The sequence below is a fragment of the Streptomyces sp. NPDC111520 genome, from assembly GCF_055635295.1.
In genome coordinates, this window is the sequence record NZ_JBVKBW010000016.1 from 1 (window position 1) to 53,669 (window position 53,669).

60 protein-coding genes (1 of these 60 running past the window's edge) are annotated in these 53,669 nt (G+C 74.2%); 25 read left to right on the forward strand and 35 right to left on the reverse strand.

The features are described 5' to 3' along the window. Positions 1-233 precede the first annotated feature (233 nt). Positions 234-584 (reverse strand): S26 family signal peptidase, encoded by a 351-nt coding sequence (locus ACZ7MY_RS31370; protein ID WP_499606664.1) that lies wholly within the window; start codon positions 582-584, stop codon positions 234-236. A 39-nt stretch (positions 585-623) separates the two neighbouring features. Beyond that, positions 624-1,340: a class I SAM-dependent methyltransferase gene (locus ACZ7MY_RS31375; RefSeq protein WP_499606665.1), complete on the reverse strand. Its 717-nt coding sequence runs from the start codon at positions 1,338-1,340 to the stop codon at positions 624-626. Between the two features lie 177 nt (positions 1,341-1,517). Between ACZ7MY_RS31375 and ACZ7MY_RS31380 the strand changes: the two genes are divergently transcribed. Both ACZ7MY_RS31380 and ACZ7MY_RS31385 read left to right on the forward strand, forming a co-directional pair. Further along, the gene (locus ACZ7MY_RS31380) at positions 1,518-1,952 is read left to right on the forward strand and encodes a hypothetical protein (protein ID WP_499606666.1); all 435 of its coding nucleotides are present in this window, start codon (positions 1,518-1,520) and stop codon (positions 1,950-1,952) included. Continuing rightward, on the forward strand, positions 1,949-2,410 hold the full coding sequence (locus ACZ7MY_RS31385) for a group III truncated hemoglobin (protein WP_499606667.1): 462 nt from the start codon (positions 1,949-1,951) through the stop codon (positions 2,408-2,410). Before ACZ7MY_RS31380 ends, ACZ7MY_RS31385 begins: the two co-directional genes overlap by 4 nt. 244 nt (positions 2,411-2,654) lie before the next feature. Here ACZ7MY_RS31385 and ACZ7MY_RS31390 read toward each other — a convergent pair whose 3' ends face one another. Beyond that, complete coding sequence (locus ACZ7MY_RS31390; RefSeq protein ID WP_499606668.1) at positions 2,655-3,662, reverse strand: zinc-binding alcohol dehydrogenase family protein; 1,008 nt, start codon at positions 3,660-3,662, stop codon at positions 2,655-2,657. A gap of 154 nt (positions 3,663-3,816) precedes the next feature. Between ACZ7MY_RS31390 and ACZ7MY_RS31395 the strand changes: the two genes are divergently transcribed. Then, positions 3,817-4,020 carry a hypothetical protein gene (locus ACZ7MY_RS31395; protein ID WP_499606669.1) on the forward strand — a complete coding sequence of 68 codons (204 nt, stop codon included), beginning with the start codon at positions 3,817-3,819 and terminating at the stop codon, positions 4,018-4,020. A 47-nt stretch (positions 4,021-4,067) separates the two neighbouring features. Here ACZ7MY_RS31395 and ACZ7MY_RS31400 read toward each other — a convergent pair whose 3' ends face one another. Then, the gene (locus ACZ7MY_RS31400; RefSeq protein ID WP_499606670.1) at positions 4,068-4,856 is read right to left on the reverse strand and encodes a hypothetical protein; all 789 of its coding nucleotides are present in this window, start codon (positions 4,854-4,856) and stop codon (positions 4,068-4,070) included. A 164-nt stretch (positions 4,857-5,020) separates the two neighbouring features. Between ACZ7MY_RS31400 and ACZ7MY_RS31405 the strand changes: the two genes are divergently transcribed. The 3 genes from ACZ7MY_RS31405 (at position 5,021) to ACZ7MY_RS31415 (ending at position 6,251) form a co-directional block, all read left to right on the forward strand. Beyond that, positions 5,021-5,332, forward strand: a complete 312-nt coding sequence (locus ACZ7MY_RS31405; protein WP_499606671.1) for a hypothetical protein — start codon at positions 5,021-5,023, stop codon at positions 5,330-5,332. 50 nt (positions 5,333-5,382) lie between these two features. After that, on the forward strand, positions 5,383-5,670 hold the full coding sequence (locus tag ACZ7MY_RS31410) for a hypothetical protein (protein ID WP_499606672.1): 288 nt from the start codon (positions 5,383-5,385) through the stop codon (positions 5,668-5,670). 161 nt (positions 5,671-5,831) lie between these two features. Further along, the gene (locus tag ACZ7MY_RS31415; RefSeq protein WP_499606673.1) at positions 5,832-6,251 is read left to right on the forward strand and encodes a PPOX class F420-dependent oxidoreductase; all 420 of its coding nucleotides are present in this window, start codon (positions 5,832-5,834) and stop codon (positions 6,249-6,251) included. 13 nt (positions 6,252-6,264) lie between these two features. On the opposite strand, the gene ACZ7MY_RS31420 is transcribed toward ACZ7MY_RS31415, so the two are convergent. Further along, complete coding sequence (locus ACZ7MY_RS31420; protein ID WP_499606674.1) at positions 6,265-7,050, reverse strand: TIGR03943 family putative permease subunit; 786 nt, start codon at positions 7,048-7,050, stop codon at positions 6,265-6,267. Between the two features lie 159 nt (positions 7,051-7,209). On the opposite strand from ACZ7MY_RS31420, the gene ACZ7MY_RS31425 reads away from it, so the two are divergent. Further along, on the forward strand, positions 7,210-8,439 hold the full coding sequence (locus ACZ7MY_RS31425; RefSeq protein ID WP_499606838.1) for an RNA-guided endonuclease InsQ/TnpB family protein: 1,230 nt from the start codon (positions 7,210-7,212) through the stop codon (positions 8,437-8,439). A gap of 13 nt (positions 8,440-8,452) precedes the next feature. Here ACZ7MY_RS31425 and ACZ7MY_RS31430 read toward each other — a convergent pair whose 3' ends face one another. After that, positions 8,453-9,481: a permease gene (locus tag ACZ7MY_RS31430; RefSeq protein ID WP_499606675.1), complete on the reverse strand. Its 1,029-nt coding sequence runs from the start codon at positions 9,479-9,481 to the stop codon at positions 8,453-8,455. A gap of 201 nt (positions 9,482-9,682) precedes the next feature. On the opposite strand from ACZ7MY_RS31430, the gene ACZ7MY_RS31435 reads away from it, so the two are divergent. Further along, positions 9,683-9,970 (forward strand): hypothetical protein, encoded by a 288-nt coding sequence (locus ACZ7MY_RS31435; RefSeq protein WP_499606676.1) that lies wholly within the window; start codon positions 9,683-9,685, stop codon positions 9,968-9,970. Here ACZ7MY_RS31435 and glgC read toward each other — a convergent pair. Beyond that, positions 9,913-11,133, reverse strand: a complete 1,221-nt coding sequence (glgC, locus tag ACZ7MY_RS31440) for a glucose-1-phosphate adenylyltransferase (protein WP_499606677.1) — start codon at positions 11,131-11,133, stop codon at positions 9,913-9,915. The two genes, ACZ7MY_RS31435 and glgC, sit on opposite strands and share 58 nt — an antisense overlap. Before the next feature lie 14 nt (positions 11,134-11,147). After that, positions 11,148-12,347: a glycogen synthase gene (glgA, locus tag ACZ7MY_RS31445; RefSeq protein ID WP_499606678.1), complete on the reverse strand. Its 1,200-nt coding sequence runs from the start codon at positions 12,345-12,347 to the stop codon at positions 11,148-11,150. Positions 12,348-12,492: 145 nt separating this feature from the next. Between glgA and ACZ7MY_RS31450 the strand changes: the two genes are divergently transcribed. Next, positions 12,493-13,239 (forward strand): class I SAM-dependent methyltransferase, encoded by a 747-nt coding sequence (locus tag ACZ7MY_RS31450; RefSeq protein WP_499606679.1) that lies wholly within the window; start codon positions 12,493-12,495, stop codon positions 13,237-13,239. Positions 13,240-13,248: 9 nt separating this feature from the next. Here ACZ7MY_RS31450 and ACZ7MY_RS31455 read toward each other — a convergent pair whose 3' ends face one another. Next, positions 13,249-14,160 (reverse strand): DivIVA domain-containing protein, encoded by a 912-nt coding sequence (locus ACZ7MY_RS31455; RefSeq protein WP_499606680.1) that lies wholly within the window; start codon positions 14,158-14,160, stop codon positions 13,249-13,251. A gap of 725 nt (positions 14,161-14,885) precedes the next feature. Between ACZ7MY_RS31455 and ACZ7MY_RS31460 the strand changes: the two genes are divergently transcribed. Beyond that, the gene (locus tag ACZ7MY_RS31460) at positions 14,886-15,833 is read left to right on the forward strand and encodes a glycosylasparaginase (protein ID WP_499606681.1); all 948 of its coding nucleotides are present in this window, start codon (positions 14,886-14,888) and stop codon (positions 15,831-15,833) included. Positions 15,834-15,986: 153 nt separating this feature from the next. Here ACZ7MY_RS31460 and ACZ7MY_RS31465 read toward each other — a convergent pair whose 3' ends face one another. The 6 genes from ACZ7MY_RS31465 to ACZ7MY_RS31490 all read right to left on the reverse strand — a co-directional run bounded on the left by ACZ7MY_RS31465 (position 15,987) and on the right by ACZ7MY_RS31490 (position 21,465). Next, positions 15,987-16,208 (reverse strand): ferredoxin, encoded by a 222-nt coding sequence (locus ACZ7MY_RS31465; protein ID WP_499606682.1) that lies wholly within the window; start codon positions 16,206-16,208, stop codon positions 15,987-15,989. A gap of 61 nt (positions 16,209-16,269) precedes the next feature. Further along, complete coding sequence (locus ACZ7MY_RS31470) at positions 16,270-17,475, reverse strand: cytochrome P450 (RefSeq protein ID WP_499606683.1); 1,206 nt, start codon at positions 17,473-17,475, stop codon at positions 16,270-16,272. Between the two features lie 40 nt (positions 17,476-17,515). Then, the gene (locus tag ACZ7MY_RS31475; RefSeq protein ID WP_499606684.1) at positions 17,516-18,211 is read right to left on the reverse strand and encodes a TetR/AcrR family transcriptional regulator; all 696 of its coding nucleotides are present in this window, start codon (positions 18,209-18,211) and stop codon (positions 17,516-17,518) included. 107 nt (positions 18,212-18,318) lie between these two features. After that, positions 18,319-18,540, reverse strand: coding sequence for a hypothetical protein (locus ACZ7MY_RS31480; RefSeq protein ID WP_499606685.1), 222 nt, complete (start codon positions 18,538-18,540; stop codon positions 18,319-18,321). A 42-nt stretch (positions 18,541-18,582) separates the two neighbouring features. Continuing rightward, positions 18,583-19,698 (reverse strand): PP2C family protein-serine/threonine phosphatase, encoded by a 1,116-nt coding sequence (locus ACZ7MY_RS31485; protein WP_499606686.1) that lies wholly within the window; start codon positions 19,696-19,698, stop codon positions 18,583-18,585. Positions 19,699-19,827: 129 nt separating this feature from the next. Continuing rightward, the gene (locus ACZ7MY_RS31490; protein ID WP_499606687.1) at positions 19,828-21,465 is read right to left on the reverse strand and encodes a phosphodiester glycosidase family protein; all 1,638 of its coding nucleotides are present in this window, start codon (positions 21,463-21,465) and stop codon (positions 19,828-19,830) included. Between the two features lie 255 nt (positions 21,466-21,720). On the opposite strand from ACZ7MY_RS31490, the gene ACZ7MY_RS31495 reads away from it, so the two are divergent. Continuing rightward, entirely contained in the window at positions 21,721-22,461 is a 741-nt protein-coding gene (locus ACZ7MY_RS31495; RefSeq protein ID WP_499606688.1) for a TSUP family transporter, read from the forward strand. Positions 22,462-22,495: 34 nt separating this feature from the next. Here ACZ7MY_RS31495 and ACZ7MY_RS31500 read toward each other — a convergent pair whose 3' ends face one another. Then, positions 22,496-22,969, reverse strand: coding sequence for a hypothetical protein (locus ACZ7MY_RS31500; RefSeq protein ID WP_499606689.1), 474 nt, complete (start codon positions 22,967-22,969; stop codon positions 22,496-22,498). 131 nt (positions 22,970-23,100) lie between these two features. Between ACZ7MY_RS31500 and ACZ7MY_RS31505 the strand changes: the two genes are divergently transcribed. After that, positions 23,101-23,604 carry a hypothetical protein gene (locus ACZ7MY_RS31505; RefSeq protein ID WP_499606690.1) on the forward strand — a complete coding sequence of 168 codons (504 nt, stop codon included), beginning with the start codon at positions 23,101-23,103 and terminating at the stop codon, positions 23,602-23,604. Here ACZ7MY_RS31505 and ACZ7MY_RS31510 read toward each other — a convergent pair. After that, entirely contained in the window at positions 23,594-24,208 is a 615-nt protein-coding gene (locus ACZ7MY_RS31510; protein ID WP_499606691.1) for a TetR/AcrR family transcriptional regulator, read from the reverse strand. The genes ACZ7MY_RS31505 and ACZ7MY_RS31510 overlap by 11 nt on opposite strands. Before the next feature lie 114 nt (positions 24,209-24,322). Here ACZ7MY_RS31510 and ACZ7MY_RS31515 point away from each other — a divergent pair, with 114 nt between their 5' ends. Continuing rightward, positions 24,323-25,948 carry an FAD-binding oxidoreductase gene (locus ACZ7MY_RS31515; protein ID WP_499606692.1) on the forward strand — a complete coding sequence of 542 codons (1,626 nt, stop codon included), beginning with the start codon at positions 24,323-24,325 and terminating at the stop codon, positions 25,946-25,948. A 102-nt stretch (positions 25,949-26,050) separates the two neighbouring features. Beyond that, a complete protein-coding gene (locus ACZ7MY_RS31520; RefSeq protein WP_499606693.1) occupies positions 26,051-26,173 on the forward strand; it encodes a hypothetical protein in 123 nt (40 codons plus the stop codon). Positions 26,174-26,227: 54 nt separating this feature from the next. Here ACZ7MY_RS31520 and ACZ7MY_RS31525 read toward each other — a convergent pair whose 3' ends face one another. Beyond that, a complete protein-coding gene (locus ACZ7MY_RS31525) occupies positions 26,228-26,458 on the reverse strand; it encodes a DUF397 domain-containing protein (protein WP_499606694.1) in 231 nt (76 codons plus the stop codon). Between the two features lie 170 nt (positions 26,459-26,628). Further along, positions 26,629-27,519, reverse strand: a complete 891-nt coding sequence (locus tag ACZ7MY_RS31530) for a LysR family transcriptional regulator (protein ID WP_499606695.1) — start codon at positions 27,517-27,519, stop codon at positions 26,629-26,631. A 132-nt stretch (positions 27,520-27,651) separates the two neighbouring features. On the opposite strand from ACZ7MY_RS31530, the gene ACZ7MY_RS31535 reads away from it, so the two are divergent. Next, on the forward strand, positions 27,652-28,095 hold the full coding sequence (locus ACZ7MY_RS31535) for a nuclear transport factor 2-like protein (RefSeq protein ID WP_499606696.1): 444 nt from the start codon (positions 27,652-27,654) through the stop codon (positions 28,093-28,095). 158 nt (positions 28,096-28,253) lie between these two features. Next, positions 28,254-29,324 (forward strand): zinc-dependent alcohol dehydrogenase family protein, encoded by a 1,071-nt coding sequence (locus ACZ7MY_RS31540; RefSeq protein WP_499606697.1) that lies wholly within the window; start codon positions 28,254-28,256, stop codon positions 29,322-29,324. A gap of 53 nt (positions 29,325-29,377) precedes the next feature. On the opposite strand, the gene ACZ7MY_RS31545 is transcribed toward ACZ7MY_RS31540, so the two are convergent. Continuing rightward, positions 29,378-30,643: an MFS transporter gene (locus ACZ7MY_RS31545; protein ID WP_499606698.1), complete on the reverse strand. Its 1,266-nt coding sequence runs from the start codon at positions 30,641-30,643 to the stop codon at positions 29,378-29,380. Between the two features lie 58 nt (positions 30,644-30,701). Between ACZ7MY_RS31545 and ACZ7MY_RS31550 the strand changes: the two genes are divergently transcribed. Together ACZ7MY_RS31550 and ACZ7MY_RS31555 are read left to right on the forward strand one after the other, a co-directional pair. Next, positions 30,702-31,685, forward strand: coding sequence for a helix-turn-helix domain-containing protein (locus ACZ7MY_RS31550; RefSeq protein ID WP_499606699.1), 984 nt, complete (start codon positions 30,702-30,704; stop codon positions 31,683-31,685). A 219-nt stretch (positions 31,686-31,904) separates the two neighbouring features. Continuing rightward, a complete protein-coding gene (locus ACZ7MY_RS31555; protein WP_499606700.1) occupies positions 31,905-33,005 on the forward strand; it encodes a PucR family transcriptional regulator in 1,101 nt (366 codons plus the stop codon). A gap of 387 nt (positions 33,006-33,392) precedes the next feature. On the opposite strand, the gene ACZ7MY_RS31560 is transcribed toward ACZ7MY_RS31555, so the two are convergent. Continuing rightward, positions 33,393-33,863 (reverse strand): winged helix-turn-helix transcriptional regulator, encoded by a 471-nt coding sequence (locus ACZ7MY_RS31560; RefSeq protein WP_499606701.1) that lies wholly within the window; start codon positions 33,861-33,863, stop codon positions 33,393-33,395. A 94-nt stretch (positions 33,864-33,957) separates the two neighbouring features. On the opposite strand from ACZ7MY_RS31560, the gene ACZ7MY_RS31565 reads away from it, so the two are divergent. Next, a complete protein-coding gene (locus ACZ7MY_RS31565) occupies positions 33,958-34,452 on the forward strand; it encodes a PaaI family thioesterase (protein ID WP_499606702.1) in 495 nt (164 codons plus the stop codon). An 88-nt stretch (positions 34,453-34,540) separates the two neighbouring features. On the opposite strand, the gene ACZ7MY_RS31570 is transcribed toward ACZ7MY_RS31565, so the two are convergent. The 4 genes from ACZ7MY_RS31570 to ACZ7MY_RS31585 form a co-directional block, all read right to left on the reverse strand. Continuing rightward, on the reverse strand, positions 34,541-35,452 hold the full coding sequence (locus ACZ7MY_RS31570; protein WP_499606703.1) for an EamA family transporter: 912 nt from the start codon (positions 35,450-35,452) through the stop codon (positions 34,541-34,543). Positions 35,453-35,466: 14 nt separating this feature from the next. Then, positions 35,467-36,045 (reverse strand): GNAT family N-acetyltransferase, encoded by a 579-nt coding sequence (locus ACZ7MY_RS31575; RefSeq protein WP_499606704.1) that lies wholly within the window; start codon positions 36,043-36,045, stop codon positions 35,467-35,469. 464 nt (positions 36,046-36,509) lie between these two features. Further along, positions 36,510-37,433, reverse strand: a complete 924-nt coding sequence (locus ACZ7MY_RS31580; RefSeq protein ID WP_499606705.1) for an RNA polymerase sigma-70 factor — start codon at positions 37,431-37,433, stop codon at positions 36,510-36,512. 26 nt (positions 37,434-37,459) lie between these two features. Continuing rightward, positions 37,460-37,933, reverse strand: coding sequence for a carboxymuconolactone decarboxylase family protein (locus ACZ7MY_RS31585; RefSeq protein ID WP_499606706.1), 474 nt, complete (start codon positions 37,931-37,933; stop codon positions 37,460-37,462). A 167-nt stretch (positions 37,934-38,100) separates the two neighbouring features. Here ACZ7MY_RS31585 and ACZ7MY_RS31590 point away from each other — a divergent pair, with 167 nt between their 5' ends. Continuing rightward, the gene (locus ACZ7MY_RS31590; RefSeq protein WP_499606707.1) at positions 38,101-38,757 is read left to right on the forward strand and encodes a DUF2238 domain-containing protein; all 657 of its coding nucleotides are present in this window, start codon (positions 38,101-38,103) and stop codon (positions 38,755-38,757) included. A 31-nt stretch (positions 38,758-38,788) separates the two neighbouring features. Here the strand turns inward: ACZ7MY_RS31590 and ACZ7MY_RS31595 are convergent, their stop codons facing one another. The 5 genes from ACZ7MY_RS31595 to ACZ7MY_RS31615 all read right to left on the reverse strand — a co-directional run bounded on the left by ACZ7MY_RS31595 (position 38,789) and on the right by ACZ7MY_RS31615 (position 42,984). Beyond that, positions 38,789-39,505 (reverse strand): SDR family oxidoreductase, encoded by a 717-nt coding sequence (locus tag ACZ7MY_RS31595; RefSeq protein WP_499606708.1) that lies wholly within the window; start codon positions 39,503-39,505, stop codon positions 38,789-38,791. 79 nt (positions 39,506-39,584) lie between these two features. Further along, positions 39,585-40,481: a DUF427 domain-containing protein gene (locus ACZ7MY_RS31600; protein ID WP_499606709.1), complete on the reverse strand. Its 897-nt coding sequence runs from the start codon at positions 40,479-40,481 to the stop codon at positions 39,585-39,587. A 139-nt stretch (positions 40,482-40,620) separates the two neighbouring features. Beyond that, a complete protein-coding gene (locus tag ACZ7MY_RS31605; RefSeq protein ID WP_499606710.1) occupies positions 40,621-41,490 on the reverse strand; it encodes an alpha/beta fold hydrolase in 870 nt (289 codons plus the stop codon). A 75-nt stretch (positions 41,491-41,565) separates the two neighbouring features. Continuing rightward, on the reverse strand, positions 41,566-42,471 hold the full coding sequence (locus tag ACZ7MY_RS31610) for a LysR family transcriptional regulator (RefSeq protein ID WP_499606711.1): 906 nt from the start codon (positions 42,469-42,471) through the stop codon (positions 41,566-41,568). 78 nt (positions 42,472-42,549) lie between these two features. Next, positions 42,550-42,984, reverse strand: coding sequence for a VOC family protein (locus ACZ7MY_RS31615; protein ID WP_499606712.1), 435 nt, complete (start codon positions 42,982-42,984; stop codon positions 42,550-42,552). Positions 42,985-43,398: 414 nt separating this feature from the next. Between ACZ7MY_RS31615 and ACZ7MY_RS31620 the strand changes: the two genes are divergently transcribed. Further along, on the forward strand, positions 43,399-44,106 hold the full coding sequence (locus ACZ7MY_RS31620) for a TMEM175 family protein (RefSeq protein WP_499606713.1): 708 nt from the start codon (positions 43,399-43,401) through the stop codon (positions 44,104-44,106). A 13-nt stretch (positions 44,107-44,119) separates the two neighbouring features. On the opposite strand, the gene ACZ7MY_RS31625 is transcribed toward ACZ7MY_RS31620, so the two are convergent. Beyond that, positions 44,120-44,893 carry a DUF4232 domain-containing protein gene (locus ACZ7MY_RS31625; protein WP_499606714.1) on the reverse strand — a complete coding sequence of 258 codons (774 nt, stop codon included), beginning with the start codon at positions 44,891-44,893 and terminating at the stop codon, positions 44,120-44,122. A 142-nt stretch (positions 44,894-45,035) separates the two neighbouring features. Next, positions 45,036-46,430: a serine/threonine-protein kinase gene (locus ACZ7MY_RS31630; RefSeq protein ID WP_499606715.1), complete on the reverse strand. Its 1,395-nt coding sequence runs from the start codon at positions 46,428-46,430 to the stop codon at positions 45,036-45,038. Between the two features lie 9 nt (positions 46,431-46,439). On the opposite strand from ACZ7MY_RS31630, the gene ACZ7MY_RS31635 reads away from it, so the two are divergent. Then, a complete protein-coding gene (locus ACZ7MY_RS31635; protein WP_499606716.1) occupies positions 46,440-47,027 on the forward strand; it encodes an RNA polymerase sigma factor in 588 nt (195 codons plus the stop codon). A gap of 133 nt (positions 47,028-47,160) precedes the next feature. Continuing rightward, the gene (locus tag ACZ7MY_RS31640) at positions 47,161-50,970 is read left to right on the forward strand and encodes a Kelch repeat-containing protein (RefSeq protein ID WP_499606717.1); all 3,810 of its coding nucleotides are present in this window, start codon (positions 47,161-47,163) and stop codon (positions 50,968-50,970) included. 58 nt (positions 50,971-51,028) lie between these two features. Here the strand turns inward: ACZ7MY_RS31640 and ACZ7MY_RS31645 are convergent, their stop codons facing one another. Both ACZ7MY_RS31645 and ACZ7MY_RS31650 read right to left on the reverse strand, forming a co-directional pair. Continuing rightward, on the reverse strand, positions 51,029-51,232 hold the full coding sequence (locus tag ACZ7MY_RS31645; RefSeq protein WP_499606718.1) for a hypothetical protein: 204 nt from the start codon (positions 51,230-51,232) through the stop codon (positions 51,029-51,031). Between the two features lie 250 nt (positions 51,233-51,482). After that, positions 51,483-51,668, reverse strand: coding sequence for an aldehyde dehydrogenase family protein (locus tag ACZ7MY_RS31650; protein WP_499606719.1), 186 nt, complete (start codon positions 51,666-51,668; stop codon positions 51,483-51,485). A gap of 22 nt (positions 51,669-51,690) precedes the next feature. Here ACZ7MY_RS31650 and ACZ7MY_RS31655 point away from each other — a divergent pair, with 22 nt between their 5' ends. Beyond that, positions 51,691-52,032, forward strand: a complete 342-nt coding sequence (locus ACZ7MY_RS31655) for a hypothetical protein (protein WP_499606720.1) — start codon at positions 51,691-51,693, stop codon at positions 52,030-52,032. A gap of 94 nt (positions 52,033-52,126) precedes the next feature. Here the strand turns inward: ACZ7MY_RS31655 and ACZ7MY_RS31660 are convergent, their stop codons facing one another. Then, on the reverse strand, positions 52,127-53,089 hold the full coding sequence (locus ACZ7MY_RS31660) for a zinc-binding dehydrogenase (protein ID WP_499606721.1): 963 nt from the start codon (positions 53,087-53,089) through the stop codon (positions 52,127-52,129). A 154-nt stretch (positions 53,090-53,243) separates the two neighbouring features. Here ACZ7MY_RS31660 and ACZ7MY_RS31665 point away from each other — a divergent pair, with 154 nt between their 5' ends. Further along, positions 53,244-53,669, forward strand: the 5' portion of a protein-coding gene (locus tag ACZ7MY_RS31665) for a TetR/AcrR family transcriptional regulator (protein WP_499606722.1). It continues 204 nt past the right edge of the window; only the first 426 of its 630 coding nucleotides appear in the window; its start codon is at positions 53,244-53,246; its stop codon lies off the right edge, out of view.

A 53,669-nucleotide genomic window follows, 5' to 3' on the forward strand; every position in this document is an offset into this window, starting at 1 on the left:
GGGTGGTGGCGAAGCGGTTGACCAGTACGTATCTGCCCGGTCGCCGCAGCCGTGACTGGATCAAGGTCAAGAACCTGCACGCCGACGGCTCCTGAGGGGACTGCCGCTCGCTCGCGGTCACCGTCCGTGCGTCCGGAGTCACGGTCCGAGGGCGATGGCGGTGCGGGCGAGTTCGGCGGTGCCTGTGGATGTCGAGCCTGGCGCGGATGCGGCGGAGGCAGGCGTCGACGGTGTCACGGGACGACGGGGGCCTTGCCGGCCGTCCGGGGGCGGGGGACGCCGTCGACCGCCGTGCAGATGCCGTAGACCCGGCCGTGGCCGGTCCAGCCGTTGACGTGGCCCCGGTTGTTGCTGATCTGCACCCGCTTCCTGGCCGGATCCACCGCGGATACCAGGTGCAGGTACACCGTGCCCGCGACGCGGGCGAGGACGATGTCGCCGACCTCGAGCTTCGCGGGGTCGACCGGGGCCACCGTCACCTGCTGACGGCTGCGCACCAAGGGGACCATCGACGATCCGCTGGGCCGGAACTCGACCGTCGCCCCGCCGGCCACCCTGCCCGCCACCGCGTCAAGCGCTCCCATGGGGCGATCGTGACGCATCCCGCCCGGCCCGCCAAGCCATTATCGCCGGGGTCCACCTGACGGCCCGTCCGCGGTGGAACGGGCGGCGCGGCGGTAGTGGGCGGCCACGCCGGGCTGGCCCGTGTAGTTCGGTCCCGCGTCCGGGTCGGCCCCGACGTAGCGCAGCGGGAGCCGGACGGTGCGCGGTCCGAGGAGGGTGAGGCGGTGGTGGCGGGCGCTGTAGGCGAAGCCTGCGGCCCGCAGGGCGGCCAGGACGGAGCGCCCGGCGGGGCCGCCGTCCGCCCAGCGGATCGCGGCGGGGTCGAGGTGGGCGACGAGCAGACCGCCGGGCCTGAGCCAGCCGGCGGCGCGGGCGAGCAGTCCGAGCCGGTCCCCGACGTAGTGGAGGCCGTGGACGCAGGTGATCAGGTCGTGCGGCGCGGCCGGCTCCCATGCCGTCACCGACGCGGTGACCAGTTCCACCGTGGGCGGCAGGGGTGCGGCCGCCAGGGGTCCCACCAGGTCCACCCCGGTCAGCCGCGCCGCCGCCGGCAGGCGGCCCGCGGCCTCCCGCAGGGCCAGCCCCTCCCCGCTGCACAGGTCCAGCCAGCGGGGTCCGGGGGCGCGGGCCAGCAGGTGGTCGACCGGGTCGAAGCCGAGTTCCCGCACGTAGCTGTTGGTGCCGGCCAGGCCTCGCTCGCGGTTCATGGTGTTGTTGGCGACGACGTCGGTGAGTTCGAGCCGGTGGTCGGGCAGCAGTGCGTCGGGCGAGGTCATCGGGCCATTCTCGGTGCCGATGCGCCTGCCGGCCAGGCCGGTTGGGGGATGGTGACGGCGAACTCTAATGTGCATCTCAGATGCAAATTTAGGTTAGGGTGGGGGCATGGACCTTCACCGCACCAGACGTCGTCCCCCGCGCCGCACCGCCCGGCGCCGCCCCGAGCGGAGCGCCCGGTGAACGCCGGCGCCGTGCTGGCGCAGGTGGCCGCGGTCTTCGTGTGGCTGGGGATGGTGCTCGGGATCTCGTTCCTCGAGGCCCCCCTCAAGTTCCGCGCCGAGGGCATCACCGTGCCCCTGGGCCTGGGCATCGGGCGGATCGTCTTCCGCGCGCTGAACCGCGTCGAGGCCGTGCTGGCCGCGATCGCCGCAGTGGCGGTGGCCCGGGAGGTGCCGGGGCCCGTCGCGCTGGGCCTGGGCGCGGGAGCGATCGCCCTGCTCCTGGCCCAACTCCTCTTTGTCCGGCCCTCGTTGAACCGGCGAACCGCCGCCGTCCTCGCCGGGGAGACCGGCCCGCGCAGCCGGGCCCATCTGCGGTACGTCGCGCTCGAGGTGGTCAAGGCGCTGTGCCTGGCCGGATGCGGCGCCGCCCTCGTCCTGGAGCGGCTGTGAGCGCGCCGGGGCCCGTCGCCGCACAGGACGGCACGGGTCGCGACCTCGTGGACCGCGCGGACGTCGAACGCCTGGTGACCGCCTTCTACCGCCGGGCCTTCGCCGACCCCCTGATCGGGCCGGTCTTCACCGAGGTGGCCCGGATGGACCTCGACGCGCACATGCCGATCATGTGCGACTTCTGGGAGTCGGTGCTGTTCGCCGCCGCCCGCTACCGGCGCAACGCGCTGGCCCCGCACCAGGCCCTGCACCGCATGACCCCGCTGGGCCCCGAGCACTTCGGTCGCTGGCTGGCCCTGTGGGGCACGACGGTCGACGAGCTCTTCCGGGGCGAGAAGGCCGAACTCGCCAAGCTGCAGGCCGGGCGCATCGGCGGGTCCCTCCAGCGCCGTCTGGCGGGCCGCGCAGCGAGCGAGTACGTCACGATCCGCCGCCGGGAGGGCGGGGAGGGCCTCTGAGGGCGCGCGTCGCCCGGTCCGGGCCGGTAGGGGCATTGCGTCTCGGTCCCCGAGGAACCGGAGGCATGGGTGACGTCCGTCGAGGACCCTCCGCCCGAGCTCCGGGACGTCCCGCGCGAACGCGTCGGTGAGCACCCCCGAGGCGGCCGCGGTACCCCGGCCGGCGGGGGCCGCCCGGCACGGGAGACACCGTCCGGTCGAGCCCGGCAAGCGCCGGCTCGGGCGTCCGCCGCCGGGGAGGCTTTCAGCGGGTGACGACGACCTTGCCGATGCTCCGGCCCGACTCCAGCATCGCGTGGGCCCGTCGCAGCCCCGCGGCCGAGAAGTCCTCGATGGTCGTGGTGACGGTGCTGCGGATGCGGCCGTCGTCCACCAGGGCCGCGATCTTCTGCAGCAGGTTCTTGTGCTCGATCATGTCGGGGGTCCGGAACGTCGGCCGGGTGAACATCAACTCCCAGTGCCACGCGATGCTCTTCGCCTTGAGCGGCAGCAGGTCGAGCCCCTCGGGCTCGTCGATCGCCGTGATGTGCCCGCCCGGGCGCATGATCCGGGCGTAGGTGTCGACGTTCCCCGCGGAGTGCGGGGAGAGCAGGTAGTCCACGCCGTCCGGCGCCGCCGCGGCGGCGGTCGCGGCGAGGTCGTGGTGGTCGACCACGGCGTCGGCCCCGAGCCCGGTGACCCATTGGCTGCTCTCGGGGCGGCCGGCCGAGGCCAGCACCCGCAGGCCGGTCAGCTGCTTCGCCAGCTGGATGAGGATCGAGCCCACACCCCCGGCGCCGCCCAGGGCCAGCAGGGTGCCGGTCGACCTGCCGTCGAGCGCGAACCGCTCGAACAGGGTTTCCCAGGCGGTGATGCCGGTCAGCGGCAGGGCGGCGGCCTCAGCGAAGCCCAGGCTGCGCGGCTTGCGGGCCACCAGGCGCTCGTCGACGACCTGGAACTCGGCGTTGCTGCCCGCACGGGTGATGTCCCCCGCGTACCAGACCTCGTCCCCCACCTGAAGGGTGGTCGCCTCGCCGCCCACCGCCTCGACGACGCCCGCGGCGTCGAAGCCGAGGACGCGGGGCGGGTCGGAGGCCGGCAGACCGGCGCGGACCTTGATGTCCACGGGGTTGACGGACACGGCCCGCACCCGCACGAGCACGTCGCGCGGTTCGGGCTCCGGCAGCGGGACCTCGACGTCGACGAGACTCTCCGGATCGTCCACGGGCAGGCCCCGGTAGGAGGCGACGGCCCGCATCGTCCGTTCGGTCATGGCCGGAGGCTCCCTCGCTGCGCTGACGGGTCCAGGCCAGCCTGGCACGCGGGACCGCACCCGGCAGCGGCGGCCGGGCCATCCGGGTGCCGCCGCGGGGGCGCCGTCCGGCGGCCGGGATGCGGGGCGGGGCCGGACGGGTCATCCTGACGAAATGCAACGTCGCGTCATCGTGATGCCGCCATCGACGAGCGGCGGCCGGCGCGTCCGTGTGGACGGCGTAATCCTGGGGATCGCGTACCACCTCCGCGACGTCCAGGAGTTCCCGCGGCGCGCCGGCCTCGATCCCGACACCGTCGACCTCGCCGACCCGGACGTCGTCGAACGGAGCGGTGCCGGCCCCGGCGTGTGGACGTGACGACGCCGGACGTGACGACGCCGCTGCCGCCCTGAAGCGGCCGCCGGCTACGCGGACTTCTCGTACCGCGCGGCGCACCAGTCGACCAGGACCAGGCCGAACTCCCGCATGAGGGCGGCCAGTCCCGGGACGTCCCGCACCGTCGCCCGCGAGGCCGGCAGCAGGCCCAGGGCGACGACCCGGTCGCCGGAACAGCGTCCGTACACCGCGACCGGACCGACCCGGGCGGCGAACGAGTCGGCGACCCGTCCCTGGCCCTCCCGGAGTGCCACGCCCGCGAACTCGTGCGAAACCGGGAGCAGTTCGAACAGCCGCCGACGGGTGAGTGCCCCGGTCAGCGGCTCCGCCGGGGACTCCCGCAGGTGGAGTGCGTCGAACACCCGGACGGCCGATCCGTCCTCGCCGACGGTCCGTGCGTGGTCGCGCAGGATCCGCGCGATGTCCGCGAGTTGGGCCTCGACCTGAGCGATGCAGCGGCGTTCCACCAGTTCGGTCTGGCGCCAGTCGTCCTCGTGGATCTCAAGGTCGTCCGCGGCGCCGTCCGAGGGTGTCAGCGGGGGCAGGTCCGCGCAGAGGGTCGGCAGGGTGTACGCGACCTGGCGGGGGTCGACCGTCCGCAGCCGCCGGAGCGTGAGGACGAGCCGGCCCGCGGCCAGGAAGGCCGTGCGGTCGGCCGGTTGGGCCCGGACGACCTCCCACACGGCCCCGCCGAGGTCGAGCCGCGTCTCGGGCGTGAAGGTCTCCGGGAGTTGTCCGGCGGGCAGTTCGGAGCGGCCGAACGGCTGTCCGTCCGCCGCGTCGACCAGCGTCACGTCGATCAGGCCGTCGTCAGGCATGGGCGCATGCTATCGGCGAGGCCAGGAGGCCCTGACCGGGGTCCTGGCGGAGCGGTTGTCCGCATGTGAATGTCATGGCCACGTAATCTTCATCCGCACCCCTCTACCCGCATAGACCATGGGCCGCCATCCTGATCGGCGAACCCCCCACGAGAGGACGCCCCATGGGAACGGTGACCAAGACGCTGGCCGCAGCCGCCACCGCCGCGCTGTGCGCACTGACGACGCAGCCCGCGCACGCCGCGGTGCCGCCCGAGCACGCGGTCATCGTGTGCCAGAGCGCGAGTTTCTACGCCAACTACGACAGCGCTTCCGGCCCCCGCGGACTGATCCGCGTCCTGGGCTACGGCAACAAGGTGGGCCACACCCGCGGCGCGCACCCCGTCTACAACGGCTGGGCGGCCACCTTCGACTTCGGCAAGGGCGACTGGGGTTACGTCCGCAACGAATGCCTCGGCGGCTACGGCTCCTGGTGACCCCCCTCCCGCACCGGCACCCCCCACCACCACAGGAAGGACCCACCCGCATGCCCGCACCCCGGATGCTCCACGCCGCCACCGCCGTCGCGGCCCTGACCGCCGCCGTACTGGCCACCGCCGCCCCCGCCCGGGCCGCCGACGGGACGATCGGCCGGCGTGAGACCGTCTGCGCCCAGGACCTGTACGTGCGCACCGCCCCGCTCGGCGCCTGGACGGGCACCCTCTACAAGGGCCAGACCTTCACCGTCGAGAGCAAGCAGGGCGCCTGGGCCTACGGGTTCGCCTACGGCGACATCAACCGCCGCGGCTGGGTCCAGGACGGCTGGTTCTGCTGACGCACCCGCACGCACCCGCACGGACCCGTACGTACACGCACGGACCCGTGGCGCGCCCCTTCGGCGGACGGCGCGGGGCGCGCCGGGTCCGGGCCGCCGTCCGGCCGGGCGGATGTGGCACGGTGGGGCGCAGCCCCGAAGATCACCGCGAAGGAGTTCCCGTGTCCAAGCCCCCGCTTCCCCCGGCCGCGATCGAGATGCTGAAGAAGCCCAACCCGGCCGTGATCACGACGCTGCGGGCCGACGGCCAGCCGGTGTCCACGGCCACCTGGTACCTGTGGGACGACGGCCGGGTGCTGGTCAACATGGACGGCGGCCGCAAGCGCCTGGACCACATCCGCCACGACCCCCGGGTCACCCTCACGGTCCTGGACGAGGGGAACTGGTACACCCACGTCACCCTGATCGGGCGGGTCGCCGAACTGCGCGAGGACACCGACCTCGCCGGCATCGACCGGCTGGCCCAGCAGTACCTGGGCCGCGCCTACCCGCAGCGCGACCGCGAGCGCGTCAGCGGCCTGATCGAGATCGAGCGGTGGCACGGCTGGGGGACGCTCAAGGACAGCGGCCAGCCGGGCTGACCGCACGGCGGGGTCAGCCCTCGTACGGCTCGGCCGGCGCCCGCACCGGCCGGGCACGGCTCACGTCCAGGAACGGGACGGGACCGTCGTTGACCGGGTCCTCGGCCCGGCGCGGGGTGTAGGTCCCGGTCACCTCCAGCCAGGCGTCCGGCTGCAGGACGGGCGGCACCTGCCCGGTCATTCCGATCTTGACCGGGCGGGCGTCGGCGGCGCAGCAGTTCAGCACCATCCGGGTCAGGTAGGGGGTGCCGTCGCGGGCGACGCTGACGAATCCGGTGAGGGTGATGCGGCGGCCGGTGAGGGAACGTCCGTGGTCGTAGACCGCGCGGCCCGCGTAGTCGGCGGTCTCCATCCGCAGCGGGTCGCCCGCGGGCAGGGTGGGGAAACCGAAGGGACGGGGGACCGACGTGCCGCTCCGGGCGGCGGAGTAGGACCCCAGGGCCGGCGGGGCGACCAGGACCAGCGCGACCAGCGGCAGCACCAGCAGCCACGCGACCACGGGCTCGCGGTGCGGGTGGGGATGCGGGTGCTGGTCCTCGGCATCGTGGCCGTCCTCCCGCGCGTCTTCCGGCCGCCCGTCCTCCCGCCGCCCGTCCTCCTGCCCCGGATCGCCGCGGCGGGGCCGGCGCAGCTCGTACCAGACGGTCGCCAGGGCCGCGACGACCAGCACGGCACCGGCCGCCAGCAGCAGCGGCTGCAGCCCGGCCTTGACGTACCGCAGGTAGAGGTCGCTGAGCCCGGCGTGCAGCAGGGCCACCCCCGTCAGCAGCAGCACGGCGGCCTGCGCCTCCCGGTTCACCTGCTTTCTCCCTGGATACCCGGGCATTCGGGCTGGGGAAGGTTGGATCCTTGGGTCCGAGTCGCGAAGCGGCGGAGTTGGCTGCGCATCTGTTCTGACCTGCACTCTCTTTCCTTGTCAGCGGGGGCTGTTAGGTTCCGGGGCGTGACGTCCACAGTGATGGCCGAGCAGGGGTGCGGGCATGCCCGGTACACCTATCGGCTGCGTGTGTCGTCGTCGGCGTGTGCCCGTTTGGAGGCGGAGTGGGCGCGTTGTCGGTGGGTGTGGAATGAGTGTGTGGCGGTGTCCCGCAAGGTCCACGGCCTGAACAAGACCGACGGGCAGAAGATCACGTGCGGTCCCGCGCAGCTGGACAGGATGCTGACCGAGGCGCGACGGTCGATGGCGTGGCTGCGGGAGGGTAGTTCGGTGCCGCAGCAGCAGGTCATCCGGGATTTCGCCAAGTCCCGGACCAAAGCGATCAAGGACATCGCGGCGCGGCTGCCGATGCGGCAGCGGGCGGGGATGCCCCGCATCAAGCGCAAGCGCGAGGCCGCGCCGACGCTGAACTACACCGCCCGGGGTTTTCGGCTGAAGGACGGACGTCTGCACCTGGCCGGTGGCATCGTTCTGACGGTGGTGTGGTCCCGCGATTTGCCCGCGGTCCCCACGTCGGTACGCGTGTACCGGGACAGCCTCGGTCACTGGTACGCCTCGTTCGTCGTGGCCACCGCCCTTGAGTCGCTGCCCGCCACAGGCGCAGTGATTGGTATCGACTGGGGCGTCCGTGAGACCGCGACCACCACCAGCGACGCCCACGACCTGCCCCATGCCCAGCACGGCAGGAGTGCCGCGGCGAAACTGGCCCGCTACCAGAAGATGATGGCCCGTCGGCGTACCCCGAGGAACATGCCCGACACCGGCGGCTACCGCAAGGCCCGCCGGGCCGCCGCGAAGGTGTCCAGGAAGATCGCCCGTCGGCGGCAGGACACCGCCCGCAAGTGGGCCAAGCGCGTCGTTCGCGACCACGACGTCATCGCGGTGGAGGACTTCCGGCCGAAGTTCCTCAGCCGGACCACCATGGCCCGCAAGGCGGCGGACGCGGCGATCGGCGTCACGAAGACGGCTCTGATCGAGATGGGCCGCAAGCACGGGCGGGACGTCCGCCTGGTGCATCCCGCGCACACCACCATGGACTGCGCGTCGTGCGGAGTGAGAACCAAGCACGCACTTCCTCTTTCGGAACGTACCTATACCTGCACCGCGTGCGGACTCGTCTGCCCCAGGGACAAGAACTCCGCACGCGTGATGCTGGTCCGGGCTGGTCTCAACCCGGCTGGTGCCGATCGTGTAAGCGCTGGAGGACCGCTGGTCCCCAGCCCACGTGAGCCAGGAATCCCCGCCCATTAAGGCGAGGAGGATGTCAAAGCAGCACCGCCCCGGTCACGCAGCCCAGGACGACGGCGACCGCGAAGGTGGCGGGCGCGAACCGCACCGCGAAGGCGCGTCCGAAGGTGCCCGCCTGCAGCGCGAAGAGCTTCAGGTCGATCATCGGCCCCACGACGAGGAACACCAGCCGGGCGGTGAGGGAGAACTGCGACAGGGACGCCGCGACGAACGCGTCGGCCTCCGAACAGATCGACAGCACCACCGCGAGCACCGCCAGCGCGAGCACCGACACCACCGGGTTGCCCGACGCGAGGCGCAGGACGTCCTCCGGCACGAAGGACTTGAGCGTGGCCGCAGCCATCGCCCCGACGACCAGGAACCCGCCGGCGTGCATGACGTCGTGCCGCACCGAACCCCAGAACGCGGCTCCCCTGCCCCGCCCTTCGGCCGACGGGTGGTGCCCCGCGGGCCGCAGCAGACCGGGACGCCCCAGACGCTGCCAGAGCCAGCCCATGACGCACGCGACCAGCAGTCCTGCGACGAAGCGGGCGACCACCATGCGCGGCTCGTTCGGGAAGGCGACGGCCGTGGCGGTCAGCACCACCGGGTTGATCGCCGGCGCGGACAGCAGGAACGTCAGCGCCGCCGCCGGGGCGACCCCCCGCCGTACCATCGCCCCCGCGACCGGCACCGACGCGCACTCGCACCCCGGCAGGACCGCCCCCGCGACCCCCGCCACCGGCACCGCCACCGCGGCGCGGCGCGGCAGCGCCCGCGCGAAGAACGACGGCGGGACGCACACCGCGAGCACCGCCGAGAGCAGGACGCCCAGCACCAGGAACGGCAGCGCCTGCACCACCACCGCGACGAACACGGTCGTCCAGCTCTGCATCACCGGCGCGGACAGCGCCCGCCGCACCGGCCCCTGCATCGTCAGGGCGGCGAGCAGCAGCAGCGTCAGCACCAGCGGCGAGCTGACCCGCCACCGCTCCTCCGGGTCCGGCGGCCCGGCGTCCTGCCGCGCGGTCCCGGCGGGGGCCGGGGCCTCCTTGGTGACGGTCACGGGCGTACTACCTCCGGCGCGAGGGGGCTGGGGACTCCACCCTCAGTACGCCGCCGCCCCGCCCGAAGTCTCACGCCGTACCCGGCCTTTGCGCACCCTTGGCCCAAGCCGGGCCCGGAGATGACCATGGACACGGCCCGCTCCGACAGAGTGGAGCCCACCGTGCGCGCGGCGGGTACGGGACGGGGGCCGGGGGGCGTCATGAAGACGGGTCTCATCGCGCACGCGGGCGCGGCGATGGTGCTGAGCGGGGTGTGCCTGGTGCCGGCGCTCGGCACGTTCCTGCCCGGCACCTGGCTGCCCCGGCACAGCAGCCTGGTGCCGGGCGTCGTCTGTGCGGCGCTGTTCCCCCTGTTCGCCGGCGCGGTCGTCCGGGCCATCGCCCTGGCCACCCACGGAGTGCGCCTACAGGGCAATCCTCTGCGGCCGGTTCAGAGGACGCGCTGCCCCTTGCCCAGGGCGATGACGCCGTTCGCGGAGGCGTGGTAGAGCTCGCGGTCGCGTTCGGGGTTGACGCCGACCGTGGCGCCCGCGGGCACGACGACGTTCTTGTCGAGGATGGCACGGCGCACGACCGCACCCCGCCCGACGCGGACGTTGTCGTGCAGCACCGACCCCTGCACCACCGCGCCCTCCTCGACCACCACCCCCGGCGACAGCACCGACTGCGTGACCTGCCCGGAGATGATGCAGCCCGGGCTGACCATCGACTCGCCCGCGATCCCGCCGGCCACGAACTTCGCCGGGGGCAGCCGCAACGAGTGCGTGTACAACGGCCACTGGTCGTTGTAGAGGTTGAAGACCGGGTGGACCGAGATCAGGTCCTGGTGGGAGTCGTAGTACGCGTCCAGGGTGCCCACGTCCCGCCAGTAGCCGTGGTCGCGGGCCGTCTCGCCGGGCACGTGGTTGTCGTCGAAGTCGTAGACCTGCACCTGCCCCTTGGCCGTGAGCAGCGGGATGATGCTGCCGCCCATGTCGTGCACCGACGCGTCGTCCTCGGCGTCCTGGGCCAGCGCGTCCAGCAGCACCTTGGTGGTGAACACGTAGTTGCCCATCGAGGCGTACACCCGGTCGGGGTCGCCGGGCAGGCCCGGCGGATCGGCGGGCTTCTCCAGGAACCGCTCCACCCGCACCCCGCCAGGACCCGGGGTGATGATCCCGAACGAGGAGGCCTGGTCGCGCGGGACGCGGATGCCCGCCACCGTGGCGCCCGCACCCGCCTCGATGTGCTGGCGCAGCATCTGCCGGGGATCCATGCGGTACACATGGTCGGCACCGAACACGACGATGTAGTCGGGCTGTTCGTCGTACACCAGGTTCAGCGACTGGTAGATCGCGTCGGCGCTGCCGAGGAACCACCGCGGGCCCAGCCGCTGCTGCGCCGGGACGGGGGTGACGTAGTTGCCCAGCAGGTTCGACATCCGCCAGGTCGTGGTGATGTGCCGGTCCAGGGAGTGCGACTTGTACTGCGTCAGCACGCAGATGCGCATGATGTCGCCGTTGACGAGGTTGGACAGGACGAAGTCCACCAGCCGGTAGGCGCCGCCGAACGGCACGGCCGGTTTGGCGCGGTCGGCGGTCAGCGGCATCAGCCGCTTGCCCTCCCCGCCCGCGAGCACGATTCCGAGCACCGAAGGTCCGCCGCGCATCACTGCCCCCTTTGCCGCTACCGCCCTTGCGACCTGCAGATCTCCTCGTACACGCCCACGGTGCGGCGGGCCACCGCGTCCCAGCCGAACTCCGCCACCGCGCGCTCGCGGCCCGCCGTCCCCATGCGCGCCGCCGCCCCCGGATCGCCGGCGAGCGCGCCGACCGCCGCGGCGAGTCCCGCCTCGAACGCCTCCGGGTCCTTCTCCTCGTACGGCACGAGGAGCCCGGTGACGCCGTCCGCCACCACCTCCGGGATCCCGCCCACCGCGGACGCGACCACCGGGGTGCCGCACGCCATCGCCTCCAGGTTCACGATGCCCAGCGGCTCGTACACCGAGGGACACACGAACACCGCGGCGTGCGTGAGTAGTTGCACCACCTCGGACCGCGGCAGCATCTGCGGGATCCAGACCACCCCGCCGCGCACCGCCCGCAGTTCCTCCACCAGCTCACGGAACTCCCGGTCGATCGCGGGGGTGTCGGGCGCCCCGGCGCACAGCACGATCTGCAGGCCCGGATCGATCCGCCGGGCCGCCCGCAGCAGGTGCGGCACCCCCTTCTGCCGTGTGATCCGCCCGACGAACAGGGCGTACGGGCGGCCCGGGTCGACGCCGTGTGCGCGGAGCGCCGCGGTGGACGCGTCCGGCCGGTACAGACGGGTGTCGATGCCGTTGTGGACGACGTGCACCCGTGCCGGGTCGAGCGCGGGGTAGCTCCGCAGGATGTCCGCGCGCATCCCGTGCGAGACGGCGATGACGCCGTCCGCGGCCTCGACCGCCGTCCGCTCCGCCCAGCTCGAGAGCGCGTACCCGCCGCCGAGCTGCTCCGCCTTCCAGGGACGCAGCGGTTCGAGGGAATGTGCGGTCATCACGTGCGGCACGCCGTACAGCAGTTTGGCCAGGTGCCCGGCGAGGTTGGCGTACCAGGTGTGGGAGTGCACGAGGTCCCGGCCGGCCAGTGCGGCGGCCATCGACAGGTCGACCGACAGGCTGCGCAACGCCTCGTTGGCGTCGCCGAGTTCCGCGGCGGCGGCATGCCGGGTGACGTCCGGCCCGCCCTCCCGGTCGTCCGCGGCGCCCTGCCCCTGCGCGCCGGCCCAGCAGTGCACCTGAAGGTCCGTCAACTCCCGCAGTTCACGGGCCAGGAACTCCACGTGCACACCGGCCCCGCCGTACACGTACGGCGGGTACTCCCGCGTGAGCAGTGCCACCTTCACGGGCGCCTCCCCGGGTCCCGTCGCCGTGTAGGGACATCCATGCCCCGTGGAACGGTGTTCGATCCGTCTTCCCCGCCTTTCGCCGCGTGATGCCCCGCCCGGAATTCCCTCGACTTCGCCGCCCGCTCCGTGAATCGTGATGCGCATGCGACAGGACGAGATCTGGGGCGCGGAAACCGCCGGCAGCTACGACACCCCCGGCACCGGCATGTTCGCCCCGGAGGTACTGGATCCGGTCGTGGACCGGCTCGCCGAACTCGCCGACGGCGGACGGGCGCTCGAGTTCGCCGTCGGTACCGGCCGTGTGGCCGTGCCGCTCGCGGCGCGGGGCGTGCCGGTCAGCGGCATCGAGCTCTCACGGCCGATGATCGACCGGCTGCGCACCAAGGCGGACGAGGCGACGATCCCGGTCGTCATCGGCGACATGTCCACCGCCCGCGCCCCGGGCACCTTCCGGCTCGTCTACCTGGTCTACAACACCATCGCCAACCTGCTCACCCAGACCGAGCAGGTCGCCTGCTTCCGCAACGCCGCCCGTCATCTCGCACCGGGCGGGCGCTTCGTGATCGAACTGTGGGTCCCCGAGCTGCGCAAGCTGCCACCCGGCCAGCAGGCCGTGGTCTGGCACTCCGAGTCCGGCTCCATGGGTGTGGACACCTACGACGTCCTGCGGCAGCGGGTCGTCTCGCACCACTTCCGCTTCCGCGACGGCGAGCGCACGAGCCTGTTCCGCACCCCGCACCGCTACGTCTGGCCCTCCGAGCTCGACCTCATGGCCCAGCTCGGGGGATTCGACCTGGAGTCCCGCCACGCCGACTGGCGCGGCGCGGAGTTCACCGCCGAGTCCCGCTCGCACGTCTCCGTCTACCGGCTGCCCGCCGCCGAGGGGTGAGCGGGGTTCCTAGTCCTCCTCGCCGCTCAGGGCGCCCGCGGCGGTGAGGGGGGCGGGTTCCGGTGCGGGGGCAGGGTCGGGGGCGGCGGCCGGGGGGACGGGCCGGGCTTCCGCGGCGCGCTTGGCGGTGGCGCGGGTCAAGGAGACCGTCGGGGGAGCGGAGGGCGGGGCGAGGGAGCGCGCGAGGTCGCGGTCGAGGCGGCGGAGCTGGGACTGCATGTGGCCGGTCAGACGGCTGCGGTAGGCGTCCTCGAAGGTGCGGAGGTCGTCGACCTTGCGCTGGAGGGCGGTACGGGCGGAGGCCAGGTCGACCATCGCCTGGCGGTGCTTCTCCTGGGCCTCGTGCTCGAGGGCCTGGGCGCGCTCGCGGGAGTCGCGGCGCAGGTTCTCGGCCTGGCCGAGTGCCTCGCCGACGATCTTGTGGGCCTCGGCGCGGGCCTCGGAGACGGCCTGTTCGGCGGTGCGCTCGGCCAGGGCGAGCAGTCGGGCCGTGCTGTCGACGGCGAACCCGGGCTGCCTCCCGGCGGTCCCGTCGTCGGCCTCCTCGGTGTCCGCGGGCTCCGCCGGTCCCGCCGGCCCGGAGGCCCGGGCGACGAGCACCGGGGCGGGCTCCGGTTCCGGCGCCACTTCGGGTTCGGGCGCGGCCTGGGGCTCGACCTGGGGCTCGGGCTCGGCCTCGGCCTCGGGCTCCGGCGCCGACGCCACCTCGAGTTCGGGCTCCTCCGGCTGCCGGGTGGCCGCTGCCTCGGCGGCGGAGAGCTGGGCGCGCAGGTCCTGGTTGGTCCTCAGCAGCCGGGTCAGCTCGGCCTGGACCTGGTCCAGGAAGTCGTCGACCTCGCGCTCGTCGTAGGCCTCACGGAGGCGGACGGTGGTGAACTGCTTCGTGCGCACGTTCTCGGGGGTAATCGGCGTCTGTGCCATCTGCTCACCTCGAGGTGTTCGTCGACAAGTCCTGACCGCATCCGTCAACTCCAGCTTGGGCGGCGGGCCGGGCCGGGGCAGCCCGGGAACACCGCGCGTGCGCGGTGCGGGCGGTGTCACCAGCGCCGATCGTGGGACCAGGGCGAGCGGCGTGGAGGGCGCAACTACGGGCGGCGCAGTGGCAACTGTGATCATCCGTGTTGTCACGGCGCCCGCAGACAGCGTGGATTTCCCCGCGCGCCCGGCGAAAGGGCCGGACGGGTGAATACCGGCCCCCAAGGCCCCGGTACGGGCGGCGCCGGGAGACCCCGGGCGGGGGCCGGGGAGTGATTCCTCCCCCGGGGATGGACCGGAAGGCGTACGCCGGGGCGGGCACGGAGGCGGGCCGAACCCCGTCGCACCGCGCGCCCGACCGGGGGCCCCGGCCGGTGACCGGGCGCTCGCCCGGCTACCGCCGGGTGGTGCCTGCACCGCCCGTGGCGCGGGCCCCACGGTTCCCCCAGCTGTGGTGCATCGCAAGGCGGAGGAGCGTCCTCATCGTGGGCGGCGTCCTCCGGGCCGGGGGCCGGAACCGCGTCGCTCCGCGCGCCCGACCGGGGGACCCCGGCCGGTGGCCGGGCGCCGCGGGCCCGGCGCTAGGCTCACGGCGTCGTCGTACCGGCTGGTCGCGGGCGCCGGGGCCGCCGGGCGCCTGTACGGCCCGGCCCACCAGCGAAGGGAACGCCATGACGCAGCCCGTCATCATCGGAAGCGAGCGCAGCGAGGTCGGCCTGCCGGCCGGGATGGACGTCCTGCGGCGCGGCGGGACGGCGCTGGACGCCGTGGAGGCGGCGATGCGCCGCTGCGAGGACAACCTCACCGACCACTACGTCGGAACGGGCGGGCTGCCCAACGCGCAGGGCGTCGTCGAACTGGACGCGTCGGTGATGACGGGCTCGGACCGCAGGTTCGGCGCGGTCGGCGCGCTGCGCGGGTTCCCGAACCCGATATCGGTGGCGCGCGCCGTGATGGAGCGGCTGCCGCAGCACTGCCTGCTGGTGGGGGAGGGCGCGGCGCTCTTCGCGCGGGAGAACGGGTTCGAGGGCGCCGAGCTGCTGACCGACGCGTCGCGGGCCATGTGGCGCGAGCAGCTGCTGACCGCCGCCGAGGCGGTCGAGGGGGAGAACACCCCGGCCGTGGACGGTGACCACCGCTACCGGCGGGCGGCGCTGGAGCTGGTGCGGCGGATGGCGCCGCACGAGGGGCCGTGGGGGACGATCAACATCGTCGCGCTGGACGCGCACGGCGAGATGTGCGTGGGCGTCTCGACCTCCGGCTACCCCTTCAAGTACCCGGGACGGGTGGGGGACTCCGCCGTCCCGGGGGCGGGCAACTGGTGCGACCTGCGCGGTGGCGGGGCGGCCTGCACCGGCCGCGGCGAGCTGAGCCTGCGCGGTGGCACGGCCCGTACGGTGGTCGACCTGCTGGCGCTGGGCAAGGAGCCCGCCGACGCGTGCCGGATCGCCCTGGAGGAGGCGGCGGGCCTGCCCGACGAGTACCGTTCCGAACTGCGGGCGCTGGCACTGACCCCGGACGGGCGGCACGGCGGCGCCGCCGGCCAGGAGGGCAGCGTCTACGCCGTGATGACCGACGCCTCCACCGAGCCGGAGCTCCGCCCGCGCATGCTGGTCTGAGGGCCGCCCGGGCCCGCGGCTGCGGCCGTGCCTGGGTCGTGTCGTCAAACGCCCCCCCTGCTCAGCGACGCTCCCCCAGCTTGCTGAGCCCGCCCTCCGGGCGATGGGGGCACCTCCCAGCGCCAGCTGGGGGAGCTCGTTTGACGACACGACCTAGGGCTGGGGCGCGATCAGCTCGCCGCTGGTCGCGTCCCGGAGGGTGATCGCCTCCACCGGGCAGGACTCGGCCGCGTCGACCAGGAGCTCGTCCGGCTCGGCGGTCGGGTGCCGGGGGCAGGACTTGCGGTCGCGGAGCTCGAAGTGCTCGGGGGCGATGCCGGCGCAGGAGCCGGTGCCGATGCAGGTGTTCCGGTCCACCTCGATCTGCCAGGTCATGGCGGGTGTCCTTCGCTGTCGTCGGAAGCCTTGCGATGTCGTCGGGCGGCGCCGGTCGCCGTCAGGCCCCGTCCCAGGTGACCGGCATCCGTTCGGGCCCGCGCAGGGCGACGCCGGACTTCCACACGACGCTCTCCTCGGGTCCGGCGAGGCGCAACCCGGGCAGCCTGTCCAGTAGGGTGCTCAGGGCCACCTGCAGTTCCATCCGGGCCAGTTGGGCGCCCAGGCAGTGGTGCGGTCCGTGCCCGAAGCCGACGTGGGAAGCCTCCTGGCGCAGCAGGTCGAGCCGGTCGGGGTCGGTGTAGACGGCTTCGTCGCGGTTGGCCGACACGGGGCAGACCACCACCGCCTCACCGGCGCGTACGGTGCCGCCGCTGAGTTCGACGTCGTCCAGCGCGTAACGGGGCATGCCCGCGCCGTTGCCCAGGGGGACGTAGCGCATCAATTCCTCGACGGCGCCGGGCACGAGGCCGGGGTCGGCGCGCAGCGCCGCGAGCTGCCCGGGGTGGGTGAGCAGCGTGTAGACGAAGTTGGGGATCTGCGAGGCCGTGGTCTCGTGGCCCGCGACGAGCAGGGAGACCGCCAGGACCTGCAGTTCCCGCTCCGAGAGCCGTTCGCCGTTGTCGCGGGCGTCGACCAGTGCGCCCAGGAGGTCCTCGTGCGGCGCGGCGCGGCGTTCCGCGATCAGCCCGGCCATGTAGGCCATCAGGGCGTCCGTGTGGTCCTGGACCTCCCGCGGGGTGTACTTGGTGGTCGACAGCAGCGCGTCGGACCAGGTGCGGAAGTCCGCGCGGTCGGCCAGGGGGACGCCGAGCAGTTCGCAGATGACGGTGACGGGCAGCGGCAGGGCGAAGTCCGCGACGAGGTCGGCGGGCGCGCCGCGGGCGGCCATGCCGTCGGCGAGTCCGGCCGCGATCCGCTCGGTGCGGGGCCGCAGGCGCTCGATGTGGCGGGCGGTGAAGGCCTTGGCCACGATCCGCCGCAGCCGGGTGTGGTCCGGTGGGTCGAGGTCGAGGATGCTGCCGCGCAGGCCACGGTGCGGCCGCAGGCGCGGCTCGTCGCGGTGGACGGCCTCGGCCCGGCTGAACCGGGGGTCGCCCAGGACGGTGCGCACGTCCTCGTACCGGGTGACCAGCCAGGCGGCCTCCCCGTAGGGGAACCGGACCCGGCACAGCGGCTCGTCCTTGCGCAGTCCGGCGAAGGCCGGGTCGACGGTCAGCCGGTCGGCTTCGGTGAAGGGGTACTTCCGGGGCTCGGTCGCTGCCATGGCGCTTGCCTCCAGGGGACTCGAGGGTGGGGCGGGGTCCTCACGACGGCCCGCGCGGACGGCGCTGCGCCGCGGGCCGGCCGCCGAGGGCGGGGCGCAGCAGGTGGCACAGGTCGTCGGTGAGGAGGTCCAGCGGGTCGTCGGTGTCGACCGGAAGGCCGCCGGCGATCCAGGCGGTGAGGAACGAGCCCGTCTGGAGCACCGCCATCAGGGCGCGCTGCCGTGCCTGCGCGGGGGTGACGCCCCGCCAGCGCCGGGGTCCGGCGGTCAGCAGGGCCACATAGCGCTCGTACGCCGCCAGGTAGCGGTCGCGGGCACTGCCCTCGTCCCCGGCCGCCGACGGGGTGGCCGCCAGCAGTACGCGGATGGTCGGCGCGAGCGCCCGCCAGCTCGCCGCGGCCTGTTCCAGCCACGCGCGGACGGCGTCGTGCGTCCACTCGGGGACGGCGGCCAGTTCGGCGTACAGCGCGTCGGTGACCTGGTACACCCGGTCCGTCAGGGCGGCGATCACCTCCGCCTTGCCGCGGAAGTGGGCGTACACCGTGGCCCGGGTGACGCCCGCAGCGCGGGCGATGTCCTCCATGGTGGCGGCGACGAAGGACTTGGCGGCGAAGACCTCGACCGCGCCGTCCAGGACCCGGTTGCGGGTCAGGTCACGTTGCTCGGTGCGCAGGCTCACCCGCGGTGCGCCCACCGCGGTCGCGGAACCGGCACCGGCCGGCCGACGACGTTCCATAGGGAAAGCCTACAAAACAGACCGAGTCTGTACATTTTGTGTACGGCGGCGACGCAGGGCGTACGGCGGCACAGGGTGCACCGCCGTGGTGGGCCCGTCGCGGGCCGTCAGCCCTGGTTGCGGGGGTGGGCGCGGGCGGTGCGTTCGTTGCCGTGCTTGTAGTTGCCGGTCCAGCGGGCCATGACCAGCTGGGCGTCGCCGCGCTCCACCTCCTCCAGGAAGCGATCCGCGCGTTCCCCGCGCAGGACGGCGGCGGTGTGCGCGCCATGCGTGACGACCACGGTGCCGTCGCCGCGCCGGCGGTAGGAGAATCCGAGAGGTCGGGGCATGGCGGCGAGCGTAGGACCGTTCCGGGCCCGCGCGACAGCGATTTACGGGGCGTCGCGGGTCACGACGCGCGGCGAGCGCACGGCCAGGGCGGCGATGTCGTCGTCCAGCCGCCCGCCGCTGTAGTGCAGCAGCTCCCGGTGCAGCCGGTCCAGCAGTTCGCGGGGCGCCACCGGGGCCTGGCGCCGCAGCCAGTCCGGCAGCGGGAAGAACGCCCCGGCCCGGTCGCGGGTCTCGGTGACGCCGTCGGTGTAGAGCAGCAACTGGTCGCCGGCGGCGAAGGCGTGGGTGTCCACGGCGTAGGCGTCGCCGACGAGGTCGGCGAGGTTCAGCGGCGGGGAGGCGGCGCTGGGCTCCAGTACCCGGATGCGGCCGGCGTGCACGACGATCGGCGCGGGATGCCCGCAGTTCAGCAGCCGCAGGCGGCCGCCTCCGTGCGGGATCTCGGCGATGACGGCGGTGGCGAAGCGCTCCGGCAGGTCCTGGCCGGGGTAGCCGGAGCTGTGCCGCCCGATGCTGGTCTCCAGACGGTGGATGATGCCCCGCAGGTCCGGCTCGTCGTGCGCGGCCTCCCGGAAGCAGCTGATCAGCGCCGAGGCCGCGCCCACGGCGGACAGCCCCTTGCCGCGTACGTCGCCGATGAGCAGCCGCACCCCGTAGGGCGTGTCGGCCACCTCGTAGAAGTCGCCGCCGATGCGCGCCTGCTCCTGTGCGGCCAGGTACAGCGACTCGATCTCCATGCCCTGGATGTGCCGCGGCAGCGGCCGCAGCAGCACCGTCTGCGCTGCGTCGGCGACCAGCCGGGCGTGGAAGAGCGCCTCCTCGCGCTGGATCCGTACGTGGCTGGCGTACGCCGCCGCCAGGGTCACCGCGACGATGGCGGCCCCGGTGTACGGGGTGCCCAGGTCGGTGTAGACGAAGCTCAGGCCCACCATGACCAGCAGGCAGAACGCGCCCAGCAGCACCGTCGCCAGCACCGGCCACATCGCGGCGGCCAGGGCGGGCGCGACGGGCAGCAGGCGGCTGATCGCGATCTCGCGCGGGGTGGCGAACGCCAGGGCGGCGATGAGCACGGTCAGGATCACCGGGGCCGGCCGCCAGGTGAGCCGGCGGCCGTCCGGGCGGGCACGTCGGCGCCGCAGCCATCCGGACATGATCACGAAGCGCATCATACCGGCGTAAAAGGTGAGGAACGCTGCCCGTCGGGCCGGACGGACCAGCCGACCGCCCCGGGGCCGGGCCCCGGGGCGGTCGGAGGTCGTCAGGGGGCAGGACGCCGCCGGGCCGGGTCAGTGCCCGCCGCGGCGCCCCGGCAGGACCTGGATCGTGTCGCCGACGGCACGCTCACCGGTCGCGTCGGAGGGGACGTTGGCCAGGACGCCCTCGACCACCATCGCCGACGAGCCGCCGCCGTCGAGGTTGAGCGCCTGGACCGCGCCCAGCGACCGCATGAACCGGGCCGCCTCGCCGAGGGTGAAGCCCTCGCTCACCCCGGGCTGGCGCCCGTCCACCGTCACCAGCAGGAGCCGGCCCCGCCGGTCGATGCCGGCCATCGTCCGCGGCTGGCGCACGTTGGACCACGCGAAGCCGAAGGACAGGTCCAGCGGGTCCAGGGTGCCCTCTCCGGCGGCGTCGATGTGGACACGGCCGTCCTCGACCAGGGTGGGCGCCGCGCTCACGATGCTGTCACCGCGGCCGAGCCGGACCCGGCGCCCCTCGGCGTCCCGGACGACCTCGCTCAGGGCCAGCCGCTTGCCGGTCCTGGCGTGCTCGGTCAGCCAGGCGGCCGCCGTGCCCGTGCCCTGCAGCACCGTGCCGTCCTCGGGGACGGAGCCGCCGCGGGCGCCGGCCGAGAGCACCTTCCCGTGCGCGTCGAGCACGACCTGCGCACCGGCGCCCGTGGGCAGCGCCGCCCGGAACGCCGGCGTGAACTCCACCAGGTCGTCCGCCAGGGTGCAGGTCGTGTCGTGGCGCGGCTGCTCGGTCGGCACACCACCGGTCCGGCCGCAGTTGCGGACCTTGCCCGGCAGGCGGTTGATGCCCTGCACCGCGTGGCGGGCGGATCCCGCCCGCACGGTGACCGTGGTGGACAGGTCCGCGATCCGCGGCCGCCTGCCGCCGTCACCGAGGACCAGCGCCGCGCGCGAACCGACCGCCATCGACTCCAGCTTGCCGTCCACCGCGGAAAGACCCGCGACGGTGCCCTGGACGCCGTCGGCGTCCGAGGTGATGAAGAAGCCGCCGTTCACGCCGAGCAGCGACCCCAGCCGGCCGGCCACCGCGGAGGTCTTCTCCCGGTCGGCGACGTTGCCGCCGTCGCTGACCGCGACCGACCCGTTCAGCCGCGCCGGGTCCACCACGGCGACGTGGACGCGCTCGCCGTCGGCGGCCTGCCGCCCGTCGTAACCCGTCCACTCCGCGGTCGTACGGAAACCGGCGGCCGCGACCGCCGTGTTCGCGGTACCGGCCTCGGCCTGCGTGGCGTACCGGCCGACCCGGACCTGCCAGCCCATCACGCCGCGCGGAGTGTCGGCGTAGGTGTCCCACTCGACCGCCTCCAGCCGCGGCTCGAACCCGGCCCCCCGCAGCCGCGCCGCGGTGGCGTCGGCCCAGGCCCGGTCACCCAGCGGGGCCCACGTGGCGGCGCCCGTCAGGCGGTTGACGGCGGGGGCCTGCACGGTCACCGTCCACACACCCGCGGCCGACGGGTCCCGCAGCACCCCGCTGCGGACCTCCAGGCCGGGCGCCACCTGCTGCGTCGTCCACGTGATCCCGTGCGTACCGGAGGCGGCGGGCGACTGCGCGCCCGCGACGGCCGGCGGGACGACGGCGACCAGCGCCAGGGCGGCGGCGAACACCGCCCCCCTCCGCGCGGCCTGCCCCACCCGGCGCGCCTTCTCACGCGGTTCGGCGGCTGTGACGGACATACGCTCTCCTGACGTTCGGTTCCACCGGGCGGTACGTCGCCCCGCCCGGTCCTTGATCCGCCATCCCAGACCCGCACGGGGACGCGCGGCCCACCAGGCGACGGCCCCCCGGGGAACCCTCGATGACAACCGGACGCGATCGCGGCACGGTTGCCCGCGGCCGCGCCGCCGGGCCCACCCCGCCCGCGGCGGCACGGCGCGCGCCAGGTAAGAACGTGCCGTGACCTTCGCACCCTCCGTCCCCCGGCGGCCCTGATGCCCGCGCTCGACCCGGCGCAGTGGGCCGTGGCGCTGCTCGCCCTCTTCCTCGTCGGCTACTCCAAGACCGGGGTCTCCGGGGCGGGGACGGTGGGGGTGGCGCTCTTCGCGCTCGTGCTGCCGGCCAAGCTGTCCACCGGCGTGCTGCTGCCCCTGCTCCTCGTCGGCGACGCGGTGGCGGTGGCCGCCTACCGCCGGCACGCCGACTGGGGCCGGCTGGTGCGGCTCTTCCCGTGGGTGGTGGCCGGGGTGCTGCTCGGTGTGGTGGTCGTCGACCGGGTCGACGACACGCGGATGCGCGAACTCATCGGCGCGCTGCTGCTGTCGATGCTCGCCGTCCACTGGTGGAGCCGCCGCCGGGGCCCGGACGACCCGGTCGCCCAGCACCCGGCCGTCGCCGCGGGCGCCGGGATCCTTGCGGGGTTCGCCACGATGACGGCCAACGCGGCGGGCCCGATCATGTCCCTGTACTTCCTCGCCGTGGGGCTGCCGATGCTGGGCTTCCTCGGCACCAGCGCCTGGTTCTTCCTGCTGCTCAACGCCTTCAAGGTGCCCTTCAGCGTCGCCCTGGGGCTGATCACGCCCGGCACCCTGGCCTTCGGCGCGACGGCCGCCCCGGCGGTCCTCGCGGGGGCCGTCGCCGGCCGCGCGACGATCAGCCGCATCAGCCCGAAGGTCTTCGAGCGCGTCACGGTCGCCCTGACCCTGCTCGCGGCGATACGGCTCGTCACCCTCTGAGCCCCCGGGGCCGGCCGGGGCGTCCGCCGGGAGATCAGGCGCCCAGTATCCGGTGGGCCTCGGCCACCACGGCGGCGTCGATCTCGGCGGCCGTCCTGCCGGTGAACTCCAGGACGTGGTACTGGTCGTCGAGCCGGGCCAGGTCCTCCGCCAGCGGCAGCCCGTGTCCGAAGCGCCGGTGCATCCGGTACGCGAGTTCGCGGGGAGTCATCTCGCCGGCCGTCATCGCGGCGGCGAGAGCACGTGCGGCGTACTCCTCCGCGCCCTGACTTCCCAGCGGGTGGAACCTGAGACCCAGTTCGGACAGCGCGGCCGGAAGCACCTCCGGCACCCCGTAGTCGGCCTCCGCGCGCGTGAGGGCGGCCAGCCGGCGGAGCGCCGGACCGTCCAGTCCGGCCACCAGGGCGTCGCACGCCTCGATCACCACGCGGTACGCGGAAGCCCTGCCGAGACTCCACAGAGCGGCTTGGTCCTGCAGCTTTCCGGCGGCTTCTCCGGTCGACGTCACCGGGCCGTGGTCTCCCGCCGAAGGCGCCCCCGGCCAGGGATCATCACCGCGGCGGGCACACGCACGGCCGGTGCTCTCGGTGACCCCTCTCCCGGACAGCGGGCAGACTGGACGCCACACGAGGAGGGCACATGGGTTCCGACCAGCCGGTGTACCGGTTCCGGAGTGATGTCACACGCGAGGGCCCCCCGGACCCGCCGGACCCGCCGGCCGTGACGGAGGCGATCGGTCTTGCCCAGGCCGCCGGTGTCGCGAGCTCCTGGATCCGCAAGGGCATCGCCGGCAGGATCGAGGTACTCGACCGGCGACGCCTCGTCCTCGCGGTCTCACGGTTCGACGTCCGCATGCTCGATGAGCCGCGCGGGGAGACCACTTACCGGGTCCGGACCCTGGACAGGGAGCACGCCGTGATCCGCCTCGACCACGCCGCCCAGCTGCGCGACGCGTTGATCGTCGCCGACGAGCAGTTGCCCTTCCTGAGCGCGTCCGTCGTGGTGGAGATCAGCACAGGTCGCCGCGTCGTCGGCGTTTTGACCCGGGCGGACCTGGGCCGGGTGTGGCCCGGACGTGGCAGGCCTTCCGCCGTCTCCCGCCCGGACCGACCGGACGGGGAGCCGCCCCACCTCACTCCGTGACGATCGCGCTGATCAGCCGCCCGCAGCGCTCCGCCATCTCCTGCGCGGACTCGCCGGGGTGGTGGATCCACCAGGTGACCAGGGTGCTGACGGTGCCGGTCCACAGGTGCTTGAGCGCGTCGGCGTCCAGCGGGTCGCCGATCCCGCGGGCGGCCAGGAACTCCGCGCTGCCCGCGGCCGCCAGCCCGTCGATGACGGCGCGGTGGCGCTCGGCCTCCTCGCGCAGCGGACCCTCGGCGGGCAACGTCCGGTCGTACAGTACGAACCAGGCGTGGCGCCGCCCCTCGAGCGTGGTGAAGACGGCGCGCAGCACGGCCAGCGGGGTCCCCAGCGAGGTGACTCCCTGGGTGAGGGCGTCGGTGAGGGCGTGGGTCAGTGCGCCGGCGACCCGGTCCAGGGCGGCGGCGTACAGCGCGTCCTTGGACCCGAAGTACTGGTACAGCAGCGGCTTGGTGACCCCGACCCGCTCGGCGATCGCTGCCATCGACGCGCCCGCGTAGCCGCGGCGCCCGAACTCCTCGACGGCCGCGGTGAGCAGTTGCTCCTCACGTTCGGCGCGGGGCATGCCCTTCGTCCCGGCGGTACGGGTTCTCGCGCTCGCCACGTCCGTGATTGTAGGCAGCGAACTGACCTGAAGGTCAGTTGACCCCTCCCGCCGGATGTGACCCAGTGGTAATTTACCCGTCGGTCACATCGGTGAGCGAAGGGCGGGACACGCATGCGACGCGCGGGCACACGGTCGTGGTGGGGATGGGGCGCCGTCGAGCACGCGGTGCGGGGCGCCGAACGCGCCGCGCTGACCGACCGGGTGGCCGGACTGCTCCCGGACGCCGACCTGACCGTCCACCTCCCGCCGGACGTCGCGTCCCTCGACCTGCCGCCCGTGCAGGTCGCGCCGCCGCGGTCCCTGGCCCACCTGTGCTCCGCCACCCCGCACGACCGCGCCGCGCACACCCACGGCAAGGCCTTCCGGGACGTCGTCCGCAACCTCCACGGCGACCTGCGCCACGCCCCCGACCTGGTCGCCCGCCCCCGCACCGAGCGGGACGTCGTCGACCTCCTGGACTGGTGCACCCGCGAAGGGATCGCCGTCATCCCCTTCGGGGGCGGCAGTTCGGTCGTCGGCGGAGTGGAACCGCGCCTCGCCGACGGCCGTCCCGCGGTCACGCTCGACACGGGACACCTGGACCGCGTCCTGGAGGTCGATCCGGTGAGCCGCTCCGCCCGCATCCAGGCCGGAGTGCTCGGCCCGCACCTGGAGCGGCAACTGCGGCCCACCGGCCTGACGCTTCGTCACTTCCCTCAGTCCTTCGAGTACTCCACGCTCGGCGGCTGGCTGGCCACCCGGGCGGGCGGCCACTACGCCACCCTCCGCACCCACATCGACGACCTGACACAGGCCCTGCGCGTCGTGACGCCCTCCGGCACCAGCACGTCCAGGCGCGTGCCCGCCTCGGGCGCGGGACCGTCGCCCGACCGGATGTTCCTCGGCTCGGAGGGGACCCTCGGGGTCATCACCGAGGCCTGGATGCGGCTGCAGCGACGCCCCCGGTGGCGGGCCAACGCCTCCGTCCACTTCGCCGGCTTCACGGACGCGGTCGCCGCCACCCGCGCCCTCGCGCAGTCCGGGCTGCACCCGTCGAACTGCCGTCTGCTGGACCCCGCCGAGGCCCTCGTCAACGCGGGCGTCACCACGGGCGGCAGCGTCCTGATCCTCGCCTTCGAGTCCGCCGACCACCCGCTGGAACCCTGGATGGACCGGGCCCTGGAACTGTGCCGTGACCACGGCGGCCGGCTGCCCGAGCCGCCCCGCCACACCGACACGGGTGCGGACGGCGCCACCGACGCGGGCGGGGGAGCGGGGGCGGACCGCTCCTGGCGTTCGTCCTTCCTGCGCATGCCCTACCAGCGGGACGCCCTGGCCCAGCAGGCCCTGGTCGTCGAGACCTTCGAGACCGCCTGCACCTGGGACCGCTTCGAGGAGCTCCACGCGGCGGTCACCGCCGCCGCGAACGAGGCGATCCGCACCGTCTGCGGGACGGGCGTCGTCACCTGCCGGTTCAGCCACGTCCACCCCGACGGGCCCGCACCCTACTTCGGGGTCTACGCCGCGGGCCGCTGGGGCAGCACGGTCGCCCAGTGGGACGACGTCAAGGCCGCGGTCTCCCAGGCCGTCGCCGACCACGGCGGCACGATCACCCACCACCACGCGGTCGGCCGCGACCACCGCCCCTGGTACGACACGCAGCGCCCGGACCCCTTCGCCGCCGCCCTCGCCGCCGCCAAGTCCGCCCTCGACCCGGCCGGCATCCTCAACCCCGGCGTCCTGCTGCCGGCCGGCTGAACCGCGCCGCCGTCGCCCGGTTCACCGCGTGGGCTCCGCCACGACGAGACCCTGCCCCTCGTCGGCCGGGCCTCGGCCGTCCCGTGGTCGTCGACCGCGGCCGTGCGCGAACCCGAACCACGGGACGTCGTCAGCAGGACCGAGTTCGACGCGGAACTGCTCGCCCGGGCGCGGAACCGGCCCGACGGCACGTGGGCCGAGCCCCGCAAGCCGAGGAGGGCGTGAGCCGAGCCGGGCGGGAGCCCAGCCGGCCCCCCGGCGGGTTCCGCGGCCGGTGCGCTAGCCGAATTCGCCGTCGCGCACGCCCAGTCGGAACGCCGCCCACTCCCGCGCGGTGAATCGCAGCGGTGGCAGGTCCCTCCGGTTCGAGTCGCGGACCGCGACCGCTCCGCCGCCGAGGTCGGCGACCTCCACACACGTCTTGTCCCACCTGTTGCTGTGGCTGCTCGTGACCCAGTCCGCGCCGGAGAGGTCCTTCGCGTACAGCTCGGCCTTGGCTGCGTCCATCATGGGAAACTCCTGTGGGTGTCGGATGGACGGTCTCTCCTCAGCATCACTCCGATGGCCCCGACGCGCATGTCGCCTCCAGCCCGGCCGGCGCGATCCCGGCCGCACCACGTGGCGACGCGGCGTCGATCGTGCGCCGAACCGGCTGCATCACCGCGCCGTGTGAGGTGACGTCAGTTTCGCCGTAGGAACTCGCGCGCCATCGCGACCATGGCACGCGCCGCGGCACCTGGCGGGCGCTCGGAGGGAACGGCCAGGGAGAACCGCCATTCCAGGTCCGCATCGGCGACGGCCGGCGTGGCGACGGACCGTGCCGTGCCGAGGGCGACCCGTGGCAGCAGCGCCACGCCGAGGCCGTTCTCGACGTAGGCCACGCCGGAGGAGAGGTCGGTGATCTCGATGGCGACGCGGTGGGGGACGCCGGCGGCGTCGAAGGCCCGGTCGGCGACGGTCCGGTTGCTGTAGCCCACGGGGAAGTCCACGAAGTCCAGGCCGGCCAGGTCGGTGATCGAGACCGTGCGACGCTTCGCGAGCGGATGGCCGGCCGGCACGACGAGGTCGAGCACCGAGGTGGCGAGGTCGGTCAGCGTGACGCCTGCCGGGTGCGGACCGGGGCCCGAGACGAACGCGAGGTCGAGCCGCCGTTCGAGGAGGGCTTCGACCAGGCCCCGGGAGCCCGAGGGGGCGGCGCTGGTGCGCAGGAACACGCCGGGGTGACGCCGGTGGTACTCGCCCAGGAACACGGGCAGGTCGATGAGCCCCACCGTGGCCACCGCGCCGAGCCGCAGGGTGCCGCGCAGTCCGCCGTGGACCTCCGCCACCGCGTCCGCGCCCTCCCGGACGGCGTCGAGGGCGGCGTGGGCGCGCGGGAGGAGCGCTGCCCCGGCGTCGGTGAGCAGCACGCGTCTGGGGGTGCGTTCCAGCAGTGGTGTACCGAGTTCCCGTTCGAGGTTCTTGATCGTGGTGGAGACCGCGGACTGGACGACGTGCATCCGCGCGGCGGCACGGGTGAAGTTCGCTTCCTCGGCGACCGCGACGAAGTACTCGAGCTGGCGCAGTTCCACCTTCCGAGTATTCCCCGGTGAGTCCCCGAGGTATCTCTCGACGAGATGGCGGCGGTCTGTGACTTTCGTTGGACGGTGCTTGGAGCGTCCTGCGACTCTGTTGGAAGTTCAACCGATGAAAGGAGGCAGGAAATGGCCTACCGGACGCCACCGACCTATCTGGGAAGCGGTGACCCGGCGCGGCAGCGCAAGGACTACTACCCGCCGTGGCTGGACGATCTCGCCGACGACGTGACGCTGGAGGCCGGGGTCCTCAACGGGACCGTCCACGGGGCCGAGGGCGTCCGCGCGATATTGTCGTACGCACGCACCCTCTACGAATTCCAGGACTTCGTCCACATCGGCCCGTACGGGGACAACGGCTTCGTCGAGGACTACGCGGCGACGGTGGACGGCAGGCCGATCGCCAACATCGCCGTCGTGTACAAGAACGAGGACGGGAAGACGCAGCACCTCGTCATGAACCACCGTCCGCTCCCGATGCTCCGCTACTTCTCCCGGAAACTGGGCGAGCACTTCGCCGGGACGGAATACGCGAAGTACTGCGCCGACCCGTCGGGTACGGACCGCGACTGAACGACCCCACTCATTTCCGCAGTGGCGCGCGCATTCCCGATTCGCGAGGAGCGAGGGAGTGAATTCCCGGTTTCCCCGCGTCCCTGCCCGATGATCGGAAACCGCACACCTACAACGTCCGCCGAGGCCGTCGGGCGTCGAGAGACGAAAGGTCACCCATGTCTCGATCCATGCGTGCGCTCGTGGCCGGCGAGGTCGGGGAGCCCACCGATGTCCTGCGGCTGGAGTCCCGGCCCGTTCCCACGCCGAAGGCCGGTCAGGCGCTGGTGCGTGTGAAGGCCACTCCTGTCCACGCCAGTGATCTGCACGTGCTGCGCGGGCGCTACGGCTTCGCCCCGGAGTTCCCGGCGGTCGGCGGCCACATGGAATGCGTGGGCCGTGTCGAGGCCCGCGGCCCGGACACCGCGGGACCGGCGGTCGGCGAGCGCGTGGTGGTCGCCGCGGTCCCGGCGGTGCCCGGGCCCCCGGCGTCCGGCACGTGGCAGGAGTACCTCGTTGCCGACGTACGAAGGCTGCTGCCGGTCCCCGACGAGCTGAGCGACTCCAGCGCCTGCCAGCTCGCCGTCAACCCGCTGACCGCGCTGCTCCTCGTGACGCGTGAGCTCGACGTGCAGCCGGGTGAATGGCTGTTGCAGACGGCCGCGGGTTCCACCGTGGGCCGGCTGGTCATCCAGCTCGCCAGGCACCTGGGCATCCGCACGGTCAATGTCGTACGGCGACGCGACGCCGTCGAGGAGATCAGGGCGCTCGGGGGTGACGAGGTCATCTGCACCGAGGACGAGGACCTGGTGCGCCGGGTCGCCGAGATCGCGGGTCCGGACGGTGTGCACAAGGCCGTCGACTGCGTCGCGGGCGAGGTGGGCGCCCAGGTTTCGCAGGCGCTGGCGCCGGGAGGAGAGGTCGTGGTCTACGGCGCGCTCTCCACCCACCGGCAGACCGACCCCGCCGCGCTGACGATCCCGCTCCAGGCCCGCTCGGTCATCTACGGGACCAGGGCGGTCCGCGGCTTCTGGCTGAACCGCTGGTTCGGTACCGCCACGGCCGAGGAGGCGCTCCGCGCGCTCTCCCAGGTCCGCGGTCTCGTCGCCGACGGGGTGCTGAGCATTCCCCAGGGCCGGCCGTTCCCGCTGGAGCGCTTCACCGAGGCGATCGCGCTCGCTGAGGCAGCCGCTCGTGGCGCCAAACCGCTCTTCGTCTTCGAGGACGGCCGGGACCAGGGCGACCGGTAGGACCGCCCCGTCAGCCGGGCGGGGGCTGCCGCCCGGCGTGCCGAGGGGCGCGGTCAACGGCCGATCGGCTCGGGTGGCGCCGCCGGCGACCCGTCGGCGAGCACGGCCGCGGGGCGGCCGTGGGGCAGCCGGCGTACGGCCGCGGAGGCGATCGGGGCCAGGGCCGCCGCGGCGTACACGACTCCGGCGACCGCGGCCACCGGGTACCCCCCGAAGCGGTCGGCGAGCGGGCCGACGCCGAGCTGGCCGAGGGGAATGGCGACGTAGGAGAGCAGGTCGTCGAAGGACGAGACGCGCGAGAGGGAGCCGGGCGGTACGTGCTCCTGGAGGGAGGTGTCCCAGCCGATGCCCGCGACCGACGAGCCCAGTCCGGCGGTGAAGGCGGCGGCGACCAGCCAGGGGGCGCCCAGGTGCGTGCCGAGCGCGAGCAGCGGCAGTGCGCCGAGCACCCCCGCCAGCACGCTCAGCCGCAGTAGATGACGGACCGTCAACCGGTACATCAGCGCGCTCATCACCAGCAGTCCCGCACCGCGCGCGCTGAGCACGAGGCCCCACGCGGCCTCACCGGCGAGCTGCCGGGTCAGCACCGGGCCCAGGATCTGCCAGCTGCCGACCTGCACCAGGTTGACCACGCAGAAGCACAGCGACACCGTCCACACCCAGCGGATCCGGCGGTACGCGGCCCAGCCCTCGCGGATGTCCGCGAGCAGCCCCGGGCGGCGTCGTGACGTCGCCGCGGCGGCGGTGAGGGAGGGCAGGCGGGTGAGGCAGCCGGCGGCGATCAGATAGGTCAGCGCGTCGAAGGCGATGGCCGGTCCGCCGCCGACGGACGCCGCCAGGACCCCCGACAGGCTGGGGCCGAGGATCTTCGTGGCGTTGCGCACCGTACCCAGCAGTGCGTTCGCCTGCCGGATCCGGTCCCCGGGGACGAGTTCGGGCACGATGCCGCGCAGCGCCGGCGTGGTGAACGCGGCGAGCACACCGTTGAGGAACCCCAGCGCGGCCACCGGCCACAGGGCGTACCGCCCGGTCAGCAGGAGAGCGGCGACGGCGCCCTGGGTGACGGCCGAACCGAGGTGCGCCGCGACCAGCACCGTCCGGCGCGGCAGACGGTCGGCCGTCGCGCCCCCGACGAGCAGGAACAGCAGCAGCGGCACCATGTACGCGGTGAGGACGACACCGAGGTCGCCGAGGCCGTCCGCGGCGTCGAGGACCGCGAACGCCAGCGCCACCGGGGCCATCGCGGTGCCCAGCAGGGACACGGTCTGGGCGGTCAGGAACCAGCGGAAGCCGTGGTGCGGCGGAAGGGGCGGGAGCACGCGCGGAGTCTGCTGGAGGCGCCGCGCGGGGCACTATCGTTTCGGCGGGAGGCGAAAGATGACCTTGTTGCGGCTGAGCCCGCTGGCCCTGTCGCGGTCCCGGTTCGCCCTGTCGCCGCTGGCCGAGACCCTCGCGTCGCTGCACGTCCTGGCCGCCGGCCACTGCGATCCGTGGCTGGCCTCCTGGCACGACCGCCACCGCGCGGCGTTCCTGGCCGCGCTCGACGCCGACCCCTTCGCGAAGGGCCTGGTGCGGCTGCTGACCTCCACCACGTGGATGCCGGCGCACGTCGTCCTGCCGCCGGGCGCCGGCATGCGGACCGCGATCGACGGCGAACTGGCCGCCGTGGCGCGGGTGCCCGACGCGCGGGTGCGCGCCGAGCTGGAGGAGTCGGTGGCGCAGAGCTGGAAGGAGCACGACCTCCGCTGGCTGACCGGACGCGACTGGGCCGCCAGGACCGCCGAGGTGTTCCGCCGCACGTGGACCGCGCACGTCGCACCCGACTGGCCGCGCCGCCGGGCGCTGCTGGAGCGGGACGTCACCCACCGGGCGGGGCTGCTCGCCGCGTACGGCTGGCCCCGCGCCCTGGAGCACATGAGCCGGCACAGTGCCTGGGTCGGCGCGGACGCGATCCGCTTCAGCCACCGGGGCTCCCCGGACCGGGTCGTCGGCGACGAGGGGATGTTGTTCGTGCCGGTCGCCGCCATCTCCCGGGGCACCTGGCTGTGCGAGGCGCCGCCGGCGTCGTACGCGCTCGTCTACCCCGCGCGCGGCACCGCCGGGACGCAGCGGCGCCCCGAACCCCGGCGGGCCCTGGGGCGGCTGATCGGGACCGGCCGGGCGGCGATCCTCCTCGAACTGGAGCGTCCCGCGACCCCCAGCGAACTCGCCGCCCACCTCGGGGTGTCGCTCGGCACCGTCGGCGGTCACCTGGCGGTGCTGCGCGACGCCGGACTGGTCACCGGCACGCGTGTCGACCGCCGTGTCGTCTACCGGCGGACCGCCTCCGGCGACCTGCTCGCCGCGGGAACGGACGGCTGAACGCGGCACTCCCCAGGCCACGGGGGGAGACCTGGGGAGTGTGCGGAGATCATCGTCCTTCGAACGGCCGTACGTCAAGTCGGCGTCGTAGGCGCGCCGTTGAGGTGGTTCCGGTACCTCGTCCGCCGAGGGGGCGGTGATCATCGAACCGGGCAGGATTGATACGGTCCAGGTTGCCGGGGGACGGCAACGACGTGTGCCTGGAGGGGAGACGGGGCCATGGGGCGCGTAGCGCGGGAGGACCTGGAGGCGTACGCGCGCATGCTGGGCGAGGTCTCGGGCACGGGCCGGCGACTGCGGCGGGACGAACTGGACGCCCTCCGCGGGTCCGGTGAGCGCGCCGCCGGCGGGGGGTACGGGCTGCGCGACATCCTCGGCGCCTACCTGGCGGCGACCCGCGACGCGTGGGCCACGCTGCCGGGCCTCGCGGCCGCCGGCACCGCCAGGGAGGCGCAGCGGGCCGGAGAGGCGGTGCTGACCGCACTCGACGCCGCGGTGGCCGCGCTCGGCGAGGGCCACGAGAGTGCCCAGCGGTTCCTGGCCGGCCAGGAGGAGGCGGCCCGCGGGGAGTTCGTCGACGACCTGCTGTACGGGCGCAGCGACCCGGGACGGCTCGCCGAGCGCGCCCAGCGCTTCGGACTGCGGCTGGGACGGGGACACGCGGTGGCGGTGGCGCGCGGCGTGGACGCGTACGAGGACAGCCGGCCCGTGGTGCGGCGCATCGAGCGGGAACTGGTGGGCCGCTTCGGGCACCGCGAGGTCCTGGTGGCGAGCAAGGACGGCCGGCTGGTCTGCATCGCCCCCGGCGGCGAGCGCGCCGTCTTCGACGCGTTCGCCGATGCCGCGCTGCGCCCCGGCCCCGGTCACGGCGCGGCCCGCCGCGTGGCGGTCGGCCGCACCCACTCCGGCACCAGCGGCATCGTGCGCAGCTACGAGGAGGCCCTCGGGGCACTGGACGTCGCCGACCGGCTGCGCCTGCATCCCCCCGTGCTGCGCGCCGAGGAACTGCTGGTCTTCCCCGTGCTGATGCGGGACCGGGCCGCGATGGCCGACCTCGTCCGCACCGTCCTCGGTCCGCTGGAGCAGGCTCGGGGCGGGGCCGGACCGCTGCTGGAGACCATCACCGCGCACGCCGAGGCCGGCCACGTCAACGCGGAGGCCGCGCGCCGGCTCGGCCTCGGGGTCCGGACGTTCACCTACCGCCTGGAACGGATCAAGGTGCTGACCGGCTACGACCCCGGCGAGCCCCTGCACCGGTACACCCTGGAGACCGCGGCCATGGGCGCGCGGCTGCTCGGCTGGCCCGACCAGCCGCTGTAGGGCAGCCCTGGCTCCGGGCGCGGCGCCGTCAACGGGCCGTCAACAAGGCGTCAAGACTGCCGGGATCCGGCAATGTGCACCGGGTGCCTCCCCTGTCACCATCGTCACGGCACCGACAACGGAGCCGATGCGCGCGGAGCGGGCAGGACAGGGCCTTTCGGCCTGGTCCGGTCCGTCTCCGCGCTCGTGGGGCCACTGAGGACCGGGGGAGCGTCCTGACCGGTGGCTTGGACGTCGACGCCCTCGACGGGGGACATGGGGGACGGGGGAGAGGGTGTCGGCGCCCACCACGACGGCCGCGGGACGCGGGACTTCCGGCGCGACGGATCGCCGTCGTCCGCGCGCCGTCGCGTGCGTGCCGTTCAGTCGGGCGGTCAAGCCGGGCGGTCAGCCGGCGGCCGTCCGGGCGGAGGGACCGGGCCGGGTGTAGGCCCGCCGGGGTGCGAGTGAGTCGTGGCCCCCGGCGCAGACCACGACGGCCCCGACGGGCTCGTCGCAGTCGCGGTGGCGGACCTCCAGGGGCGGGCCCTCCGGGTCGGCGGTGTAGCGGTCGCCCCACTGCTTGAGGGCGATCATCGCGGGCCACAGGTCCCAGCCCTTGGGCGTGAGCCGGTACTCGTTGCGGGTGCGGCTGCCCGGTTCGCGGTACGGGACGGTGTCCAGGATCCCCGCGGCGACCAGCTTGCGCAGCCGGTCCGCGAGGACCGCTTCGGAGAGCCCCATGTGGCGCCGGAAGTCGTCGAAGCGGCGGACGCCGTTCATGGCGTCGCGCAGCACCAGCAGCGACCACTTCTCGCCGACGAGGTCGAGGGTGCGCTGCACCGTGCAGTTGTCGGTACTGGTGTCCAGCCAGGTCATGCGGTCATCGTAAGCTGGCTTCGGCATTGACATCCAGAGGTGCGACTGGCTAACTTCGAACGCCGAAGTCAGTTGGTCAGGGAGGGAACGCCCGATGGCGAGGTCACGCACGTTCGAGTGGGGGGACCCGAAGGTCTCCGCGGCCGCGGTCGGCCGCACCAGCGGCCTGGAGTTCCTGCGCGACGTGCTCGCCGGACGGCTGCCCGCTCCCCCCATCGCCTCGACCCTCGGGTTCACCCTCGAGGAGGTCGAGGCCGGCCGCGCGGTCTTCGCCATGGAACCGGGGGAGGAGCACTACAACCCCATCGGCAGCGTCCACGGCGGCGTCTACGCCACCCTCCTCGACTCCGCCGCCGGCTGCGCGGTGCAGTCCGTCCTCCCGGAGGGCATGGGGTACACCTCGCTCGACCTGAACCTGAAGTTCCTGCGCCCGGTCACCGTCGACACCGGCAAGGTCCGTGCCGTCGGCACCGTCCTCAACCAGGGCCGCCGCACCGCCCTCGCCCAGGCGGAGCTGTTCGACGCCACCGACCGCCTGCTCGCGCACGCCACGAGCAGCTGCATGCTCTTCCCCGTCCCCACGGGCTGAGCGGAGGGTGGCCCGGGCCGTGAGGCCCGGGCCACCGCTCCTCGACGTGTCGTCCGGGGCCGGACGGGTCACCCGTCCGGACCGGTGGTCACGCGTCCGTACGGGTGCCGCGGGCGGCGCCCGCCGACGCTGCCACGACGCACAGCACCGCGATCCACTGCGACAGGTGCAGCGACTCCCGGAGCACGACGAGGCCGATGAGGGCCGCCATCGCCGGTTCGAGGCTCATCAGGATGCCGAACACGCGCGGGGGGATCCTGCGCAGCGCCTCCAGGTCCAGCGAGTACGGGATCACCGAGGACAGCAGGGCCACGCCGAGCCCCGCCAGGAGTACCCACGGCTGGAGCAGCGACGTCCCGCCGTCGGCAACGCCGAACGGCACGGTGACCAGCGCGGCGACGGCCATGCCCAGGGCCAGACCGTTGCCCTCCGTGGTGTGACGGCCGAGCGCGGCACCGACCAGGATGTACAGGCCCCAGCACGTGCCCGCCGCGAGGGCCAACAGAAGCCCCACGAGGTCGAGTTCGCCGCGTCCCTCCATCAGCAGGACCACACCGCACGCGGCGAGCACGGTCCAGAAGGCGTCCAGCCATCGCCGCGACCCGGCCAGGGCCACCGCCAGCGGCCCCAGGAATTCGACGGTCACCGCGATCCCCAGCGGGATGCGGGCCAGCGACAGGTAGAAGCACAGGTTCATCGTGCCGAGGACCACGCCGTAGCCGAGCACCACCGTCCACGCGCGACGGCTCATGTGCGGCGACGGGCGCCAGAACAGCGTCAGCACCGCCGCAGCGAAGAAGAGCCGCAGCGCGACCGTCCCGAAGCTGCCCACCTCGGTGAACAGGTTCTTGGCCAGGGCCGAGCCCAGCTGGACGCTGACGATGCCGAGCAGCACCAGCGCCGTCGGCGGGATCGCGCCGTAGGTGCGACCGGCCCGCGCGGTCGGCGAGCGACGGAGGTGCGGGCCGTGTTCGGTGCCGTCGACGTTCAAGGTGGCCACGCGTGGATTGTCGGCTACGGTGCGCCGGGCGTCACGTGGTTTTCCGGCGACGCCGCGTCGCGCAGGCCGACCGCGTCGTGGCGCCAGAACGCGTCCGCGTAGACGAAGGTGCCGGTCATCCAGGGCTCGTACGCGGGGAGCGGCAACACCTGGAAGGCGGCGTCGGGGATGCGCAGCGACGGCTTGCGGAAGCCGAGTTCCCCGCCGGGCACGAACCCGAGGCGCGCGTAGTACGCGGGATCGCCCTCGACGAAGACCAGCGGGACCGCCCGCTCGGTGAGGATCCGCAGACCGTGCCGGACCAGCGCGGTGCCGGCGCCGCTCCGCTGGTGCCCGGGCACGACGGCCAGCGGGCTCAGCACGTGCACGCCGACCAGCCGGCGCGGGGCGTCGAGCAGGGCGCGGGTGAACATGACGTGCCCGACGACCCGGCCGTCGAGCCCGGCCACCAGCGAGACCCCGCCGGCCGGAGTGACGTCACCGCGCAGGGTGTCCACCAGGTCTGCCACGACCCGTCCGTGGCCGCCGAACGCCCGGAGGTGGACGTCCCGCACGGACGCGTGGTCGCCGGGGAGCTCTTCGCGAAGTTCCATGGCCGGGAGGGTAGGTGCCCCCTCCCGGCGGACGCACACGCTTTTGGCGGGGGAGGGGTTGTCGTGGGGTCGGGCCGGTCGATCCTCACCTTCGTCGGCGGGGTGGTAGGGCCCGTCTGGAACCGCACGACGTCGGCGACGCGCGTCACCGTGGGGAGGAGGGCGGGCTGGGACTCCTCGTGCGGGCCGCGGACGGCGGCGAGGGCGGAGTTCTCCCCCCGGCAGGCGCGACATCGTGGTCTCGCGCCCGCAGGCCGAGGAAGTGGTCGGGATCGTCGCGGAACCGGTCGCCCTGCTCGGCGCGGTCGTCCTCGACCCGGGCGGCGGCGGTGCCGTGCGCCGGGCCGAGGAGTACGCACACCTTCCGGCGGGAATGCAGGACGGCGCCGTCGTCGTGGGGATGGCGGGTGAGGTTCTGGGGGCCGGCCTCCACCGGGCCGCGCCGGCGATGGCGAGCCGGCGCGTCAACTCCCCTCCCTCCGTACCCGCTGCACCTCCCGGTGCAGGGCCCAGGCGTCGGCGACCGGGCCGAGGTGGCCGAGCTTGCCGGGGTTGAGCACCGTGCGGACGGCCTGGATCCGCCCGTCGAGCACGTCGAGGGCGAGGGTGTGCAGGACCCTGCCGTCCCGGTCGCGGAAGACCGCCCCGGGCTGGCCGTTGACCTCGTGCGGCTCGAACGTCACGCCGATCCGGAGCAGCAGGGGGAAGACCGTGCCCAGCAGCCGGGCCACGTTCTCCGCGCCCGCGACGGCCCGCGCCAGCTGGGGGGCCCGGCCGCCGCCGTCCCCCACGAGCTGCACGTCGGCGGCGAGCAGCTCACGCAGCGCGTCGACGTCCCCGTCCTTCAACGCGTCGAAGAACCGCCGCGCCAGCTCCTCCCGCGCCTCGCGGTCCGCCGCTAACCGCGGCCGCCCTGCCGCCATGTGCCGGCGCGCCCGGACCACGAGCTGACGGCACGCCGCCTCCGAACGCCCCACCGCCCCGGCGACCTCGTCGAAGCCGAAGCCGAACACCTCGCGCAGCACGAACACCGACCGCTCGAGCGGGCTGAGCCGCTCCAGCAGCAGGAGCGCGGCCATCGACACCGAGTCGGCGAGCTCCGCGGACCTGGCCGGATCCTGGTACGGGTCGCTCAGCAGCGGTTCGGGGAACCAGGGCCCGACGTACTCCTCCCGCCGCACCCGCGCGGAACGCAGCACGTCGATCGAGACCCGCGTCACCGCCGCCGAAAGGAACGCCTTCGTCGACACGGGCCGGGTGGACGAGGCGTCGAAGCGCAGCCACGTCTCCTGCACCGCGTCCTCCGCCTCGCCCACGCTGCCCAGGATCCGGTAGGCGATCGAGAACAGCAGCGGCCGCAGCTCCTCGAAGTCCTCCACCTTGGTCACGCCGGATTCCCTTCCCCCGGTCCCGGTCAGTGGAACCGGCCGGGCACGTAGTCGCCCGCCGGCTGCCGGGAGATGACGTTCAGCCGGTTCACCGCGTTCATGAAGGAGACCAGGACGACCAGGGCCGTGAGTTGCTCCCGGTCGAAGTGCCGGGCGGCGCGCGCCCACACCTCGTCGCCGACACCGGCGCCCGCGTCCGCGACCCGGGTGCCCGCCTCCGCCAGTTCCAGCGCGGCACGCTCGCCCTCGGTGAAGACCGTGGCCTCGCGCCACGCCGCGACCAGGTGCAGCCGTACCGGTGTCTCGCCCGCGGCGGCGGCCTCCTTGGTGTGCATGTCGACGCAGGCCGCGCAGCCGTTGATCTGGCTGACCCGCAGCGCCACCAGTTCCTGCGTCGCGGCGGGCAGCGACGACTCCTTGAACCACGTGCCCACCGCCATGAAGTGCTTGAGGGCCCTGCTCGCCGCCGGGTCGGCGAAGTAGTCCAGTCGCGCGTCCATGGTGTGCTCCTCCTGTGTCCCGCGTGGACGTCCGCGGTCGTCCACGGACTCACCCCCTGGGACGAGGCGGCCCGCGCCCCAGTGACACGGCACGGTGTGAGCTGCGTCTCCCAAGTGAGTAGCCGTACTCATGCGTTCGTGTGCCGGGTCCCACGACCCTTGGGGGCATGACAGACCTCACCGTCCCCGTCCGGCGCGCCGGACTGCCGATGGCTGCCGCCGCCGTCGCGCTCACCGCCCTGGTGGTGTCCGGGATCCAGCCCCGGGACCGCGGCACATGGGTGCTGGAGACCTTCTGGATCGTCATCGGGCTGCCGCTCGCGGTGGCGCTGCGCCGCCGGTTCCCGCTGACCGGGCTGCTGTGCGCGCTGCTCGCCCTGCACGCCGTGGTCCTGTCGGTGGGCGGTCACTACACCTACGCCCAGGTCCCGTTCGGGGACTGGCTGCGCGACACCCTGGACCTGTCGCGCAACCCGTACGACCGGATCGGCCACCTCATGCAGGGCTTCGTGCCCGCCGTGCTGGTGCGCGAGGTCCTCGTCCGCACCTCCCCGCTGCGCGGCAGCCGGTGGCTGGCGCCGCTGACCGTGTGCGCGTGCATGGCGTTCAGCGCGTTCTTCGAACTGCTGGAGTGGTGGGCGGCGTTGATCGGCGGGGACGCCGCGGACGCCTTCCTCGCCACGCAGGGGGACGTCTGGGACACCCAGTGGGACATGTTCTGCGCCCTGGTGGGCGCCGTGCTGTCGCTGCTCCTGCTCAGCCGGGCGCACGACCGCCGACTGGACGTCCTCGCACCGCGCATGACCGGTCCGTGGACCGGGTGAGGGCGGACGGCCGGCGTGCGACCGCGAGGTCTCACACCAGTGGCTGGCCGCCGTCGACCGCGAGGCACACCCCGGTCATGAACGTGTTGGTCATCGCGAACACCACGGCCTGGGCGACGTCCTGCGGCGTGCCGATCCGCCGCGCGGGGTTGCTCCCAGACAGGCGGGCGAAGAGTTCGGACTTGCCCGCGTCGCCCAGCCCGTCCCACGCGCCGGTGTCGATGGTGCCGGGGGACACGGCGTTCACGCGGATCGGGGCGAGTTCGACGGCCAGTGACCGGGTGACGGTGTTCACCGAGCCGTTCGTCGCGGCGACCGCGAGGAACCCCGGGTCGGGTTCGAGGGCCGCGACGCCCGAGAGCAGCACGAAGGAACCGTCCTGCGGCATGCGCGGGGCGAAGTGCTTGGCCAGCATGATCGGCCCGACCACCTTGGTGCGGAAGGACAGGACGATCGCCTCGGGCGTCAGCTCGGACACCCTGCCGCGGGCCCGGGCGGACGCCGTGGAGACGACGTGGTCCACGCTGCCGAGGTCCTCGGCGAGCGTCGCGATCGACTCCTCGTCGGTGAGGTCGACCTGCCGTACGGCGACGTCCGTGCCCTCGTAGGCCTCTTCGAGGCCGCTCCGCGACCGTCCGGCGGCGACGACCCGGGCGCCCTCGGCGCGTGCCGCCTCGGCGACCGCCCGGGCGATGCCGCTGCCGCGGCCCACCACCAGGACCGTCCGGTCCCGCAGGGAAGCTGACATGGGGGCTCTCCCTCGATCTCATCGTGTGCGTGTATCGCGCTTGGGTGTGCGGGCGGGACGGCCCTGGTGACGACACGGCCTAGCGGCCCCGCACCTCGTCCGTGTCGAGGCCCCGGTCCACGCCGTGCGGGAGGACCTGCTGGCCCGGTTCCGCCTCCAGCCGCTTGCCGTCGAGGGTGACCTCGACCCTGTCCGGCTCGAACGAGACGAGGCCGTCGATGCGGCCGACCTCCGGGTAGGCGTCGCGGTACGACCACGCGGCCTTCCGGACGCCGCCGATGTCGTAGTACTCGGCGATGCCCTTGTACGGGCAGAAGGTCCGGTCCTCGGCGGGCGTCAGCGCCGACGCGTCGACGTCCGCGCGCGGCACGTACCAGCGGGGCGCGAAGCCCGACTCGTACAGCACCACGGGGTGCTCGGAGCGGGCCACGACGTGGCCCTCGGAGCGGACCTCCAGCGTGCGCGAGGTGGTGCGGATGTCGATGCGGTGGTAGGCGTCGGCGGCGTGGCCGAGGATCCGGTCGTCCTCCTCGTAGAAGGCGTCCATCGCCCGCCAGGCGAAGGCGATCCGACCCCTGAGCTCGGACGCGTGCTCCGGGAGCGCGACCAGTTCCCAGGCGGCGCGCTCGGTCGTCCGGCCGCCGGCACGTACCGCGAACCAGGCCGTGGCCCCGAGGTCCTTGTGCCGGGTGACGTGCTCGCCCGCGACCAGCGCCTCCGGCAGGACGTCGGAGCGCGGGAAGTAGGCGACCGGGTAGCGGCCGGGTTCGTGGAGGAGCACCACGTCCTCGCTGTCGGCGATCCACTCGCCGGCGAACCTGACCCTCATGCGCCGTCGCAGGCGCTCGGCGAAGAGCAGCCGCTCGGGGAGCGGACCGGGCACCAGGAAGCGCCCGATCCGGGTGGTGGAGAGCGGCCCCTGCTGCCAGGACAGTCCCATGGCTCGTCCTTCCTCGTGGGTCGTCGCGATCGTCACTTCGACGCTAGGTCCGCCGTGTGCCCGGAACAAGCGATCAAGGATTCGTCTTTCGGAGGCGACGACGTCGGAAATCGACGGGCCGGTCTCCGCGGGCCCCCGGGCCGCGAGCCCCCTCGGCCCCGCGGGCCCCTGCGGCTCAGGTCAGGACCCGGCCCAGGAAGTCCCGGATGTGCCCGGCGACGGTCTCCAGGTGGCTCTCCAGCGCGAAGTGCCCGGTCTCCAGCAGGTGGACCTCGGCGTCCGGCAGGTCCTTCCGGAAGGCACGGGCGCCGTCGGGCCCGAAGATCTCGTCGCGCTCGCCCCAGACCGCCAGCAGCGGGACCCGCGAGTCCCGGAAGTACGCGTGGACCGCCGGGTACGCGTCGACGTTGCGCGGGTAGTCGCGGAACAGGCTGAGCTGGACCTCGTCGTTGCCGGGCCGGTCCAGGAGCGCCTGGTCGTGGACCCAGTTGTCGGGGCTGACCAGGCTGGGATCGTCCACCCCGTTCAGGTACTGCCAGCGCGTGACCTCGAGGGTGAGCGCGCCGCGCACGGCCGCCTCGGTCCCCGGGTTCGGGTCCTCGGCGTAGGCGAACAGCCCGTCCCAGAAGGGCCTGGCGAAGCCCTCCGTGTACGCGTTGCCGCTCTGGCTGACGATCGCGGTGACCCGTCGCGGGTCCGCCAGCGCGAGCCGCCATCCGATGGGGGCGCCGTAGTCCTGCACGTACACGGCGAAGCGGTCCACGCCGAGCTGTTCGAGCAGGCCGGAGGTGACCTCGGTGAGGGCGTCGAAGGTGTACGGGAAGTCCGTCACCGCCGGCATGGCCGACTGGCCGAAGCCGACGTGGTCGGGGGCGATCACGCGGTAGCGGTCGGCGAGGGCGGGGATCAGGTTCCGGAACATGTGCGAGCTCGTCGGGAACCCGTGGAGCAGCACCAGCACGGGGGCCGATGGGTCGCCGGCCTCCCGGTGGAAGACCTCCAGGCCGTCGACGGTGACGGTGCGGTAGTGGACGGTGCCGGTCATATCGGGCCTCCTCGGGCGCTGTGGTCGGTTGTGTTCCTGTGCGGGGCGGGCACCTCGGCGGCCGGGCCGTGGCGGCTACGCGGCCGGGAGCGCGGCGGCGGTGTCCACGTTCGGCAGCCCCCGGCGGCGCAGGTCGGCGACGAACCGCCGCACGAGGGCGTCCGAGGGCGTCAGCGTGAGCGCCACGATGTCGCGGTGCACACGGGGCTCCAGCCGCCGGACGACCGCGGCGGGACGTCCGGCCAGCGCCGACACCGGCACCAGGCTCACCCCCATGCCCGCGCCCGCGAGCTGGGCGGCGGTGCGCGGGCTGCGGGTGCGCAGCACGGGGCTCAGGGTCACCTGGTGGGAGGCGGCGAACCGGTCCACCCAGACGGCCATGCCGTTGCCGGGGTCGTAGTGCACGAACGGCTCGCCGGCGAGCTCCCCGGGCCCGACCGAGGCGCGGGAGGCGAACGGGTGGGCGGGCGAGGTGACCACCACCATCTCCTCCCGGCCCAGCACCTCGGTGTGGGCGGTGGTCGCGGTGGGTTCCGGTCCCACGACCAGGTCGGTGGCGCCGTTGTTCAGGTGCTCCACCATGCGGTCGGCACTGGTGAACTCCGCCAGCTCCAGCCGCACCCCGGGCCGGTGCGCACGCCAGCGCCGCAGTACCGGCACGAGCAGCCACGCGGTCATGGTCTCCGCGCAGGCGATCCTCAGCCGCCCGCCGTCGCCCATCCCGACCTGCCGTCCGATCCGGACGGCCCGGGCCGCGGCGTCCAGCGCGATCCGGGCCTCCTCGGCCGCGGCGCGCCCGGCCGCCGTCACCCGCACGCCGCGGGCCAGCCGCTCGACGACGGGGGTGCCGAGCTCCCGCTCCAGCGCCGCGATCTGGTGGGAGAGCGCCGGCTGCGACATGTGCAGGGAGGCCGCGGCCCGGGTGACCGAACCCTCGTCGACCAGGGCCACCAGGCACTCCAGTGCCCGCAGTGTCGCCATATGTAAAATCTATCCGAACTGTTCGAAACGTACACGAACCGAAAGCGGCCCCGGCGGGACGACGTGCTCCCCGCGGGTTCAGGCCGCCCCGTGGAAACCGCGCTCCTGCACCACCCAGGTGTTGCCGTCCGGGTCGGCGAAGGTGACGGAGCTGGCGTAGTCGCGGCGCTCCGGGTCCACCCCGGGCCGGAACCCGCCCCGCCAGTCCTCGACGGGCCACTTGTGCCGCGGCTCCCCGACGGCGACACCCCGTTCGGCCAGTTCGCGGCGGGCCCGCTCGACGTCGTCGACGACGAGGTGCAGGCCGTGCAGCGACCCGGGGACCGCATCGGTCAGACCGACGCCGATCTGCACCGAACACGCGGAACCCGGCGGCGTCAGCTGCACGACGCGGAATCCGTCGGCGGGCGCGTAGTCGACGTCGAGGGAGAAGCCGGCGCGCTCCGTGTAGAACGCCGCCGACCGGTCGACATCGGTCACCGGGACGATGACGACCTCGAGGCTGTAGTCCATCACTCCATCCTTGGCCAACGCCCGGCGAAACCGCGAGCGATGGGGCATGCGCAGCTCGAATGGCCGGCACAGAAGGAACGAATCCCGGGCCGGAGGCGCGGGTACGGCCGGCCGCGGCGGCCGACGGCCACGCCGGCACCGTGGAGGAGGCAGGCGTCGTCCCCGTGCCCGGCGGCCCGCACGACCCCGACGGCGACGGCCCCGAAGGCGACGACCCGGGCCCGCCGGCCGCCGCCGGTGGATCACCGGCCCGGCTCCCGCGATCGCGTGGGCAAGCCGGTGGCGTACCCCCTCGTGCCGCGGCCCAGCCCGACCCGGCGGTCCTCCACCACCGCCCGGACTGGGCTTCCCCGCGGGTCCGACATGCTGCGCGGCCTCTGATCGCCCCCGCGCCCCGGACCCTAGGATCACACCATGCCGAACCCACCGGATCGTGACGTTCCGTCAAGCGCGGCCGCCGACGACGGCATGCGCCTGTCGGACACCAGCCGGGTCGAGGGTTTCAGCGACGCCGTCTTCGCCATCGTGATCACCCTGCTCGTCCTCGACGTCTACGATCCGCACCACGCGCCCGGCGGCCTCGTGCCGGCACTCGCCGCCGCCTGGCCCGCCTACGTGGCGTTCCTCGTCTCGTTCCTCTACGTCGGTGTCATCTGGCTCAACCACCACGGGCTGTTCCGCCGCATCCGGCGCATGGACGTCGGCCTGCTGTGGATCAACCTCGCGATCCTGTTCAGCGCCGTGATCGTGCCGTTCCCCACTGCGGTCCTGGGGGACGCCTTCGGCGACGGGGGGACCACCCACGACCAGCGCGTGGCGGTCGTCCTGTACGCGCTGGTCGCGGCCGTCATGTCGGCCCCGTGGTGGGGGGTGTTCAGCTACCTGTGCGGCCGCCCGGAACTGCTGGAGCCCGGCGTGTCCCCCCGCTGGCTCCGGTCGCAGCGGATCCGGCCGCTGACCGGCCTCGTCCTGTACGTGGTCTGCGGCATCGGCGGCTGGTTCGTCGCCCCGGCCGTGGGGGTGGTCTGCATCGCCGTGGTGATCCTCTACCACGCGCTCACGAGCCAGGGACTCCACGAGGGGCCGCTCGGGCGGCTGCTCGGGGCCGCCCGGCGGCGGTGAACGGCGGCGTCCGTCACGCCGGCCCGCGTCCCGGCTGGAACGGGCCGAGCCGGGGCACGGACGCCTTCCCGGTGTTGGACACCTTGCCGCCGGTCCACGGGACCTTCAGGGACGAGGTCTCGTCCGGCGGTGTGACCAGTACCGCCGCCGGGGTCACCGTGGTCACGCCCGTGATGGCCGGGTTGGAGAAGGACATCGCCGCCCAGGCACTGGCGCCCGGTGCCAGCGTGACCCGCCGCGCGGTGTGACCCGTGGCGCGCTCCGGGTCCACGGTCACCTGCTCCCCGGCGGCGTTGACGAAGGCGAGGCCCGGGAAGCCGAGGACCGTGCAGGTGCGGCCGGAGCGGTTGGTGAGGACGACCGGGAAGTTCTCCTGGCCCGCGCCGGGGTCGTTGCGGCCGATCGACGCCGAGAGGTCCGAGGTGTGGCAACGCCCGCCGGACCGCGGCGGGGTGCTCGTGTGCCCCCGGGACGGGGGCGGCGCGGACACGGGGGGTGCCGAGGCGGAGGTGTCCCCGGGAGGCGTGACTGAGGCCGCCGGGTCCCCGCTCGCCGGGCCGGCCGAGCCGGGCAGCGTCCGCGGGGCGCTCGCGGTGTCCTTCGCGCCGCCGTCCCCGCAGCCGGTCAGCGCCGCCGCGAGGACGAGCCCGCCCGCGAGCAGCGGGAGCAGCCGGCCCCTGCCGCCGCGCGGTGCGGGACGCCCCGGCGTCGCGCTCCGCCCGGACCGTTCGCCGGTCATCCTCTCCCGCATCTCCTCGCGCATCGTCTCGTGCTCGGCCACGTGCATGTCCCGTTCCTCCTCGGCGGGCCGCGGTGGCCCTGCGCCGGTCCGTATCCGTACACCCCGTGGGATGCACGGCGGGCGGCGGAAGTTCTCGGCGGTCCTTCCCGGCGGTCGCTCCCGGCCGCCGGACGCGGCGGCCGGTGTCTCACCCGGTGATCCGCAGACCGCCGAGGACATCATCGGTCAGGTCGCGGCCACCGGCCTGCCGGATCTGCACGTACACCCCGGTCCGGGCGGCACCCGCCCGGGTGAGGCTGATCTCGTCGACCGAGCCGCCCCGCGCGCCGCAGTCGGTCCAGTGCCGGACCCGGCCGCTCCACCCCGGCGGCCCGTCCTTCCCCCAGCCCCGGCTGCCCCGGTAGCGGCAGCCGCCGTGCCGCACCGCACCCACCCGGGCGGTGGGATCGCCCCCCTCGCTCAGGCCGACGAACACGCCGTCGACGCCGGCGCCCAGGTCCTGCCACCTTGCCGCGTCCGAGGCGACCAGCAGGGCGGGCGCGTGCGATCCGGGCAGCCCCAGCGCGCCGGGGTCCCAGCCGCCCGGTACGAGTTCCCGGCCCCATCCCGCGGGGACCTCCACCCGGATCCGGCCGGTGGCGTCGCTCACCACCGTCGGCGCCGCGGCCCGGGGCGCACCGGATCGTGAGGCGGCCAGGCCCGCGCCGGCGGCCGCCAGCACCGCGGCGCACAGGGCCACCACCAGGGCACGCCCACGGCGTCGGCGCGGCCGCGCCTCCTCGTGACCGGCCGACCGGGCGGCCAGCGCCTCCAGTTCGTCGGCGAACCGTGACGCGCTCGGCCAGCGCTTGCGGCGGTCCGGCTGCAGGGCGCGGAGCACTGCCCGCTCGACCGCCGCCGGGAGGCCCGGGCGCAACCGGCCGGGCCGTACGACCTGGCCCGCGGGACCCGGGACCGAGCCCGTGACCAGGTGGTACAGCAGGGCGCCCAGCCCGTACACGTCGGCGCGCACGTCGATGCCGCCGTCCGGGCGGGCCTGTTCCGGCGCCATGTAGCCCGCGGAACCGGCGGCCATCGTCAGGCCGGAGGCCTGGGCGAGCGCCTTGGCCAGACCCAGATCGGCCACGAGCACCCGCTCCCGGCCCTCCCGGGCGCCGCTGATCAGCACGTTGGACGGTTTGATGTCGCGGTGGACGACACCCGCCTCGTGCAGCGCCGCCACGCCGCGGGCGGCCTCCGCCGTCAGCCGCAGCGCCTCGGGCAGGGACGGCCGTCCGCGGGCGAGGAGGTCGCCCAGGGTGCCCCCGTCGGCGTACTCCATCACGAAGTAGGGCCGCTCGTCGGGGAGTTCCCCGATGTCGAAGACCTGCACCAGCCGGCTGGACGCGGCCATGCGCAGCAGCCGGGCCTCGGAGAGGAAACGCTCCCGCAGATCCATGCGGTACGCCCAGTTCTCGGCCATCACCTTGACGGCGACCGGTGCGTCGAGCGAGTCGTCGTGGGCCAGCCACACCATGGCGAACGCCCCCGAGCCGACGGGCCGCACCAGCCGGTAGCGGCCGATCTGCTGAGGTGGGGGCATGTGCCTATCATGCACCGACAACCGGAAGGACCGAGGAGGACCCCTGTGACGCCCGCCCAGGAGACGGAGGAGTTCGCCGTGCGGGCGGCGGCCGGGGACGCCGCGGCCCTGGAACTGCTGCTCGCCCGGATCCGGCCCGAGGTCCTGCGCCGCTGCGGCCGCTTCCTGCCCCACCGCGAGGACGCCGAGGAGGCCGCTCAGGACGTGCTGTTCCAGGTCGCCCGCAGCATCGGCTCCTTCGAGGGGCGCAGCCTCTTCCACACCTGGCTGTACACGGTCGTGGCCAACTGCGCCCGCCAGAAGTACCGCGAGCTCAAACGGCGGCGCGCCGAACAGCCCCTCTCCGCGGCCGATGCCGACACGCCCGACCCGCGCAGGACCAGCGTGGTCGCGGGGACCCGGCTCGACCTGCTGGACGCCCTCGAACGGCTGGAGGCCGTCAGCCCCGAGCTGGTCGCGCCGCTGGTGTACCGCGACATCTGCCAGCTGGAGTACCGCGAGATCGAGCAGCGCCTCGGCATCCCGCTCGGCACGGTGAAGTCCCGCCTGCACAAGGCGCGCAGACAGGTACGGCAGTGGCTGGTGGACACGGGCTGACGGCCGCGGTGGCGCGGTCCGTCGCGAATTCCCCCGGCGGACCGGGAACTTGTGCCGGACTTCGTGCAACTCACCCATCCGGGGGCGGTGTGTGCCGTCGCCCGAGGATGCCGACAGGAGGTGCGAATTGTCCATGTTCCCGAGCCGTCCGCGCCACCGGCGCAGACGGCTGTCCCTCGGTGCCGGTCTGCTGAGCGCCGCCGTCCTGGCCGTGCTCGGGGTCGCCCCCGGGCCGGCCCGGGCCGCGGAGGACGGGCCCGGCACGGCGCCGTCCGCGTCCGCGCACACACCGCCGGGCCACGTCGAGCCGCTCTGCGGCACGCCCGAGCCGCACGAGTTCACCTGCTTCGGCCTGCGGCGTACCGACCTCCCCGCGCGCAAGGGCCTGCGGACGGCAGGGCAGGAGCCGGAGGGCTTCGGCCCCGCCGACCTGCGCGGCGCGTACGGCCTGCCCGCCGACGGCGGGGCGGGCCGGACCGTCGCCGTCGTCGACGCCTTCGACAACCCGGACGCCGAAGCCGACCTCGCCGTCTACCGGGCGCAGTACGGGCTGCCCGCCTGCACCACGGCCAACGGCTGTTTCACCAAGGTCGACCAGCGCGGCGGCACCCGCTACCCGGACCCCGACCCCGGCTGGGCCGGGGAGATCTCCCTCGACCTGGACATGGTCTCGGCGGTCGCCCCCGGCGCCCGGATCCTGCTGGTCGAGGCGGACTCCGCCGGCGTCGACGACCTGGGGGCCGCCGTCGACCGGGCCGTGGCGCTCGGCGCGGGATACGTCTCCAACTCCTACGGCTCCAACTACGCGTTCTTCCCCGAGGACCCGGGCGAGTCCGCGGCCGACGTCCACTACGACCACCCCGGTGTCGCCGTCGTCGCCTCCTCCGGGGACTCCCGCTACGGCGTGGCCTACCCGGCCGCGTCCCCGTACGTGACCGCGGTCGGCGGCACCACCCTCACCCGGGACGCGGGCACCGCCCGCGGCTGGTCGGAGTCGGTGTGGGACCACGACGGGGCCGGCACCGGCTCCGGCTGCTCCCGCCACGAGCCCAAGCCCGTGTTCCAGAAGGACGCCGGCTGCGCCGGACGCACGGTCGCCGACGTGTCCGCCGTGGCCGACCCGGCCACCGGTGTCGCCGTCTACGACGGTTACAACGGCGGCGGCTGGGGCGTGGCGGGCGGCACCAGCGCCTCGGCGCCGATCATCGCCGGCGTCTACGCCGTCGCGGACGCCCCGGTCCCCGGGACGTACCCCAACACCTACCCGTACGCCCGCGGCGGCGCCGGACTGCACGACGTCACCGGCGGCGCCAACGGCCGTTGCACCCCCGCCTACTTGTGCACCGCGGGCCCCGGCTACGACGGGCCCACCGGCCTCGGCACCCCGGACGGCACGGACGCCTTCCGCATGGGTCCGCACGGCACGGTGACGGGCACGGTCAGCGACCGGCGCAGCGGCTCGCCCCTGCCCGGGGCCGCGGTGACGGCGGGCGTCTTCCGAGCCACCACCGACGCCCGCGGCCGCTACACCCTGCCGCTGCCCGCCGGCCGGCACGACGTCGAGGTCCAGGCGTACGGCTACGCGCCCGGCGGCGCGGCGGACGTCGACGTCCGCGACGGCGCCGCCGCCACCCGGGACGTCGCCCTGCGCAAACTGGCGACCCACCGGGTGTCGGGCACCGTCAACGACGGTTCGGGGCACGGCTGGCCGCTGCACGCGAAGATCACCGTGGACGGCGTTCCGGGCGCCCCGGCCTGGTCCGACCCCTACACCGGCGCGTACCGCCTCGACCTGCCCGCGAACCGCACCTACACCCTCCGGGTCGTCGCCGACGACTCGCACTACCGGCCCCTGGTACGGCAGGTGGCGGTCGGCGCCGCCGACCGGGAGCTGCGGCTGGCGCTGGCCGCGGACACCTGGGCGGCCGGCGACCCCGCCTACCGCCTGACGGTGCGCGACCTCGGCACCCAGTCCTTCGACTCCACGGCCGGGGCCCCCGCGGGCTGGAGCGTCGTCGACGCCCCCGGGACCGCGCGCGGGTGGTCGTTCGACGATCCGGGCGGGCGCGGCAACTCCACCGGCGGCTCGGGGGCCTTCGCGGTCGCCGACAACGACCACGCCGGCTGGGACACCGCGCTGGACACCCAACTCGTCAGCCCCGACTACGACTTCGGCGGCACCGGTGATCCCGCGCTGGCCTTCGCCACGGACTACCGGGGCGCCGCGGAGCAGAGCGGCGACGTCGACGTCAGCGACGACGGCGGCAGGACCTGGACGACGGTGTGGCACCAGGACCAGTTGTGGACCAGCGGCCGCGTGGAGGTCCCGCTGACCGCCTACGCCGGCGAGCGCGCGGTGCGACTGCGTTTCCACTTCACCGGGCCCGGCATGCTCTGGGCCGTCGACGACGTGACGGTCAGCCGGCGGACCCTCGCCCCGGTCCGCGGCGGAGTGGTCGCGGGCACGGTCACCGACGCGAACACCGGACACGGACTGGCCGCGGCGGTGGTGCGTGCCGGCGCCCACGGACCCTCGGCGCCGGCCGCCCCCGCCGGCGGCGACCCACGCGTCGGCGACGGCCTCTACCGCCTCTTCGTGCCGGGCGGCGGCAGCCGTGCCGTCACCGCCGCCGAGCCCGCCTACCGGACGGCCTCCCGTACCGTGACCGTCCGTCCCGACCGGGTCGTCAGGGCCTCCTTCCGCCTCGCGGCGGGACGGCTGTCGTTCGGCACCACCGGGATCGACACCACCACCGCACCGGGCGGCAAGGCGGTCCGCAAGGTGACGGTCCGCAACACCGGCACCGCCCCCGCCACGCTCCGCGTCGGCGAGCGCACCGGCACCGGCCCGGGCTCCGCACCCCCCGCCGACGCGTGGCGCACCCTTCCGGACCTCCCCGTCCCGGTGATGGACAACGCGGTGGAGACCGACCGGGGCAGGCTCTACTCCGCCCTCGGCTCCGACGGCTCCGCGCCCACCGCCGACCTGTACGTGTACGACCCGTCGGAGGGCACCTGGACCCGCGGCGCCCCGGCGCCCGAGCCCCGGCAGGCCACCGCCCACGGGATGATCGGCGGCCGCCTCTACGCCGTCGGCGGCTGGGGCCCGCAGGAGACGGTCAGCGGAACCCTCCAGGTCTACGACACGGCGCGGAACGCCTGGACGAGGGGACCGGCCGCCCCGCAGGGCCACTACGGCGCGGCGGGCGCCGTCCTGGACGGGCGGCTGTACGTCGTGGGGGGCTGCACCAACACCGAGTGCGCGAGCACCGTCGACGTCTTCGACCCCGCCTCCGGCAGGTGGGCCAGGGCCGCCGACTACCCGCAGACGATCAGCTGGGCCTCCTGCGGCGCCGTCAGCGGCCGGCTCTACTGTGCGGGCGGCACCCACGAGTACGTGGAGACGTCCGCGGCGTACGTCTACGACCCGGCGTCCGACACCTGGCAGCCCGTCGCGGACATGCCCGTGGGCCTGGCCACCGCCGCCTACGCCGCCGCGAACGGGCGGCTCCTGGTGTCCGGCGGCTTCAAGCGGGTCGGCGTCAACAGGGTCCTGACCCCGGAGGGTTACGCCTACGACCCGGGCAGCGACACCTGGAGCGCGCTGCCCCGCACCGCGACCGCCGTCTACCGCGGCGGCGGCGCCCCGGGCCTGTACCGGGTGGGCGGCAGCGGCCAGAGCCGCTTCCCGGTGCCGGTGGCCACCGTGGAGGAACTGCCCGGCTGGGACGGGACCGAGACGGACGTGGGCTGGCTCTCGACGAGCCCCGGGCGCCTGACCCTGCGCCCCGGCGAGCGCGCCACCCTCACCGTCACGACGGACGCCCGCGGCCTGCGCGGGCCGCAGGACCTCACGGCGTCCCTCGTCATGCGCGGCGACACGCCGTACTGGCTGCCGCCGCTCCCGGTGTCCCTGCACGTCACGGGGGGACGCACCCGGTAGGCCGTGGCGCGGCGCCCCCGGGAGGACCGGAGTCCGCCCGGGGGCGCCGCGCCCGCGGCTACACCCACCTGCAGGTCAGCCACTTCTCGTGGTCGTAGAGGTCCTGTGAGGGGTAGCGCTCCACGATGGGGACCACCTCCGTGGTCTCCCCGGGCAGGACGCGTTCGGGCAGGGCCCCGAAGCGGGCGCGGCGCGCCACCGCGCCGCTGTCCGCGGCCCGGTCCACCTTCACGACCCTGACGACCTTCCGCGTGTTCGGCATGCCGGTCCTCCCTTTCTCCGTGCCGTCCTCAGAAGACCTGGAGGAAGCACCCGCAGGCAATGGTGACGACGGCCACGGCCACGGTGGCCACTTTCATGACGCTGAGAACTCTCACGGGAACCCTCCGGTGGGGGATCGGCGGAGCCGGGGTACCGCCGCGGCTGCTGCCGACGTTCGCACAGGTGTCGTCACCTGTCAAGGGAGTGACGATCTCCGGGTCTGCGGGGGCCACGGCGCCGTACGCCGAGTGTCACTGCCGGTAGACCGACTGGAACCGCCGGTACGCCTGGAGCCCCTCCGGGCCCGGTTCGCTCCCGAGGCCGCCGGCCTTCACGCCCCCGTACGGGGACGCGAGGTCCGGCACGTAGCCGTTGATCCCGACCGTGTCGCTGCGGATGCGCCGGGCGACGCGCTCCCCGTGCGTCGCGGGTGGCACGCGGCGCGCCCGGGCCCGCGGCATGCTCGAGGTCCAGGCGGTCGGCGTGCTGGACGATCCCCGCAAGGGCCGCATCACACTCGTCGAGTCACTCGCCGGCGGGCCGCTCACGGCCGCCGAACGCCGTCGCGGACTGCGCCGGCTCGCCTCACTCGTGGAGTCCCTGCTCCGCGAGGACCGGACCGCCCCCGGCGCCGACGTGACCGCGATGGCCCTGGCCGTGGTCGGCGGGGTCAACCAGATCCTGCTCAACTGGGTCGACGGCGACCTGGAGTTCACCCGGGAGGCCTTTGTCGGCCAGGCGGTCCGCTTCTTCGACGCCGTCGCCGCGTACGGCGCCGGTACGCCGCCCGCGCAGCGCTGACCGCCTGGATGCGCAGGGCTGCCGGGCTGCGGCGCGATGGCGGGCGGCGGCGGCCGTCGCGGGGCGCTGACGCCCTCGGCTACGGCGCCCCCGGCTACGGTGTCAGGACGATCCTGCCGAAGACCTCGCCCGCGTCCGTCTTCCGGTGCGCGAGCACGGCGGCGTCCAGCGGCAGCACCTCGTGCACCACCGTCTCGATCCCGCCGCGCGCGGCCGCGGCGAACTGCTCGCCGCGCACGGCCCGCAGGTCGGCCGGGGCGACGGTGGCCGTGCTGAAGGTGGCGAACGACAACGACTTCCGGAACGCCGCCATGATCGTCGCGCCGAAGTCCGCGGGCGGCTGGCCCGCGACAGCGCCCACGACCACCATGCGGCCGTTCGGGACGAGCCGGTCGAGGAACGACGGCATGCCCTCGCCGGCCACGACGTCGACGATGACGTCGTAGCCCGCCGGGGCGTCCTGACCGCCGGCGCCAGAGCGGTCCAGCACGTGCGTCGCGCCCAGACGCCGCAGCCGCTCGCCACGCGCGGCCGACGACGTCGTCACCGCCACCGCGGAGGCACCGCCGCGGGCCGCGAGCTGCACCGTCATGATCCCGATGCTGCCCGTCGCGCCCCGCACCAGCACCGTCTCCCCGGCGGCGAACCGGGCGTGGCGAAGCCCGAAGTGCGCCACCGCGCCGGCACTGCCGAGCGTCACCGCGTCGACGGCGGGCAGGCCCCCGGGCAGGGGAAGCACCTGCTCGACCGGCACGACGGCCTGTTCGACGTAGCCTCCGCCGGTGCCGGTGAAAGCCCACACCCGCCGCCCGGTCCACGAGGCGTCGACCCCGTCGCCGACCGCGGTGACGGTGCCCGCCACCTCACTGCCCGGTACGAAGCCCTCCGTGAAGCCGTACGCGGCCAGGGCCCCGCTCCGGATCACCGTGTCGACACCGCCGACGCCCACCGCCTCGGTGGCGATGAGCACCTGCCCGGCAGCGGGCACCGGTACCGGCAGGTCGACGACGGCCAGTCCCTCGGGACCGCCGAACTCCTTGATCACCACTGCCTTCATCGTCGTCTCCACGTTCCCGTTCCCGGACCGCTCCGCGCGGTCCCGTTCCGTACCCCGCCGGCGACCGCCGCCGGTGGGACCGGGGCGCTCGTGGCGGGCTCTGACGTCGTGGACGGTAACCGGACGCCCCCGTCCGCTTGGGTAAAGTGAGAGCGTGCCCGGTCGATTGCCCCAGAAGTTGCGTTCCGACGCCGCGGGCAACCGCGAACGCGTCCTCGAAGCGGCCCGCGCGCTGTTCTCGGCGGACGGCCTGGACGTGCCGATGCGGGAGATCGCCCGGCGCGCGGGGGTGGGGCCCGCCACGCTGTACCGCCGCTTCCCCACCAAGCAGGCGCTGATCGCCGAGGCCTTCGCGGACCAACTGCGGGCATGCCGCGCCATCGTCGACGAGGGGTGCGCGGACCCCGACCCGTGGCGCGGCCTGTGCCGGGTGATCGAGAGGATCTGTGAGCTGCACGCACGCGACCGGGGCTTCACCGAGGCCTTCCTGTCGGCCTTCCCCGGGGCGCCGGACCTCGCGGGCCGGGAGTACACGGTGAAGGCCGTCGCGGGACTGGCCGGGCGCGCCAAGGACGCCGGG

Bases quoted from the DNA above. Each gene is read 5' to 3' on its own strand.
- ACZ7MY_RS31640 (WP_499606717.1), top strand. From the start codon at position 47,161: ATGTTCCCGAGCCGTCCGCGCCACCGGCGCAGACGGCTGTCCCTCGGT.
- ACZ7MY_RS31575 (WP_499606704.1), bottom strand. From the start codon at position 36,045: ATGGAACTTCGCGAAGAGCTCCCCGGCGACCACGCGTCCGTGCGGGAC.
- ACZ7MY_RS31515 (WP_499606692.1), top strand. From the start codon at position 24,323: ATGCGACGCGCGGGCACACGGTCGTGGTGGGGATGGGGCGCCGTCGAG.
- ACZ7MY_RS31455 (WP_499606680.1), bottom strand. From the start codon at position 14,160: ATGGCACAGACGCCGATTACCCCCGAGAACGTGCGCACGAAGCAGTTC.
- ACZ7MY_RS31560 (WP_499606701.1), bottom strand. From the start codon at position 33,863: ATGACCTGGCTGGACACCAGTACCGACAACTGCACGGTGCAGCGCACC.
- ACZ7MY_RS31505 (WP_499606690.1), top strand. From the start codon at position 23,101: ATGGGTTCCGACCAGCCGGTGTACCGGTTCCGGAGTGATGTCACACGC.
- ACZ7MY_RS31470 (WP_499606683.1), bottom strand. From the start codon at position 17,475: ATGGCAGCGACCGAGCCCCGGAAGTACCCCTTCACCGAAGCCGACCGG.
- ACZ7MY_RS31595 (WP_499606708.1), bottom strand. From the start codon at position 39,505: ATGTCAGCTTCCCTGCGGGACCGGACGGTCCTGGTGGTGGGCCGCGGC.
- ACZ7MY_RS31540 (WP_499606697.1), top strand. From the start codon at position 28,254: ATGTCTCGATCCATGCGTGCGCTCGTGGCCGGCGAGGTCGGGGAGCCC.
- ACZ7MY_RS31555 (WP_499606700.1), top strand. From the start codon at position 31,905: ATGGGGCGCGTAGCGCGGGAGGACCTGGAGGCGTACGCGCGCATGCTG.
- ACZ7MY_RS31660 (WP_499606721.1), bottom strand. From the start codon at position 53,089: ATGAAGGCAGTGGTGATCAAGGAGTTCGGCGGTCCCGAGGGACTGGCC.
- ACZ7MY_RS31550 (WP_499606699.1), top strand. From the start codon at position 30,702: ATGACCTTGTTGCGGCTGAGCCCGCTGGCCCTGTCGCGGTCCCGGTTC.
- ACZ7MY_RS31405 (WP_499606671.1), top strand. From the start codon at position 5,021: ATGGGAACGGTGACCAAGACGCTGGCCGCAGCCGCCACCGCCGCGCTG.
- ACZ7MY_RS31655 (WP_499606720.1), top strand. From the start codon at position 51,691: ATGCTCGAGGTCCAGGCGGTCGGCGTGCTGGACGATCCCCGCAAGGGC.
- ACZ7MY_RS31605 (WP_499606710.1), bottom strand. From the start codon at position 41,490: ATGACCGGCACCGTCCACTACCGCACCGTCACCGTCGACGGCCTGGAG.
- ACZ7MY_RS31635 (WP_499606716.1), top strand. From the start codon at position 46,440: ATGCACCGACAACCGGAAGGACCGAGGAGGACCCCTGTGACGCCCGCC.
- ACZ7MY_RS31625 (WP_499606714.1), bottom strand. From the start codon at position 44,893: ATGCACGTGGCCGAGCACGAGACGATGCGCGAGGAGATGCGGGAGAGG.
- ACZ7MY_RS31375 (WP_499606665.1), bottom strand. From the start codon at position 1,340: ATGACCTCGCCCGACGCACTGCTGCCCGACCACCGGCTCGAACTCACC.
- ACZ7MY_RS31615 (WP_499606712.1), bottom strand. From the start codon at position 42,984: ATGGACTACAGCCTCGAGGTCGTCATCGTCCCGGTGACCGATGTCGAC.
- ACZ7MY_RS31425 (WP_499606838.1), top strand. From the start codon at position 7,210: ATGGCCGAGCAGGGGTGCGGGCATGCCCGGTACACCTATCGGCTGCGT.
- ACZ7MY_RS31395 (WP_499606669.1), top strand. From the start codon at position 3,817: ATGCAACGTCGCGTCATCGTGATGCCGCCATCGACGAGCGGCGGCCGG.
- ACZ7MY_RS31495 (WP_499606688.1), top strand. From the start codon at position 21,721: ATGCCCGCGCTCGACCCGGCGCAGTGGGCCGTGGCGCTGCTCGCCCTC.
- ACZ7MY_RS31435 (WP_499606676.1), top strand. From the start codon at position 9,683: ATGAAGACGGGTCTCATCGCGCACGCGGGCGCGGCGATGGTGCTGAGC.
- ACZ7MY_RS31480 (WP_499606685.1), bottom strand. From the start codon at position 18,540: ATGCCCCGACCTCTCGGATTCTCCTACCGCCGGCGCGGCGACGGCACC.
- ACZ7MY_RS31565 (WP_499606702.1), top strand. From the start codon at position 33,958: ATGGCGAGGTCACGCACGTTCGAGTGGGGGGACCCGAAGGTCTCCGCG.
- ACZ7MY_RS31490 (WP_499606687.1), bottom strand. From the start codon at position 21,465: ATGTCCGTCACAGCCGCCGAACCGCGTGAGAAGGCGCGCCGGGTGGGG.
- ACZ7MY_RS31610 (WP_499606711.1), bottom strand. From the start codon at position 42,471: ATGGCGACACTGCGGGCACTGGAGTGCCTGGTGGCCCTGGTCGACGAG.
- ACZ7MY_RS31450 (WP_499606679.1), top strand. From the start codon at position 12,493: ATGCGACAGGACGAGATCTGGGGCGCGGAAACCGCCGGCAGCTACGAC.
- ACZ7MY_RS31535 (WP_499606696.1), top strand. From the start codon at position 27,652: ATGGCCTACCGGACGCCACCGACCTATCTGGGAAGCGGTGACCCGGCG.
- ACZ7MY_RS31475 (WP_499606684.1), bottom strand. From the start codon at position 18,211: ATGGAACGTCGTCGGCCGGCCGGTGCCGGTTCCGCGACCGCGGTGGGC.
- ACZ7MY_RS31465 (WP_499606682.1), bottom strand. From the start codon at position 16,208: ATGACCTGGCAGATCGAGGTGGACCGGAACACCTGCATCGGCACCGGC.
- ACZ7MY_RS31400 (WP_499606670.1), bottom strand. From the start codon at position 4,856: ATGCCTGACGACGGCCTGATCGACGTGACGCTGGTCGACGCGGCGGAC.
- ACZ7MY_RS31525 (WP_499606694.1), bottom strand. From the start codon at position 26,458: ATGATGGACGCAGCCAAGGCCGAGCTGTACGCGAAGGACCTCTCCGGC.
- ACZ7MY_RS31645 (WP_499606718.1), bottom strand. From the start codon at position 51,232: ATGCCGAACACGCGGAAGGTCGTCAGGGTCGTGAAGGTGGACCGGGCC.
- ACZ7MY_RS31410 (WP_499606672.1), top strand. From the start codon at position 5,383: ATGCCCGCACCCCGGATGCTCCACGCCGCCACCGCCGTCGCGGCCCTG.
- ACZ7MY_RS31590 (WP_499606707.1), top strand. From the start codon at position 38,101: ATGACAGACCTCACCGTCCCCGTCCGGCGCGCCGGACTGCCGATGGCT.
- ACZ7MY_RS31370 (WP_499606664.1), bottom strand. From the start codon at position 584: ATGGGAGCGCTTGACGCGGTGGCGGGCAGGGTGGCCGGCGGGGCGACG.
- ACZ7MY_RS31620 (WP_499606713.1), top strand. From the start codon at position 43,399: ATGCCGAACCCACCGGATCGTGACGTTCCGTCAAGCGCGGCCGCCGAC.
- ACZ7MY_RS31585 (WP_499606706.1), bottom strand. From the start codon at position 37,933: ATGGACGCGCGACTGGACTACTTCGCCGACCCGGCGGCGAGCAGGGCC.
- ACZ7MY_RS31630 (WP_499606715.1), bottom strand. From the start codon at position 46,430: ATGCCCCCACCTCAGCAGATCGGCCGCTACCGGCTGGTGCGGCCCGTC.
- ACZ7MY_RS31390 (WP_499606668.1), bottom strand. From the start codon at position 3,662: ATGACCGAACGGACGATGCGGGCCGTCGCCTCCTACCGGGGCCTGCCC.
- ACZ7MY_RS31460 (WP_499606681.1), top strand. From the start codon at position 14,886: ATGACGCAGCCCGTCATCATCGGAAGCGAGCGCAGCGAGGTCGGCCTG.